At 26.5% G+C, this 57,671-nt stretch carries 48 protein-coding genes (1 of these 48 cut by a window edge); 14 read left to right on the top strand and 34 right to left on the bottom strand.

The features are described 5' to 3' along the window. Nucleotides 1–330 precede the first annotated feature (330 nt). The 6 genes from ACYUEW_RS06810 to ACYUEW_RS06785 all read right to left on the bottom strand — a co-directional run bounded on the left by ACYUEW_RS06810 (nt 331) and on the right by ACYUEW_RS06785 (nt 8,305). Entirely contained in the window at nt 331–2,322 is a 1,992-nt protein-coding gene (locus ACYUEW_RS06810) for a methyl-accepting chemotaxis protein (protein WP_460276499.1), read from the bottom strand. A gap of 864 nt (nt 2,323–3,186) precedes the next feature. Beyond that, nucleotides 3,187–3,876, bottom strand: a complete 690-nt coding sequence (locus tag ACYUEW_RS06805; protein WP_003488505.1) for a LiaF transmembrane domain-containing protein — start codon at nt 3,874–3,876, stop codon at nt 3,187–3,189. Between the two features lie 459 nt (nt 3,877–4,335). Then, nucleotides 4,336–5,979 (bottom strand): carbon starvation CstA family protein, encoded by a 1,644-nt coding sequence (locus tag ACYUEW_RS06800; RefSeq protein ID WP_003488503.1) that lies wholly within the window; start codon nt 5,977–5,979, stop codon nt 4,336–4,338. An 11-nt stretch (nt 5,980–5,990) separates the two neighbouring features. Continuing rightward, on the bottom strand, nt 5,991–6,500 hold the full coding sequence (locus ACYUEW_RS06795) for a hypothetical protein (protein WP_003488501.1): 510 nt from the start codon (nt 6,498–6,500) through the stop codon (nt 5,991–5,993). 414 nt (nt 6,501–6,914) lie between these two features. Further along, nucleotides 6,915–7,823 (bottom strand): alpha/beta hydrolase, encoded by a 909-nt coding sequence (locus ACYUEW_RS06790; protein WP_460276498.1) that lies wholly within the window; start codon nt 7,821–7,823, stop codon nt 6,915–6,917. A 269-nt stretch (nt 7,824–8,092) separates the two neighbouring features. Beyond that, nucleotides 8,093–8,305 carry a (2Fe-2S)-binding protein gene (locus tag ACYUEW_RS06785; RefSeq protein ID WP_460276497.1) on the bottom strand — a complete coding sequence of 71 codons (213 nt, stop codon included), beginning with the start codon at nt 8,303–8,305 and terminating at the stop codon, nt 8,093–8,095. Nucleotides 8,306–9,052: 747 nt separating this feature from the next. Between ACYUEW_RS06785 and ACYUEW_RS06780 the strand changes: the two genes are divergently transcribed. After that, nucleotides 9,053–9,502, top strand: coding sequence for a CBO0543 family protein (locus ACYUEW_RS06780; protein ID WP_043031337.1), 450 nt, complete (start codon nt 9,053–9,055; stop codon nt 9,500–9,502). A 129-nt stretch (nt 9,503–9,631) separates the two neighbouring features. On the opposite strand, the gene def is transcribed toward ACYUEW_RS06780, so the two are convergent. Next, nucleotides 9,632–10,084: a peptide deformylase gene (def, locus tag ACYUEW_RS06775; RefSeq protein WP_003488493.1), complete on the bottom strand. Its 453-nt coding sequence runs from the start codon at nt 10,082–10,084 to the stop codon at nt 9,632–9,634. Continuing rightward, nucleotides 10,085–10,321: a helix-turn-helix transcriptional regulator gene (locus ACYUEW_RS06770; RefSeq protein WP_003488490.1), complete on the bottom strand. Its 237-nt coding sequence runs from the start codon at nt 10,319–10,321 to the stop codon at nt 10,085–10,087. A gap of 404 nt (nt 10,322–10,725) precedes the next feature. On the opposite strand from ACYUEW_RS06770, the gene ACYUEW_RS06765 reads away from it, so the two are divergent. Beyond that, nucleotides 10,726–11,787 (top strand): FAD:protein FMN transferase, encoded by a 1,062-nt coding sequence (locus ACYUEW_RS06765; RefSeq protein WP_265204569.1) that lies wholly within the window; start codon nt 10,726–10,728, stop codon nt 11,785–11,787. 555 nt (nt 11,788–12,342) lie between these two features. Here the strand turns inward: ACYUEW_RS06765 and ACYUEW_RS06760 are convergent. From ACYUEW_RS06760 to ACYUEW_RS06740, 5 genes are all read right to left on the bottom strand, one after another. Next, nucleotides 12,343–13,578 (bottom strand): aminopeptidase P family protein, encoded by a 1,236-nt coding sequence (locus ACYUEW_RS06760; RefSeq protein WP_043031333.1) that lies wholly within the window; start codon nt 13,576–13,578, stop codon nt 12,343–12,345. Between the two features lie 213 nt (nt 13,579–13,791). Next, the gene (locus tag ACYUEW_RS06755; RefSeq protein ID WP_460276496.1) at nt 13,792–14,280 is read right to left on the bottom strand and encodes a lysostaphin resistance A-like protein; all 489 of its coding nucleotides are present in this window, start codon (nt 14,278–14,280) and stop codon (nt 13,792–13,794) included. Between the two features lie 8 nt (nt 14,281–14,288). Further along, on the bottom strand, nt 14,289–14,600 hold the full coding sequence (locus ACYUEW_RS06750; protein ID WP_460276495.1) for a CAAX protease: 312 nt from the start codon (nt 14,598–14,600) through the stop codon (nt 14,289–14,291). A 65-nt stretch (nt 14,601–14,665) separates the two neighbouring features. Then, complete coding sequence (locus ACYUEW_RS06745) at nt 14,666–15,604, bottom strand: SPFH domain-containing protein (RefSeq protein WP_012344496.1); 939 nt, start codon at nt 15,602–15,604, stop codon at nt 14,666–14,668. A gap of 2 nt (nt 15,605–15,606) precedes the next feature. Then, nucleotides 15,607–16,047 (bottom strand): NfeD family protein, encoded by a 441-nt coding sequence (locus ACYUEW_RS06740; RefSeq protein ID WP_043031328.1) that lies wholly within the window; start codon nt 16,045–16,047, stop codon nt 15,607–15,609. Between the two features lie 226 nt (nt 16,048–16,273). Here ACYUEW_RS06740 and ACYUEW_RS06735 point away from each other — a divergent pair, with 226 nt between their 5' ends. Beyond that, nucleotides 16,274–18,190, top strand: a complete 1,917-nt coding sequence (locus ACYUEW_RS06735; RefSeq protein ID WP_003488479.1) for an NAD(+) synthase — start codon at nt 16,274–16,276, stop codon at nt 18,188–18,190. A gap of 207 nt (nt 18,191–18,397) precedes the next feature. On the opposite strand, the gene ACYUEW_RS06730 is transcribed toward ACYUEW_RS06735, so the two are convergent. Then, complete coding sequence (locus ACYUEW_RS06730; RefSeq protein WP_003488477.1) at nt 18,398–18,823, bottom strand: YaaR family protein; 426 nt, start codon at nt 18,821–18,823, stop codon at nt 18,398–18,400. Nucleotides 18,824–19,271: 448 nt separating this feature from the next. Continuing rightward, the gene (locus ACYUEW_RS06725) at nt 19,272–19,862 is read right to left on the bottom strand and encodes a type II toxin-antitoxin system PemK/MazF family toxin (protein ID WP_003488475.1); all 591 of its coding nucleotides are present in this window, start codon (nt 19,860–19,862) and stop codon (nt 19,272–19,274) included. A gap of 173 nt (nt 19,863–20,035) precedes the next feature. Here ACYUEW_RS06725 and ACYUEW_RS06720 point away from each other — a divergent pair, with 173 nt between their 5' ends. The 3 genes from ACYUEW_RS06720 (at nt 20,036) to ACYUEW_RS06710 (ending at nt 24,083) form a co-directional block, all read left to right on the top strand. Further along, nucleotides 20,036–20,572 (top strand): chromate transporter, encoded by a 537-nt coding sequence (locus ACYUEW_RS06720; protein ID WP_003488473.1) that lies wholly within the window; start codon nt 20,036–20,038, stop codon nt 20,570–20,572. Next, a complete protein-coding gene (locus tag ACYUEW_RS06715) occupies nt 20,572–21,108 on the top strand; it encodes a chromate transporter (protein ID WP_003488471.1) in 537 nt (178 codons plus the stop codon). Before ACYUEW_RS06720 ends, ACYUEW_RS06715 begins: the two co-directional genes overlap by 1 nt. 356 nt (nt 21,109–21,464) lie before the next feature. Beyond that, entirely contained in the window at nt 21,465–24,083 is a 2,619-nt protein-coding gene (locus ACYUEW_RS06710) for a calcium-transporting P-type ATPase, PMR1-type (protein ID WP_265202892.1), read from the top strand. 268 nt (nt 24,084–24,351) lie between these two features. Here ACYUEW_RS06710 and ACYUEW_RS06705 read toward each other — a convergent pair whose 3' ends face one another. The 5 genes from ACYUEW_RS06705 to ACYUEW_RS06685 all read right to left on the bottom strand — a co-directional run bounded on the left by ACYUEW_RS06705 (nt 24,352) and on the right by ACYUEW_RS06685 (nt 30,289). After that, complete coding sequence (locus ACYUEW_RS06705; protein ID WP_460276494.1) at nt 24,352–25,224, bottom strand: ComEC/Rec2 family competence protein; 873 nt, start codon at nt 25,222–25,224, stop codon at nt 24,352–24,354. 44 nt (nt 25,225–25,268) lie between these two features. After that, nucleotides 25,269–25,778 (bottom strand): gamma carbonic anhydrase family protein, encoded by a 510-nt coding sequence (locus ACYUEW_RS06700; protein ID WP_003488465.1) that lies wholly within the window; start codon nt 25,776–25,778, stop codon nt 25,269–25,271. Between the two features lie 291 nt (nt 25,779–26,069). Beyond that, the gene (locus ACYUEW_RS06695) at nt 26,070–27,419 is read right to left on the bottom strand and encodes an APC family permease (RefSeq protein ID WP_003488463.1); all 1,350 of its coding nucleotides are present in this window, start codon (nt 27,417–27,419) and stop codon (nt 26,070–26,072) included. A 499-nt stretch (nt 27,420–27,918) separates the two neighbouring features. Further along, on the bottom strand, nt 27,919–29,292 hold the full coding sequence (locus tag ACYUEW_RS06690) for an APC family permease (RefSeq protein WP_460276493.1): 1,374 nt from the start codon (nt 29,290–29,292) through the stop codon (nt 27,919–27,921). A gap of 622 nt (nt 29,293–29,914) precedes the next feature. Continuing rightward, nucleotides 29,915–30,289: a hypothetical protein gene (locus ACYUEW_RS06685; RefSeq protein ID WP_460276492.1), complete on the bottom strand. Its 375-nt coding sequence runs from the start codon at nt 30,287–30,289 to the stop codon at nt 29,915–29,917. 539 nt (nt 30,290–30,828) lie between these two features. On the opposite strand from ACYUEW_RS06685, the gene ACYUEW_RS06680 reads away from it, so the two are divergent. Next, the gene (locus ACYUEW_RS06680; RefSeq protein ID WP_003488456.1) at nt 30,829–31,293 is read left to right on the top strand and encodes an Lrp/AsnC ligand binding domain-containing protein; all 465 of its coding nucleotides are present in this window, start codon (nt 30,829–30,831) and stop codon (nt 31,291–31,293) included. Between the two features lie 131 nt (nt 31,294–31,424). Further along, nucleotides 31,425–31,724, top strand: coding sequence for a hypothetical protein (locus tag ACYUEW_RS06675; RefSeq protein ID WP_003488453.1), 300 nt, complete (start codon nt 31,425–31,427; stop codon nt 31,722–31,724). Between the two features lie 97 nt (nt 31,725–31,821). Here the strand turns inward: ACYUEW_RS06675 and ACYUEW_RS06670 are convergent, their stop codons facing one another. Next, entirely contained in the window at nt 31,822–32,661 is an 840-nt protein-coding gene (locus tag ACYUEW_RS06670; RefSeq protein ID WP_460276491.1) for an MBL fold metallo-hydrolase, read from the bottom strand. Nucleotides 32,662–32,853: 192 nt separating this feature from the next. Between ACYUEW_RS06670 and ACYUEW_RS06665 the strand changes: the two genes are divergently transcribed. Then, on the top strand, nt 32,854–33,519 hold the full coding sequence (locus ACYUEW_RS06665; RefSeq protein WP_265204234.1) for a superoxide dismutase: 666 nt from the start codon (nt 32,854–32,856) through the stop codon (nt 33,517–33,519). Between the two features lie 112 nt (nt 33,520–33,631). Here ACYUEW_RS06665 and ACYUEW_RS06660 read toward each other — a convergent pair whose 3' ends face one another. Both ACYUEW_RS06660 and ACYUEW_RS06655 read right to left on the bottom strand, forming a co-directional pair. Continuing rightward, entirely contained in the window at nt 33,632–34,054 is a 423-nt protein-coding gene (locus tag ACYUEW_RS06660; RefSeq protein ID WP_003488449.1) for a hypothetical protein, read from the bottom strand. A 518-nt stretch (nt 34,055–34,572) separates the two neighbouring features. Beyond that, nucleotides 34,573–34,902 carry a YmaF family protein gene (locus ACYUEW_RS06655; RefSeq protein WP_003488447.1) on the bottom strand — a complete coding sequence of 110 codons (330 nt, stop codon included), beginning with the start codon at nt 34,900–34,902 and terminating at the stop codon, nt 34,573–34,575. 261 nt (nt 34,903–35,163) lie between these two features. On the opposite strand from ACYUEW_RS06655, the gene ACYUEW_RS06650 reads away from it, so the two are divergent. Then, entirely contained in the window at nt 35,164–35,859 is a 696-nt protein-coding gene (locus ACYUEW_RS06650; protein ID WP_085333060.1) for a hypothetical protein, read from the top strand. A gap of 210 nt (nt 35,860–36,069) precedes the next feature. Here the strand turns inward: ACYUEW_RS06650 and ACYUEW_RS06645 are convergent, their stop codons facing one another. Then, on the bottom strand, nt 36,070–36,483 hold the full coding sequence (locus ACYUEW_RS06645) for a bacteriohemerythrin (RefSeq protein ID WP_003488443.1): 414 nt from the start codon (nt 36,481–36,483) through the stop codon (nt 36,070–36,072). Between the two features lie 200 nt (nt 36,484–36,683). Next, a complete protein-coding gene (locus tag ACYUEW_RS06640; protein ID WP_003488441.1) occupies nt 36,684–37,046 on the bottom strand; it encodes a hypothetical protein in 363 nt (120 codons plus the stop codon). A gap of 283 nt (nt 37,047–37,329) precedes the next feature. Between ACYUEW_RS06640 and ACYUEW_RS06635 the strand changes: the two genes are divergently transcribed. After that, the gene (locus ACYUEW_RS06635) at nt 37,330–39,336 is read left to right on the top strand and encodes a fructose-bisphosphatase class III (protein ID WP_043031309.1); all 2,007 of its coding nucleotides are present in this window, start codon (nt 37,330–37,332) and stop codon (nt 39,334–39,336) included. Nucleotides 39,337–39,717: 381 nt separating this feature from the next. On the opposite strand, the gene ACYUEW_RS06630 is transcribed toward ACYUEW_RS06635, so the two are convergent. Then, a complete protein-coding gene (locus tag ACYUEW_RS06630; RefSeq protein WP_003488438.1) occupies nt 39,718–40,671 on the bottom strand; it encodes a N(5)-(carboxyethyl)ornithine synthase in 954 nt (317 codons plus the stop codon). A 258-nt stretch (nt 40,672–40,929) separates the two neighbouring features. Between ACYUEW_RS06630 and ACYUEW_RS06625 the strand changes: the two genes are divergently transcribed. Together ACYUEW_RS06625 and ACYUEW_RS06620 are read left to right on the top strand one after the other, a co-directional pair. After that, a complete protein-coding gene (locus ACYUEW_RS06625; protein WP_460276490.1) occupies nt 40,930–41,550 on the top strand; it encodes a TrkA C-terminal domain-containing protein in 621 nt (206 codons plus the stop codon). Between the two features lie 372 nt (nt 41,551–41,922). Then, nucleotides 41,923–42,114, top strand: coding sequence for a hypothetical protein (locus ACYUEW_RS06620; protein WP_003491632.1), 192 nt, complete (start codon nt 41,923–41,925; stop codon nt 42,112–42,114). 287 nt (nt 42,115–42,401) lie between these two features. Here ACYUEW_RS06620 and ACYUEW_RS06615 read toward each other — a convergent pair whose 3' ends face one another. The 8 genes from ACYUEW_RS06615 to ACYUEW_RS06580 all read right to left on the bottom strand — a co-directional run bounded on the left by ACYUEW_RS06615 (nt 42,402) and on the right by ACYUEW_RS06580 (nt 55,220). Further along, nucleotides 42,402–43,757 carry an MATE family efflux transporter gene (locus ACYUEW_RS06615; RefSeq protein WP_460276489.1) on the bottom strand — a complete coding sequence of 452 codons (1,356 nt, stop codon included), beginning with the start codon at nt 43,755–43,757 and terminating at the stop codon, nt 42,402–42,404. A 182-nt stretch (nt 43,758–43,939) separates the two neighbouring features. Continuing rightward, nucleotides 43,940–46,294: an ATP-dependent DNA helicase gene (locus ACYUEW_RS06610; protein WP_003488434.1), complete on the bottom strand. Its 2,355-nt coding sequence runs from the start codon at nt 46,292–46,294 to the stop codon at nt 43,940–43,942. Between the two features lie 593 nt (nt 46,295–46,887). After that, nucleotides 46,888–48,165, bottom strand: a complete 1,278-nt coding sequence (gene serS, locus ACYUEW_RS06605; RefSeq protein ID WP_045515957.1) for a serine--tRNA ligase — start codon at nt 48,163–48,165, stop codon at nt 46,888–46,890. Between the two features lie 395 nt (nt 48,166–48,560). Beyond that, the gene (locus ACYUEW_RS06600; RefSeq protein ID WP_003488432.1) at nt 48,561–49,355 is read right to left on the bottom strand and encodes a Na-translocating system protein MpsC family protein; all 795 of its coding nucleotides are present in this window, start codon (nt 49,353–49,355) and stop codon (nt 48,561–48,563) included. 214 nt (nt 49,356–49,569) lie between these two features. Further along, nucleotides 49,570–51,600, bottom strand: a complete 2,031-nt coding sequence (locus ACYUEW_RS06595) for a methyl-accepting chemotaxis protein (protein WP_460276488.1) — start codon at nt 51,598–51,600, stop codon at nt 49,570–49,572. A gap of 35 nt (nt 51,601–51,635) precedes the next feature. After that, a complete protein-coding gene (locus ACYUEW_RS06590) occupies nt 51,636–52,220 on the bottom strand; it encodes an HD-GYP domain-containing protein (RefSeq protein ID WP_042386125.1) in 585 nt (194 codons plus the stop codon). Between the two features lie 295 nt (nt 52,221–52,515). Further along, nucleotides 52,516–53,763 (bottom strand): response regulator, encoded by a 1,248-nt coding sequence (locus ACYUEW_RS06585; RefSeq protein ID WP_003488429.1) that lies wholly within the window; start codon nt 53,761–53,763, stop codon nt 52,516–52,518. 512 nt (nt 53,764–54,275) lie between these two features. Continuing rightward, entirely contained in the window at nt 54,276–55,220 is a 945-nt protein-coding gene (locus ACYUEW_RS06580) for an alpha/beta hydrolase (protein WP_043031299.1), read from the bottom strand. Nucleotides 55,221–55,526: 306 nt separating this feature from the next. Here ACYUEW_RS06580 and ACYUEW_RS06575 point away from each other — a divergent pair, with 306 nt between their 5' ends. Then, a protein-coding gene (locus ACYUEW_RS06575) for an SH3 domain-containing protein (protein ID WP_460276487.1) crosses the window boundary here: on the top strand, nt 55,527–57,671 show its 5' portion. It continues 96 nt past the right edge of the window; the window shows 2,145 of its 2,241 coding nt (coding positions 1–2,145); the start codon lies at nt 55,527–55,529; the stop codon falls past the right edge of the window.

Raw genomic sequence — 57,671 nt, 5'->3', positions numbered from 1 at the left:
CTAAAAATTTTCTACCCGGTAGAGGCGCCATCCTTGGCTTCACTACCGGCTCCTCACGTCCTGTGAGGAATTACGCAAATTTTTAATTCCACCAAATTAAGAACTACTAAAGCTTATTCATATGTTTATTACACATATTTTTTTCTATTTGCTACATTAAAATTAAATCTATTTTTATTTTGAGACAACCCTTTTTTTATCTATCCGATGACTGCCCGCTCTAATACTCCCATCTTCTTCAAAGTGAGAATAAAGAGCGGTTACGTCCCTGGATAACGATTTCTAAGCTTTAGATGGAGTAAAAACTCCCTCTAAAGCCAAGAACTCTGTTTATATCTTAAATTGTTTTACTAATGAATTTAATGTATCTGAATAAGAATTTAATTTTTCTGCAGATCCTACTACCTCTTTAAGTCCCGCTGCCTGTTCCTGTGCTGATGCAGTTATTTCTTCAGTAGTTGCTGCTATCTCCTCTGAAACAGAGGATGCTTCATTTATTTTATTTAATATATCATTTTTATTATTATATATAATTTTTTGTGATTCATTAACATTTCTTATGCTTTCTTCTAATTTATCTATAGATTCCCTTATAGTATTAAAGGCATTATCTGTAATATTAATTTTGTCCTTAGTATCCTTTTCAAGTTCTATAGTTTCATACATTTTATCTAGTATATCTTTTACTTCTTTATTTATGTTAGAAATAACCCTTTCTATTTCTGAAGCTGAAGTTGAAGATTGTTCTGCAAGCTTCCTTACCTCTTCTGCAACTACTGCAAATCCTTTTCCTGCTTCTCCTGCCCTTGCAGATTCTATACTAGCATTAAGTGCTAATAAAGATGTTTGTTCTGTTATAGATTGTATTGTCTCTGTTATCATACTTATTTGATTTGAACTTTCTGCTAATGTATCAATTTTATTAGCTAATTCCTGGTTTGATTTAGAATTCAATTCAAATTTATTTTTTAACCCTTTTACAGCCTGTCCACTATCTTTTATAATATTTCTAACTATATCAGACTCTTTGACCATTTCCTTAGAATCTTCCATAGAATTTTCTACTTTATCTGATAAATCACTTATAGAATTTAAACTTCCTTCCATAGACTGAGCTTGATCTGAAGTTGCATCTGCTATATTTTGTACTACTTGTACTATTTCATTTCCTGCCATTTCTGATTGCTCTGTTATATCTTTTAAAATATCTGAAGACTCTTTTACATCAGAAGAAACACTCTTAAGACTATCTAAAATTTTTACTGTTTCTTCTCTCACTATATTAATTCCATCCATTATTAATTCCATCTCATAAATTGAAGTTTCACCCTTATCTATGCTCTGGGTAAAATCTCCATTCTTCATACAGGCTAATGCATCCTCTATTTTTCTTATAGGATTTATTATTTTTTTAGAGAATACTGCGCCTATTGCTAACGCTCCTGCTAAAGATAAAAGGGATATTGTAACTATCATTCTATAATATTTATTAAGTTCAGATTGTATCTCACTATAAGGTAAAAATCCTACAATGCTCCAGGATGTTGCTCCATCTTTTTCTGTTATGACTTTATACTTTTTTCCATTAATTTCTATTTTATCTATAATTCCCTTATTTAGTATTTCTTTAGGCCAATTTAAATCTTTTATATTTTTATTTAATTTTTCTTTATCTTTATGCCCTATAATTGAACCATTTTTATCAACTAATACCACAAAGCCTTCTTTACCAATCTTAGTATTTTTAGCAATGGAAGATAAATCATCTAATTTTATGTCCATACCAATTACTCCAACTAAAGAATCCTTCTCATCCATAACAGCTTTAGCTATAGTTACCATTAAACTATTGGTACCTGCTGTATCTTTGTATGGTTCTGTAATAATAGGGTCTCCTTTCATTTCAACTGCCTTCTTATACCAAGGCCTTGTTCTTGGATCAATGCTATTAACTACATCAGTTTTAGGTGAAAATATAGTATTTCCTTTAACTGTTCCTAGATAAACATTTGTAATTTCAGAATGAGAACTTCTAAAGGCCTCTAATGCATAGAAAAGCCAATTAGCATTATCCTTATTTTTGAGTAAATTTTTCGCATTACCATCATTAGCCAAAGTGTTAATTGATTCCATATTATTTTTATTTTTTTGTGCTATCATAGCTTGGAAACTAAGTACAGAATTCTTTGTTGTTGATTCAAAATTACTTTTTAGACTTTTAGTTTGTGAATAATTAGTATATATACCAACAATTAATATAGGAATTAAAGCTACAAATATAAGTAAAGTCGAAATTATACGTTTTATACTTTTGTTTTTCATAAAATGCCCCCCGTTTTATAAAAAATTCTGATAATTTATATTATATTATACTACAAATATTAACAGTTAAATATAATTTTTAATACTATTGTTAATTTATTTGTAATATACCTTAATTAAACTATATTGTAATGCATTCTAATAAACCCTATTATAAGTTAATTATAATAAAATCTATAAAAAACTAAAAGCTATTAAGGGTAAAATATTAATTAAATATAGATATTTTTAGGAATTCATGCAGCTTTAATGAATAGCTTATAAGAAAAGAAAAATAAAAAGAGATTTTTTAGTAATGTAAACTTTTTTAATTTTTCACAAATATAAAATTAAAAGGGATATTAATAATACACTAAAGCTCAATATACAAAACTTCATCTAACTTTTTAAAGCTATATGCTAAAACTATTAATTTAATTTAGCTGTATTCTATAAAACTTAATATAGCTTTAAAAAGATATCCGTTTATAAAGATATTAAAATAATATTTTTATTATAAAATTAAATCATTTAAATTCTAATATTAAAAAAATTTTTTAATATCCCTATAGTATAAGAACACTTTACTATAATTATTAATTCCCTTCTTCTATATTTTGTCCCGTAATCTTTATAATTATTTATTTTAATAATTAGTAATTATACACAATTAAATTTTAAGCAATAAAAAAAGGAGGTCTCAAAATAAATTTAATTTTAAAACCACCAATATAAAAAATACACTTAATAAACTAGTTAATTTCTCTCATAAGTTCTAAATCTGGATTCATTAAGAACTACTAGAGCTTATTCATATGTTTATTACGTGCATTTTTTTATCTCTACTATATTAAAATTAAACATAGTATATTATAATTTAAAATTTTAATCAAAATAATGTTTTACATCTAATCCACCAAAAGCTGCTATACAATTAACTTTTAGAGTTGGTCCTCCATTATTCATATTTCTATTTCTAGTTTTATTACTCCATCCACCAAATATTGGTATACCAGTTATAACCACATTCCAATTTTCAGGAACTACTATATCTACTCCTCCAAAAGCTACGAATACATCTATATAAGCGCCGTCAAAACCCAACTGGGCATCTAATAAATCTAAATCTACTCCTGCAAATATAGTTGTTATACTTCCACCCTTAAAAGCTTTTGAATTATTCTTAGTTCTAGCTCCTGAAAATATTGCTCCTGTTTTTACAAAATCCTCTGAACTTTGTCCTCCGAAAAAAGTTCTATCTTTCGCTCTAAAGCTTTCCTTATAAGATAATAAATAAAAACCTATTAAAAGAAAAATTCCTGCCCAAAAGAATTTAGATACATTATATAATATATTTAAATTCCTTAATTGAAACATTACTCCTAACAATATTAATACAATTCCATTTACATATGAAACTGATTTTTCTAGAAGTTTTTTGACACCAATAACTATTAATATAATTGGCCAATAATTACTTATAATATTTCCAAAATCCCATAAATTTAATGCTTCTAAAAATATTCCTAAGCCTATAACAAGAAATATAATACCTAAACTACTTTTACCCTTCACTTTTTATCCCTCCATTTATAAAATTATTTTTTTATTTACTAAATCCTCAATCTCATATTAATATAATAAAGCAGTTAATTATTATTAATCTTATTATATAAGAAAAATGAATTATATGTTAGTATCTAAGGTAATTTTTCACTATGACAAAAGTAATTATTTATTATATCGTAAAGGAAAATTATATATTAACAAAAATAGTAGTTCACCTCATTAAGTGCTTTTAAATTTTAAGAGTCCTAAAATTTATTAAGTCTGTATTACTTTTAAATAATATCTTTACTATCTAAGTTTTAATTAGCATAGCTTTATAATAAAGTTATAACTTTATATATAATAAAAAACAAAACTTCAGCAAAACTTAGGTAAATTGTCATAATTTTGACCTAATATTTTACTGAAGTCTTATATTTTTTATAGGGATAATTTAATTATTATTTTATTGAAGTTATATATTTACTAGGCTCCTAAATTTGTGTTAGCCTTTTTATTTTTATTTAAAGTATTGTAAGCCTCTACTGCAAGTACTACAGCTAATACAAGTAATATTACTGCCATTACTCCTAATATATAATTGGGTTTTGCTCCAAATAAATAGGATTTTATTATTAAGAATAGTGCAGATAGTGTTACTGCAAACATGAAAATCATTGGTATTATTATCATTATTGTCTTCTTTCCTCTTCTTGAAAGCCATGCTGTTAATGACAATAATGCTAATGCAGCTAATAATTGATTTGCTGAACCAAATATTGGCCATATTTTTTCATATCCATATAATATTAGTCCTAATGCACAAAATACTGTTATTAATGTTGACACATACATATTAGTAAATACTGATTTCTTTTCCCCCTCTTTTTCATTAGAACCTTGGAAAAACTCTTGGAATATATATCTTCCTATTCTTGTAGCTGTATCCAAACTTGTTAAAGCAAAGGCAGAGAAGGATAATGTTACGAATACTTTACCTATAGCTAATGGTATTCCAAAGGAATTCATAAAGGCTGCACAACTGTTAGCAAAAATTTCTGCTGGTGTACCTTTAGCTTTAGCAACATATCCTACAGCAATTAAAGCTATAATAGCTACAACTCCTTCAATTAACATGGAACCATATCCTATAAGTTGAGTATCCTTTTCACTATTTAATTGTTTTGAAGATGTTCCTGAACTTACTAAAGAGTGAAATCCTGAAACTGCTCCACAAGCTACTGTTACAAATAAGAATGGGAATAAAGTTTGACCTTTTACCGTAAATGATGTGGTTGGTGCCAATTGCATAGTTGGATGAAGAACTAATATACCTATAAAAGCTCCTATAAGCATAGCATACAACAAAAATGAGCAAAGATAATCTCTTGGTTGAAGAAGTAACCAAACTGGCATAGTAGATGCTGCAGTAATATATATTAAAAGTATTATTTGCCATTGAAACTTACTTAATTTTAATACTGGAAATCTATATCCTATATATATGCAGAAAAATAATAAAGCAACGCCCACTACTGTAGACAACCCTACTGGAGCATTTCTTCTATATACAAAAAATCCAAAACCCATAGCTAAAAATATAAAGAGAATTGATGCTGTCCCAGAACGTGCTCCTGTTAAAAGTTCTGGTGTTTGTGGATTATATGCAAAAGTAGAAGCACAAATATCTGTAAAGGCTGCTACAACTAGAACTAATGTAACCCAAGCAAAAACATTAAATAATTTTTTACCCTTTTCACCTATATTAACACGAATTATCTCTCCTATAGAGTTTCCTCCATGTCTTATAGATGCAAATAAAGAACCAAAATCATGAACACCACCTATAAAGATACTTCCTATAACAATCCATAACATTACAGGAACCCATCCAAATATAGCTGCTTGTATAGGCCCTGCTATAGGCCCTGCCCCTGCTATAGATGAGAAATGGTGACCTAATAAAATTTTAGCATCTGCTGGACAATAATCCACATTATCAAATTTAGTATGAGCTGGTGTTTGCTTACTTATATCTATGCCCCAGTGTTTAGCAAGCCATCTACCGTAGGTTAAATAAGCAATCAAGAATAAAATGATACCAGTTAAAAGTAACACTACTGAGTTCATAAAAACCCCTCCTAATTTTTATTAAAGTGTTTTTGATACACCTTTTTAACAAATTTACCAGCTTTATTAGTTATAACTTCTTTATTTTTTAAATCTATCAAAATTAATCTTATATCGCACCATCCAAACCAATAAAATTTATAAGCCTTTGCAAATTTAAACTTTTTAACATATTGTTTTATATTATAATCAATGGAATTTTCACTTATTAATATGCCTGTTAAATAGGAACTTTTATGATCTTTATGAGGTGTTACACATAGTTTCTCTGCTTCTATGAGCATATCTATATGGTTATCTAATGTTTCTTTTGAAATGTTATCTAAACGTTTTACAAAACAAAATTCATTTGTTTCAAAGCTATCAATAATATCTTTTTCTGTAATCATTGTTCTAACATTAATTAATTTACAATGAGCTAAAATATCTAAATGATTTTCTAAAAAATAAGTATCTTTCTTTATTTTAAAATGGGATCTGTATGAATTTTCCAACTTACTAATATATAATTCTCCATCCATAAATTGCCTACCCCCTACTTTAAATAAAGCATAACACTTTGATAAATACTAATCAAACTTCATATATCTTTATTTATGTTAAAATTTGTCTGTATATTTTTCAATATTAAAAATTATCTGGGAATATTAATATTTTATGTAAATTTTAACAAAAGGGTGCCATTATAAAAATAAAATAGATTTAATTTTAACACTTCTAAAATAAAAAATACACTTCATAAACCACTTTATTTCTCTAAAAAGTTCTAAATATAGCTTTATTAAAAATTTTCTTCCAGATGAAAACACTATAATTACTTATAGCTTTTCACACTATAAATAATTGAGTTAAATCCCCCTACTGCTTAAAAACTAATAAAGCTCATTAATAGGTTTATAAAATGTATTTTTTCTAAATTAAAATCAAATCTATTATTATAAATTTATTTTTTCTAAAAATTTATATATACGTTCTTTATACTCTTCTTTATTTTTCATATAAGACTCTGCATGATCTGCATTGGGAGCTAAATATATATCTTTTACTCCTATTTTTTTATTTTTGTACATATCTATGCTCATTTCCTTTGGTATATATTTATCTTCCATACCATGTATAAAAAGTATAGGTGTTTCTACTTTTTCTATATCTTTTATAGGTGATACTTGTGAAAAAAATAATCCAATCCTTAATTTGCTTATAAAACTTGCTACGGTTGTAAATGGAAAGCTAGGCAATTTATAATCTTCTTTTAGCCTCAACTGTAATATATCTTTCATACTGGAGTATGGGCAATCTGCAACATAAAATGCTATTCTATCATCAATAGCTGCATTTTGAAGTATAGTACCTGCTCCCATAGATTCTCCATGAATGCCAACTATAGAATCTTGGCCGTTTCTTTCAAACACCCAATCCGCAACAGCTTTTAAATCTTGTTTTTCATAATAACCAAAAGTAGTATTTTCTCCACCACTACTTCCATGATTTCTATGATCATATATTACTCCATTAAAACCTTTATCCATGAATATTTTCATATATTTCACGGAATTATACAAATTACACTTAATCCCATGGCATATTATTACAGTTTTCTTCGAATTTTTTCCTGGGAAATACATTCCCTTTAAATCATATCCAAAGGGGGATTTTATAGTAATTTCTTGTCTTTCTAATTTATTAAATTCTTCTTGTACAAATCCACCCTGTTCTATTTCCTTTTGATAAGTAAATTCTGCCTTTCTTACTATTGGATAAATAACTGCATCTATTAATCTCCAAGATACAACAAAAACTATAACCAATAATAATATTAATAAAATCAATAATATTACTTTCATATTATCCCCCTAACTACAAAACTAATAATTGCTATTTTTAATATACCCACATTTTATTCCATATAAACCAAAATATCAAATACATAATACTTTTAATATTATATCTCATTTAAATTATTTAATATATATTATTAGTTTAATAATTGTAATAGTTTGGGTGAATTAACTTTTCCTATCTGTAAAATAATAAAAGCATTATCAGAATTTACTAAAATAAACAATTCCGATAATGCTCATATTTAATTTTAAACCTTATAGTTAAATGTACTTTATTTTGAGTACTCTTCTAATAATTTTTCTATAGTATAAGTACATCTGTTGCCCCTGCAAGCTCCAGTGCCTGCTCCAGTAGCTTTTCTAACTTCTTCCACTGTTTTAGCTCCTGATTTTATCGCATTTTTTATAGTTAATCTATTTATATTTTTACATATACATACTTTCTTCAATTTATCCATTATTTGTTCATTTACGTTATTATCCATTATTATCTCCTATCCCTACATAATATTTATTATTTATTAATAATAAATAATATAAACTATTTTTATATTAAAATCCAGTACATAATAATACAAGCATGACATCCATCACTTATTGACACTCTATATTATAATGAACAGAATACAGTGTTTATATAAATTTTATCTATTCTTTTTTATAAAATATGTATGAAATTATCTATTTACTTCTGAACAATTAGCATATACACACTAATATACAAAAAATTTTTGTATATCAAAATTTATTTAAAATATTTTTATGCTAGCATATATAATATATTAAAATTAACATTTATAATGTATAAACTTAAAATATAATTTAGTATACATTTGGGAAATATAGCAAAAATTATTATGAAAGGTGTGGTTAAAGATAAAAAAGGTATAACTACTGGCCGTGTAATCAATTTCCCAAAGGCACAGAAATTACAGTAACTACATATGGAGAAAATGATGCTAAAGGAAAAGTTGCAAGAGCATTATATAAAAAATTAGGTCTAATGCTACCGTTGAAGAATTATTTAAATTTGAAGATTAATTTTGATTATGATAAGTAAAACTTTATAATCGAAATTATACTTCTATAGTTTAAAATAAACTAATCCTAGAAATATTAAAATCAACTAATTATATATGATATACGTAATAAAAAATATTGCAAAGCAACTTATATATATATTTATTAAAATAATGGATAAAATAATACAAAAATAATAATTAGGTGATTTAATGATTTTTAATATAATAGTTGCTTTTATAATCCCTTGGATATCCGGTATAGTATTTTATTTTACAGATAGAAAAGTTCTTTTTACTATAGCACCTTTTCAAAGTGTTGTAGCATTTACAGTAAACTCATTTGGATTTTTCTATAAATTTTGGAGTATATATCCTCATGAATATGGTAAGTTCGCTAGTATGCCCTATGATTTAGGCATATACCCAATACTTTCAGTTTATTTAATACATTATATTAATAAAGCAAAATTTAATCCTTACCTACTTATAATGATTGTAACAATTTTTACAACATTTCTTGAATGGCTTGGCATATTAAGTGGGAAAGTACTCTATTCAAATGGTTGGAATTTAGGTCTTACTTTTATTAGTTACTTGCTACCCTACTTAATAAACTACTGGTTTTATATACAACTGAAGAAAATGAAGATATTTAATTAACTTACTTAACCTCTTATGATATTTAATAATATAAGGAATCAGCACTTAAAAAGGAGTTATATTACCTTTGCTAAAAAAAGAGAAGGCTATATAACTCCCCAAAAATTAAAATAAAAAGTACAAGTAATGCTATTTTATATATTCAGTAACTAAATCGGTAAAAAGAATACCTTCTAAATGATCTATTTCATGACAGAAACATTTCGCTAAATCTCCTGTACCTGTTAGTATAATCTTCTTACCATATTCATTTAATGCTTGTATGGTTACCTTTTTAGGTCTTTTTAGTTTTCCCCATGTATTAGGAATACTTAAACAACCCTCTATAACTTCTTGAGTTCCTTCCTTGTTAATTATCTTTGGATTAACTAATTTTATAAGCCCTTGGCCCATATCAATTACAACCAATCGTTTTAATATACCAACTTGTGGTGCAGCTAGCCCTCCACCATTTTCTGTATTATACATAGTATCTGCCATATCATTTAATATTTGTCTTATTTTATCATCTACTACTTCAACTACTTTGCTCTTTTTTCTTAATATTTCATCATCAAATATCCTAATTTGTCTTAATGCCATTTAAAATACACCTCTACTTTGCCGCCCTCTGGATTTTCTTTCACTTTCCTCAAAGAGAAAAACCTCTTCTATAGAGCGATGAAATATTTTGCAAATATCATAAGCCAACCATATAGATGGTTCAAACTTTTCTGTTTCAATAGCATTAATTGCTTGTCTTGACACACCTACAAGTTTTCCTAATTGTTCTTGTGTTAATCCAAAAACCTCACGAAATTCTTTTATTCTATTTTTCATTAATAATCACTCCTGTAATGTTAACCTTACATTGCAAATATATCAACAAATTATTTCAATGTCAAGTTAACCTTACAAATAATACAATAAATAAGTTTTATTGAAAATAGATATCTAGAAAAATAATGTATATAGTTAATTACATATAGTTATTAACTTTCCAAATAAAAAATTAAATCTTCTTTTTGTAAAATGCTTCTAAATTATGGGATGTAGGGAAGGTTATTTGTTAACTGATGATTGAATTATTGCCATTAAATGATATGATTCTAGTAGAATATGATACATTTTTAAGAAGAAGTTTATTGAAGCCATATATACGGAAGATGTTTAACTCTATTTAATGTATAAAAACTCTACAATTCAGCAATAAAATAAATTATTTTGGTAGGGGAGATGTTAAAATGAAACATCATAAAAGATTAATTTTAACAATAATAATGGTTGTTATTTTAATAATCATTGTTACTTTAGACATATTTTCTAAACGTGCTTACAATGCGCCAATATCAAAAGATGAATTTTGTTTAGGAACACTTTGCAAAATTAGTGTATATGATAAAGTTAATGAAAAAGTATTAGATAGGGCTTATGACAAAATTGGCGAAATTGAGAGTAAAATAACAGTCAACAATGCTGATACTAGTGAAATTATTGAACTAAATAATGCTGCTGGCAAGCATGCTGTAAAACTAAGTAAGGATACTTTAAAAATATTAAAGAAGGGTATCTATTACTCTCAACTTTCTCAAGGAAAATTTGATATTACAATTGGAGGTATTTCTAAATTATGGAATATAGGCACTAATAAAGAAGCTATCCCCAATCAAATGGATTTGCAAAATGCTATAAAACATGTAGATTATAGAACCTTACAAATTGATGAATCCAGTAATACAGCTATGCTAAAAAAAGAAGGAACAAAAATAGATTTAGGTGGCCTAGCAAAAGGTTATATTGCAGATGAGGTTGCTATTGTATTAGCTAATAATGATGTTAAAAATGCTCTTATTAATTTAGGTGGAAATATCCTAACTATGGGAAGTAATCCTAGTAGCAACCACTGGAATATACATATTCAAGATCCATATGCTACTCGAGGAAGTATTTTAGGAAGCGTAAAAATAAAAAATAATTCAAATAAATCTGTCGTTACATCTGGAACATATGAAAGATTTTTTGAATACAAAGGTAAAAGATACCATCATATAATAGATAGTAAGACAGGCTATCCTGTGGAAAACGAGCTTCTTTCTGTAACAATAATAGCTGATAAATCATCTAATGCAGATGGTATGTCTAATTGTGTATTTCAATTTGGATTAAAAGGTGGCATGGATCTTGTAAGAAAAGTTAGAAATATTGATGCTGTATTTATAACCAAGGATAAAAAAATATATATCACTGATGGTTTAAAAGGTAACTTTACACTTACTAATAATGAATATACTCTTATTGCTAATTAAGATTTTATATAATCCAATAATTTGTATTACTAATAAATAGTTTATATTTATTTTCTATAAAATAAAACTAGTGAAAGTCATTGGCTTTATTTTATTAAATTTGTTTGCTAACGCAAATAGTTTTGAGTATAATTTAAATTTATATAAAGATTATAAAAGCTACAGTATTTTGACATGATACGCATCAATTTTCTACCGAAAATTTTTTTGAAGCCCTTACTGAAAAGAATATAAATAATTTTAAATTTTTAATTTACTTATTGAAGTTCTCCTTTCTTACAGGAAATTATCTTTAAAGAGTTATGCTAGCTTCAGCCTATTAAAAAGAGGGATATGTGGCGTAAAAGGCATTCGAAAAAGCTTAGATATTCTTATTTGTTTTTTGAAAATATATTAGAAAAAAAATGATTGTTTGAGCGGTCAGCGAGTTTCATTTTTTTCAATATATTTTATGAAAAAACAAATTAAAATCTCTTAGCGAATTGAGACGCCATTCTAGACACATATCCCTTTTAAATAGGCTGTAGGTAAACTTCCTTTTAAGTCGTAATTTCCTTATTTCATAAAGTTTTCTATTTCTTCTATGCTTTTAATTATATCCTTACTTAAAACTTCACACCCGTTCTCTGTTATTAATAAATCATCTTCTATTCTTATCCCAATACTTTCTTCTTGTATATAAAGACCTGGTTCATTAGTTATAACCATGCCTGGTTTTAATTCTATTTCATAACTTCCTACATCGTGGGTATCTAAACCTAAGTAATGTCCAAAACTATGGAAATAATATTTTCTTAATTCTTTTTCATCTTGCAATATTCCTAATTTTTTACATCCTTCTATTAATGTTTTTTTAGTTATTTCTTCTATTTCTTTAAAGGTAACTCCTGGTTTTGCATTTTCAATTATAGCTTTATTAGCTTCTAAAACTACTTTATACACTTCCTTTTGTCTCTCTGTAAACTTTCCATTAGCAGGAAAAGTTCTTGTTATATCACCATTATAATATTTATATTGAGCTCCTAAATCACAAAGGATTAAAGAGTTATTCTCTATTTTACAATTATTTTCACTATAATGTAGTACTGTAGCATTTTTCCCAGCCGCTGCTATAGTTTCAAAAGCATAATCTGTAACCCCATTTTTCTTTAAGGAAAAGTCAAAATATGCTTCCACTTCGTATTCCATCATATTCGGCTTTATATTTTTCATCATATTGTATATGCCTTCTTTAGTTATGTCTATAGCTTTTTTGATTAATTCTACTTCCTCTTCACTTTTTATTGTTCTTAAATCACTTATACCTTTATAGATGTTTTCTATTTTTGCATAAGGATATTTTTCTTTTAATTCTTTAGCAAAAATTTGAGCTGGTGTAAAATTTTCTTCCCATTCTCTCCTCTCTAAATCTAAGTATACTTTATTAAATCCACTTCTATTTATAAAGATCGGAAAATCATCAAAAAATTTATCTACATACCCTATATTTTCTATCCCACTTACCTCTTCAGCTTCTTCTTCGCTAATGGTTGCCCCTACCCATCTTGCCATTACTGGATCTGGCCTTTGTATATATAAATGTTCTGTTATTTTTTTATTTTTCTTAGTTATGACTAATATTATCTGTTCCTCTTCTATTCCAGTTAAATAATAAAAGTTTCTGTTAGGTGTAAATGGATAGGTTTCATCTGCTGACTTATAAGGTGCCTTGCCTGCAAATATAACAATTATCCCCTCTTCTATACTTTCTCCTAAGTTTTTTCTGTTTCTCATAAAAAATTCTTTATTCACAAAAATCCCCCTAATTAATTTATTTAAATATCTCATTAAAGTTGAATAAAAATTGAGTATAATTATACTAATACCATAAAATGTAATTTATTTCAATCTTATATATTATAGACTACACATTTTAAATTGATTATTGTATGCTTAACCGCTATATCCCTATAGTTTTTGATTTATTCATTTTTTAGATTTCTACTTATACACATTATAATTTTCTTAACCTGCACTACTTATATTAGTACCATCATATTTCAACTCTCTAATATATTTTTCAAGCAAAATTCCTGATATTATAAAAATTACTGCCCCTATAGAAAAAGTTCTAATATTAGAATTAATATATATAAAATTGAATCCATTAGTTAACATATGGGAAACCATACATAATACTACAGATTTTGTTTTATAATATATTATCCCAAGAAGTATTCCGAAAATTATGGCATTAATAATTTGAGGAATGTATATATGGCATAATGCAAATACAACTGATGAAATAATTATACTAGTTATTGGTTTATACTTATTTAAAAGTCCTTCCAAAATAATTCCTCTGAAAACTATTTCTTCAAAAATAGGTGCTATTATTACCTCTAAAATAAATATTTGATATAGATTTTGTGTATCTTTTGCAGCTGCCTCTATAACCTCTTTAGATAATAGGCCTTTTATTATCATTATGCCAATTGAATTTTGAAACCACATAAAAAATCCTAATATAAAAAAGCTGTGCATAATAATATTTTAAAATTAAATTTTTCAATATATCTTATCTTAAAACTAGGTTCAATATCTGCTCTTATTATCTTTAAGATAAATATTATAATTAACCCCTTTGAAATTAAATCTCTTAACACATTTAAAGCTAATTCTAAAACTTTATTCGAATTAACATAAGTAGTTTCTAACATCCTATTAAAAGGAATAGGGAAAAAATAAAATGCTGCAACAATAAACATTGCTATTGCCAAAGCACCTAGCACAGACAGTTCGAAATTACTCTCAGTTACTTCATTTTTATCCAAATAATCACCTACATTTCTCTAAAAAACATCCATAGATTTGTGTAAATCAAATCTATGGATGTTCTTTATTTATTATCTTTATTTAGCAAATCACCTATGGCAGCAATACTACCTAATGAAGATAATGTTTCATTTGGTAATATTAATTTATTAGCTGGATTCTTAGCCATTTCTTTTAGTGCATCTACTTGTTTTAAAGCAATAACTACTTCATTTGTACCTGATTCTATTATAGAAGCATTAACCTTTCTTATAGCTTCTGATTCTGCATTAGCTATTTGCTCTATAGCTCTAGCTTTACCTTCCGCTTCTAATAATTGAGATTCTCTTAGTCCTTCTGCTCTTCTTATGTTAGCTTCCTTCTCTGCTTCTGATTGTAAGATTTTAGCTTGTTTATCCCCTTCTGCTCTTGCTATTTCTGCTTGTTTTTGCCCTTCTGCTTGAAGTATAGCAGCTCTTTTATCTCTTTCTGCTCTCATTTGTTTTTCCATTGCTTCTTGTATTTCTCTTGGTGGATCTATATTTTTTATTTCTACAGATAAAATTTTAATACCATAAGCATCTGTAATTTCATCTATTTGTTCAAGTAATTTTGAATTTATTTTATCTCTTCCTGATAAAACTTCGTCTAAAGTCATATTACCTACTATATTTCTCATATTTGTTATAGTAGAATATGTTATACCTGCTTTATAGTCTTCAATATTATAAACTGCATCTTTAGAGTTCATTATTTTGTAAAATATAACGTTATCTATGGATATTTTTACATTATCTTGTGTAATAACACTCTGTGGATCTATATCTATTATTTGCTGCTTTGTAGAAATTTTTTTCCTTACAAAATCCGCAAAAGGCATAATTATATGCCAACCTGGCTCTAAAGTTCTATGATATTTACCGAATCTTTCCACAATAGAAACATAACCTGTATTTACAACTTTTATAGACAGTAAAAATGTTACTAATATAATAACTAATAATACAATTATAAGTATCGCCATACTTATTCCTCCTCTACCTTTTCAACAAAAATTTTGTTACCTTTTACTGAGATTATTTTTACCTTATCTCCTTTTTTTATATAATCCCCACTATTCGTGACTCTCCAATATACACCTTGGAATTTTAGCACCCCCTCATCTTTTATATCTTTATCTGCAATAAAAATTTCTCCAACATAATTTCTTTCGATAGATAATATAGAATTCTCCTGTTTTTTAATAATCTTCTTTACCATTGGATAACCTAATATCATACATAAAATACTAATTAATACAAAAGCAATAATTTGTGTAGACATAGAATATCCTAATATTTGAACTATAAGTGCAGCTATAGCCCCTAGAGTGAACCAAACAAATAAAAAAGAACTAGTAGCAAGATCCAACAGCAAAGCAGCAGTCCCAATTATTATCCAAAGAATAATGCTAAAATTGCTCCACATACTCTCCCTCCCTCTTGAATTATTACTATTATTATACATTATAATCTTATAAATAATATAAATAAATAGTTTTTAACTTAATAAACTATTTATATTATTATGATATAGTTTTATAATAAAATGTGCTTTGCATAATTTTTTATTAATATTTTATATTAAAGTTTAATTATTTACCTTTAATTTGATATAATCATAAGGTAATAATATTTTTAATGGAGGATTTTATATGAATAATTCACAATATTACATAAGAGTATCTACTGCTTGTCCTGTAACTAATGTAGCAGATATAGATTTTAATATAGAAAACATAAAAAAATGTATAGATATGTGTATAGAAAAAAAATCAAAATTAATAGTTTTTCCAGAACTCTCTATAACTTCTTATACTTGTGGAGAACTTTTTTCACAAAGTCTATTAATATCCAAAGCCTTAGATGGAATACATAATATATGTAAATATTCTATAGACAAAGATGTTTTAATAGCTGTAGGAGCACCTTTATTATATAAAAATAGTCTTTATAATTGTGCTGTTATAATATTTGGAGGAAAAATACTAGGTATTGTCCCTAAAAGTTATTTACCTAATTATTCAGAGTTCTATGAAAAAAGATGGTTCACAGAAGGGTATAAAATAAAAAGTGAAAGAATTAATTTACCTTTCCAAAAAAATATTCCTTTTGGAACTAACCTTATTTTTTCTGATAAATTTTTCAAATTTGCTTTTGAAGTATGTGAAGATCTTTGGGTTACAATTCCACCTAGTAGTTATCTTGCATTAATGGGAGCTAATATTATTGGAAATTTATCTGCCTCTAATGAAATAGTTAGCAAATCAGATTATAGACGAAATTTAGTTGCATCTCAAAGTGGTAGATGCTTAGCCTCCTATGTATATTCTTCATCAGGTGTATATGAATCTTCTACAGACTTAGTATTTAGCGGTCATTTATTAATTGGAGAAAATGGCTCTATATTAAAAGAAAATAAAAGATTCCAAAGAGAAAATGAAGTTATTACAAGTATTATAGATATAGATAAAATTAATAGTGAAAGGCTTAAAAATGTAAGCTTTACAGATAACTCAATGAATATGAATTTGGAATTAGAAGAAATAACATTTAAATTTACAATTAACGATGTTGGTGTCTTTGATAGACCTATAGATAAATACCCTTTTGTTCCTTCTAATGAAGAAGAAAGAGCAGTAAGATGCAAAGAAATATTTAATATACAAACCTCAGCTCTAGCTAAAAGACTTGATCATACTAATATGAAAAAAGCAGTTATAGGTATCTCTGGTGGATTGGATTCTACCTTAGCTTTATTAGTTATAGCTAAAACCTTTGATAAATTAAATATTCCTAGAGAAAACATAATAACTATAACAATGCCTGGTTTTGGAACTACAGATAGAACCTATAATAATGCTGTAAGTCTATGCAAACACTTAAATACAACCTTAAAAGAAATAAATATAGTAGATGCAGCATTGCAACATTTTAAAGATATAGGCCATGACAAGGATATACATGATGTTACCTATGAAAATGTTCAAGCAAGAGAGAGAACTCAAATACTTATGGATATAGCCAATAAAGAAGGTGGCTTAGTTATAGGAACCGGTGATTTATCTGAATTAGCTTTAGGTTGGTGTACATATAATGGAGATCATATGTCCATGTACAGCGTAAATTGTTCTATTCCTAAAACCTTAGTAAGATATTTGGTAAGATATGTAGCTGAAAATGAAGTAGCAAAAGAAATATCAGAAATACTTATAGATATTTTAGATACACCTGTAAGTCCTGAACTACTACCAAAGGATAAGGAAGGTAACATTTCTCAAAAAACTGAAGATATAGTAGGCCCTTATGAGTTACATGATTTCTTCCTTTATTATTTTATTCGTCAAGGAACTACTCCAGATAAAATAAAACAATTAGCTAAAATAGCTTTTAAAGATTCCTACGACAAGGAAACTATTGACAAATGGTTCTCTTATTTTATAAGAAGATTCTTTACTCAACAATTTAAACGTTCTGCGGTACCAGATGGTCCTAAAGTAGGAACTATAAGTTTATCCCCTAGAGGAGATTGGAGAATGCCATCAGACGCAAGTTTTAATCTTTGGAAATAAAAAACAAAATAACATAATATATTTACTTTTGAAATTTAATAACGTGTCTCAAAATAAATTTAATTTTGAGGCACTATCTATTTTTATAACTAGCCTAAATAACAATAAATAGACATAAAAATTATTAAATTCAATGATTTAATAATTTTTATGTCTATTTATTAAGTAAAACACTTATTATTTATAAAATGATAAATAATAATTATATTATTTATATATATCTACAATGAGTCCTGTTATATCATCTATAGTTTTTGCTATATCTAAATTTTCTTTTTCGGCGCTTAATAACATTTCTGTTAATTCCTCAAGTTTTTCATCTACTGTTTCTACTGTAATAAAGTATTGAGTTTGCCAAAAACTTATATCCTTTTTTACGGAATACATATATTCTAAAACTGATTTTAAATATTCTTTTATCATTCTTTTATATGCTTTGACATCAGCATAACACTTAGTTATAGCTAACCTATTTCCTTTTTTGTTTATATCCTCCAACATTTTTTTTAATTCTTGCTCTGATTTCTGCTGACGAGCAAAATTAAAATTTTGTGAAAATCCTTTTTTATTTTCTATTGTTCTTTTATTTTCTGTTTGTATCGGTGAATTGGTTCCTACTCTTTTGATTTCCAAATAAAATCACTCCATTAAATATTTTTATCATATATATATTATAGCTAAATTTCTTTTAAAAATATAGATAAATATAATATGTTTTGTTTGTAAAACAATTATATTTTTCATTTAATACTTTTTTATTTTTATAAAATATAAAAAAAGTATTAAATATGCAATATAAATTTAATACTTACAAAAAAATTACTTTATATAATTTTAACATTATAAACCAAAAAAGACTGATTTAGAATCAGTCCCATGATATGTTATATAATCTCTCGACCTATGCCGAGTATGTTATTCAATTTAAAGAAAGGATATATGAGATATAATCTCCTAACCTCTGCTAGGTATGTTTCTCTTGAACACAATTGTTATTATACCATTAAACAAAAAATTATACAACATAAATTTATAAAAATTTAATATTTTTTTATTAAATTCTTTATAATTTTTGTTTTAACTACAAATCTAGCGAAATTTTTATTTTAGAATCTAAAAGTTGCATGAATTTGTCTGATAAAGTAGCTACGTGTCTTCCAAGTCTAGCTTTTGACACAATTCTTATTTGTTCCGCTAACACTGTTCCTGTTATTTCCATCTTTTCTCCCTTAACTAATTCAAAATCTCCATTTCTTATGGAAATATGTACAGCTATCTTCTTTGGCCTATTAGAAATGGGTACTACTATGGTTGTAGGTGCATTTTGGTTCCCTGTGTCATTTTGTATGATAATAACTGGTCTAATTTTATTTTCTTCTGATCCTATATTTTGACCTAATTCACAGGTCCAAACTTCACCTCGTTTAGGAACTATCCTAATTCTATTCTTGACATTATTATTCATTTCTATACCATCATTTACCCATTCTACATATTTATATAATTTACTTAATGCGTATGATTTCTCTTTTAAAGTTTTAGCATTCTTATTTTTATCTATTTTATTGTTAACCCTATTTATGTATTCATCTAATAACTTATGTATTTGACTTTCTGTATCTTTTATGTATTTTCCTAATTCTTCACTGTTCATATCATTTAAGTTTTTCATTGCTCTTTCCCCCTATAACAATTATATAATACCAAAATTTGAAAGAGAAATAAAATTTATTAATAATCTATTTATCTATCATTTACCTACATTATTTATATTATTCTATTAGAAAATATAGTATTCATAGGTTATAATTAATTTGTCTTTTATTTTTTTATGAGGTGATATTAATGCTTAAATATTTAAAAATGTTTTGGAGTTTCTTTAAAATAGGTGCTTTTACCTTTGGTGGTGGCTATGCAATGATTCCACTTATAGAGGAAGAGGTTGTAAATAAAAACTCTTGGATATCTAAAGAAGATTTCTTAGATATACTTGTAATATCTCAATCTTTTCCTGGTGCTTTAGCGGTAAATTGTTCTACCTTTATCGGATATAAAATAGGAAATTTACCTGGAGCTATACTTGCTCTTTTAGGAACCATATTACCATCCTTCTTTATAATATTATGTATTGCAAGATTTTTTATGCAATTTAGAAATAATTATTATGTAGATTTAATATTCAAAGGTATAAATGGAGCCGTTCCTGTACTAGTGTTAGTAGCGGTAATAAGCCTTTCTAAATCTATTAAAAAAAATTACATTAATTATACCATAATTATATTAACAGTGGTACTTTTAAAATTCTTTAATATGCACCCTGTTATAATTATACTTCTTTCTGGAGTATATGGTTATATTTTTCTTAGAAAGAAGGTGCAGTAATGAAAATATTACTAGAATTATTTTTTTCTTTCTTTAAAATAGGTATGTTTAGTTTTGGTGGTGGTTATGCTATGCTTCCACTTATAGAAAGAGAGATTGTACACAATAAGCATTGGATAAATTATAAATCCTTTATAGACATTATAGGCATATCTCAAATGACACCTGGTCCTATAGCTATAAACTCTGCCACCTTTGTAGGATATAATGTAGCTGGATTCAAGGGAAGCTTAATGGCTACTCTAGGGGTTATAACCTTCTCTTTTATTTTGGTAACATTAGCAACCCATTTTATTATAAAGTTTAAAGAATCAAATGTTTTAAAATCTGCTCTAATGGGAATGAGACCCGCTCTTATAGGTCTTATAATATATGCTTTTTTAAACTTAGCCTCTCAATCCTATATAGATTTAAAGAGTATAATAATAGGGATAATAACCTTTATACTTTTGCTCTCTAAAAAAATACACCCTATTATAATCATAGTAATCTCTGGACTTTTGGGAATAATTTTTTATGGATTTATTCCACTTTAAAATGTTTTAATAAATATTGTACTTAATAGAACAATATGCTATAATTTGAAATGTCATGAAGACAAAGGGGAGTAGCAAAAGTTAAGTACTTTAAACTATTCGTCATTACGGATTAAAATCCCGGATAGTTTGCTCTTTAAGAGATTGCAAGACCTTTGTCCTATATAAATATAGGACAAAGGTCTTTTTATTTATAAAAATATAATTATAAATATTTTTATAATTATATTTTAACTTTATAATATTCTTGTAGATAAACTTTTAATGAATTTCAAATATTTTTTATTAATTTCAAATATTATAGATTTATTTTATAATATATAAAATTTACAAACAATAATAGCGAGGTGAATATTATGTGGTTTAACAAAACTTCTCAAGAAATATTAGAAGAACTTGCTGTAGATCCTTCCAAAGGTTTAAGTTCTGAGGAAGTAGAAAAAAGAAAAGAAAAGTATGGCCTGAATAAATTAAATTCTAAAAAACAAAAATCTTTATTAAAAATGTTCTTTGAACAACTAAATGACATCCTAATTTATATACTATTAGCTGCAGCTATAATTTCTGGAGTTTTAGGTGAAATTAGTGATGCACTAATAATAGGAATAGTTGTTATTATTAACACAGTTATAGGGGTTGTACAAGAATCGAAAGCTGAAAAAGCTTTAGAAGCGTTGAAACAGCTTTCCACCCCAAAGGCCTTAGTAAAAAGAAATGGAGAAAACATAGAAATTCCATCAGAAGACGTAGTTCCAGGAGATGTAATAGTTTTAGATGCCGGTAGATATGTTCCTTGTGATTTACGACTTATAGAAACTGCTAATCTTAAAATAGAGGAATCTGCTCTTACAGGTGAGTCAGTTCCTGTTGAAAAACACGCTGAAGAAAAGCTTGAAGATCCTAAAACACCTTTAGGTGATCAAAAAAATATGGCTTTTATGTCTACCCTAGCTACCTATGGAAGAGGTATTGGTATTGCTGTAGGCACAGGTATGAATACTGAAATAGGTAAAATAGCTAAGATGCTTGAGGGAGAAGATAAAGAACTCACTCCTCTGCAAAAAAAGTTAGCTGAATTAGGTAAAATATTGGGTTTTGCTGCTTTAGGTATATGTGCTTTGATGTTTGTTGTGGGCTTACTTCAAAAAAGAGATATTTTAGAAATGTTCTTAACTGCTATAAGTCTTGCTGTTGCTGCTATTCCTGAAGGACTTCCTGCTATAGTTACTATAGTCTTAGCCATGGGAGTTCAAAGAATGATAAAGGAAAATGCTATAATTAGAAAACTCCCTGCTGTAGAAACTTTAGGGGCTGTTAATATTATATGCTCAGATAAAACTGGTACTTTAACCCAAAATAAAATGACCGTAATCAAATTTTATACTAATAACGAAATACAAGATATAGATAAGTTAAATATTGAAGATAATATTCATAAAATGCTCCTTGAAAATTTAGTTTTATGTAATGATGCCACTTTCTCTAAGGATTCAAGTACTGGTGACCCTACTGAAATAGCTTTATTGGAGGCAGGAGCTAAATATAATATTGTTAAGAACAATATAGAAAATGAACATAAAAGAATAGATGAAATTCCTTTTGATTCTGATAGGAAATTAATGACCACTGTAAATAATTTTGATGATAAAAATTATGTAATGACTAAAGGTGCTATAGATAATTTATTAAAAATAAGTACTAATGCTTATATAAATGGAGAAATAGTTCCTTTAACAGATGAAATAAAAGAAAATATAATGGATGCATCTAATGAGATGTCTAAAAATGCTCTTAGGGTTTTAGGAGCTGCTTACAAAACATTAGAAGATACTAACTACAATAAAGAAAATTTAGAAATGGATTTAACTTTTATCGGTCTAGTAGGTATGATAGATCCACCTCGTGAATCTGTAAAAGGTTCTATTTTTGAATGTAAGAATTCTGGTATAAAAACTATAATGATTACAGGTGACCATAAAGTAACTGCTTTTGCTATTGCAAAGGAATTAGGTATAGCAGAAAATGAGTCTCAAGCCATATTTGGATATGAGCTAGATGATATGCCAGATTCAGAATTAAGCTCTAAAATTGAAAATTTAAGAGTTTTTGCTAGAGTATCTCCAGAACATAAAGTTAAAATAGTAAAAGCTTTAAAGTCTAAGGGCAATATAGTGTCTATGACTGGTGATGGTGTTAATGATGCTCCTTCACTAAAAGCTGCAGATATAGGCGTTGCTATGGGTATAACAGGTACAGACGTTGCTAAAGGTGCTTCTGATATGGTATTGACAGATGATAATTTCTCTACTATAGTATCTGCAATAAAAGAAGGAAGAAATATATATAATAATATAAAAAAATCTATTGTGTTTCTTTTATCCTGTAATCTTGGAGAAATTTTGGCTCTATTTATAGGTATACTTCTTGGTTGGCCTGCTCCATTAAGACCTATACACCTTTTATGGGTTAACTTAATAACAGATAGCTTGCCAGCTTTATCTTTAGGTATAGATCCTGGTGATCCTGATATTATGGATGAAGATCCAAGAGATCCTAAGGAAAGCTTATTTGCAGGTGGTGCAGGTATTTCTCTTATACTAAATGGTTTATTAATAGGTGTACTTACATTAGTAGCCTTTGAGGTTGGAAGAATAAGATACTCTGATTCATTAATGCATGCTCAGACTATGGCCTTTGTTGTATTAAGTGTATCTCAATTGTTCCATTCATTTAATATGAGACACCCTAAAAAGTCTATATTTCAATTAGGATTGTTTACAAATAAATATTTGTTTGCTTCTGTGATATTTGGAATATTCCTACAAGATATGGTTATAACAATTCCATTTTTAGCATCTATTTTTAAGGTTTTTGATTTAACAATACAGGACTGGATATTTGTATGTGCGTTATCAATAATACCTTTAATAATAAATGAAATAGTTAAATTTTTCAAAAGACTAAAAGATAAATAAGTAAATATTACTTAAATAGATTGAAATTTAGCACTACCTAGATAAAAAAATACTTCATAAACAGAATTCTTGGCTTTAGAAGGAGACTTTACTCCCACTAAAGCTTAGGAAATGGTTATCCAGGGACGTATCCGCTCTTTACTCCCACTTTTAAAAAGATGGGAGTATTAGAGCGGGTAGTCATCGGATAAACTAATTCATATGTTTATGAAGTACATTTTTTATATTTGTTTATTAAGATTCAATCTATTTTTATAAATCCCCAATTTTAAGATGTGAATTTTAAATAAGTATTTCCTATGAAATTCTTCCCCTTGTTTATATAATAGGAATATCTATTCCAAATTATTTCTTGATCCCTAATTATTAAATTCCCTTTATTGCTTGTTGTAAAAACTTCTATACCTTTGTTTTCCAATCTATCTATTATAATCTTATCCGGACTATAGATTCCATCACAAGTAACAATAGCAATTTTAGGTTTTGCTATATCTAGAAGTTCATTACTATTACTAGTTTTAAATCCGTGATGAGAAACTTTTAAAACATCACATTTTTTAATTTTTTTATTAGATATCATATCTATTTCTTCCTTCTTTTCACAATCCCCTAAAAATAAATATTTAATTCCATCTATTTTACCAAATAATACTATAGAGTTATTGTTTTCATTCTTACTATCTATATTCATAGGCACTATAGCCTTTAAATTTAATTTTCTCCCTTTAACTTCCCACCCATCTTCTATCCATTCATACTTAACCTTATGTTTTTTTATCATATTAATTACTTTTTTCTTATCATCACTATCATGTTTAGGTAAAAAAATCTTTTTTACTTTAGATGTTTTTAAAAGCATCTCTAACCCACCATAATGATCATCATGATAATGGGTTAATATAACTCCATCTATTTTATCTACATTGTTGGAATTTAAGTAGCTTAATATTTTCCCACTATAATATTCCCAGCCAGTATCTATTAAATAATTTTCTTTTCCCGTTTTAATTAATATACAATCACTTTGACCTGTATCTATAAAATGTACCTCTGGATTTCTATCCTTTGCAAAAACTTTTATACAAAAAAAACTTACTACAACAATAAACATTAAGAAAGTTCTGGGTGCTTTTATTTTCATAATACACCTCCTTATTAAGTTTATTTTTTGTAGTAAGTTATATTTTATTCCCTATTAAAATTTTTATTTAAGGCTATATAATCCTCTGCTGACTCTTTTATACTGGCTATTTCTTCCTCATTAAGTTTTCTTATTACTTTTGCAGGTGATCCCATACATAAAACTCCTGATGGTATTTTTTTATTGGATGTTATTAAGCTTCCAGCTCCAATTATAGTGTTTGATCCTATTTCCGCTCCATTTAGTATAATTGATCCCATACCTATCAGAGAATTATCATTTATTTTACATCCATGTAATATAGTTCCATGACCTACTGTTACATTGTTTCCTATATGTATATTTAAATCTCCTTCATCTACATGCAAAACGCAATTATCTTGTATATTAGATCCATTACCAACATATATACTATTTATATCTCCTCTTAATACCGCCCCAAACAATACAGTACAATTTTCTTCTAATACCACATCTCCTATTAAATCTGCACTTTTAGCTAAAAAAATATTTTTCTTTATTATAGGTTTTTTCCCATTATATTCATAAATCATTCTTAAACCTTGAGTAAAACTATGTATTTATTTACATTTACATTATTAGCTATAATATGTATATCTAATATAACTATCTAAGTTTTACTAAGGTTATTCACCTCCTGCTTTGTGAATTTATATATGTATTTTGTAATTTCATCAGTATGTTTTAAGCAAATTTATATTTAAAAATAAAATTATAGATTCTAAAGCCCTGTACTCTTGCACAGGGCTTCTAATAACATTATTATATCATTACAATGAAGTATATGACACTTTTTTATTAAAAATATTATTATACTACAAAATTTATTGTTCTTTTCTTAATTTTTCTAACTGTTTTTTGTCCTTCATTTTCATATAAATATAAAATGGTATACCCATAAAACCTAATATTAGGCCATATAAGGCAGATTCAGCACCTGTTCCATAAACCGCCCAAATAGCATAAATAAATCCTATTAATGGAACAATGGAATTTGTAATAAAATTTCCTAAATTAAATTTTTCTTCCCTTTTAGATAAAAGTAATATATCTGCAGCATTAGTTATAGCATATACAGGTAAATATGCTAATGTAGCTAATAAAATCATAAAATTATAAGCAGAAGTCATAGAACCTGTATAGTTCATCAAAAGAACAATGTTAGTTAATATTCCATTTATTATAATCCCTACGTGAGGAGTTCTATATTTAGGATGAATCTTAGCGAAAGCTTCTGGAAACATTCCATCTACAGCTGCTGCATAGGAAATTCTAGCTGTTAACATTATCCATCCTGCTATAGTTCCAAAAATGGTTATAACAATAGCTAATAAAAACAGATTTACAGCTCTACTACTTAAATGTAAAGCTAATATATCACTCATAGGAGAGTTACTTTTTGCTAACATATCCTGTGGTAATCCACCCATAGCTACAAAGCTTATTACTAAATATACGAGCACTGCTATTAGCAGCCCATAAATAGTACTCAACTTAACATTTTTTTCAGCACTTTTTATTTCTCCTGCTGCTATACTAGCGGACTCAAATCCAGAGAATGCCCATAATGTAGTTGCTGCTGCTAAAGGCACCGTACTAAACCCTTTGCCCTTTGGAAAAGCAGGGGTAATGTATTGTGGATTAAAATTAGCAAAGCCTATTATTACAAAAATTAAAAATACTCCTAGTTTAAATATAGTTATAACTGTTTCAAATGCACTGGCTTGTTTTACCCCTATAATGTTTAATATATTAAATGCCCACAATATAGCAGAGGTATATAAAAAAGCGTATAATCCATTAGTTTTTAAAGCTGGAACTAAACTTGAAGAATAACTTCCTATAGCCGTTATTATAGCAGCATTGGATATACATGTAGCACTCCAATAAAGCCATGCATTAGTAAAGCCTACAAAATCTCCAAATGCTATTTTAGCATATTGATAAGGACCTCCTGTTTTTGGAATTTTTGATCCTAATCTTGCAAAGGATAATGCTAAAAATATAGAACCTATACCAGTTATAATCCAAGCTGCCATAGTAGCGCCTGGTCCTGACACCGCCGCTAAAGTAGCTGGAAGCATAAATATTCCTGATCCAATTATATTACCAGCCACTATAAATGTAGCAGCAAAAAGTCCTATTTCTTTTTTTAATTTATCATGTCCCTCCATATTAATACTCCTTTCACCTCATCTTTAGTAAAAATCTATAAACTATACTATAATAAAAAAATTTTCATATAATTATTTAAATTGTATTAATACTATTATTTATTCCTTATGCAAAAATTATTACTTTAAAATAAATACATTTTTAAGAAACTTAAATATTTTCCTTTATTATCTAAATACGTATTATTTAAAAGCATTGAATATTATAAAATATCTTTTTTAATTTTAATCWAATATGTTCAATTAACTATAAATATAAAAAAACCTGTATATTGTATATAAAACCTTTAAAATACAAATTTGGTTTTTAAAGTAAAAAGCTATAAATTCAAAATATTATATTTCAAAATTCATAGCTTTTTATTCCTTAATTATTAAATTTTAAGTAAATATGTAAAATATTTTATTTCAAATCTATTTTAATAAATGTACTTTAATAAATTTAATCTTTAAAATTTTTCTTTATATTATTAACTAACTATAGTCTTTCATCTACATCTTACTCATTAGAGCATTGAACAATATTATCTATATCTATATCAGCTTTAGAAATATCTTTTTTATTTCTCAACTTCATATATATATAAAATGGAACTCCTGCTAACATTAACATAAATCCGTATAGTACTGTTTCAGCTCCTGAACCGTATATTGCCCAACAAGCATAGGTAAATCCTATTAATGGTATAATAGCTATCTTTATAAATTTGCCTACAGTTAATTGCCCCCTACATTTAAATAATAATAATATATCTGATGCAGATGTAGTAGCATAAACTGGTAAATATGATAAGGTGGCTAAAAGTATCATAAAATTATAGGCAGATACCATTCCCTTTGATGAATTTAATATTAATAATATATTAGTTAATATAGCATTTATTATTAATCCCTTATAAGGCGTTTTATATTTGGGATGTAATTTTGCAAATACTGCTGGAAATAATCCATCCTTAGCTACTGCATAGCTCATCTGCCCTGCAATCATAATCCAGCCTGCAATAGTTCCTAATATAGTTATAACTATAGCTAAATTAAATACTTTTACTACTCCACCACCAAAAAATTGAGCTAATATATCTGTCATTGGTGAAGGACTCTTAGCTAAAACTTCCTGTGGTATAGCCCCCATGGCAAAAAAGCTTATTGCAACATAAAAAAGAATTGTTATGACAAGACCTAATATGGTACTTCTACTTATATTTTTTTCTGGATCTTTAATTGTTCCAGCACCTACTGTAGAGGATTCAAAGCCTGTAAAAGCCCATAATGTAGTAGCTGCTGCTAAAGGTAAAGTATTCATTCCTTTTCCTTTTGGCATCATTGGAGTGACATTTTCAACATTAAAGTGAGTAGCTGCAAATACTATAAAAAATATAAACACTAAAAATTTAAATACTGTAATAACTGTTTCAAAACTTGCTGCTTCCTTTGCCCCCTTAATATTTAAAAAAGTAAATATCCATAATATAGCGCTGTTGAATAAAAGTGCATTAAACCCGTTATTTAAAGCTGGTATTAAATAGGATGCATAGCTTCCTATGGCTATTATAATTGCTGCATTAGATATCCAAGTAGCACTCCAGTAAAGCCAAGCATTTAAGAATCCTATAAAATCCCCAAAGGCTAATTTACCAAACTCATAAGGTCCCCCTGTTTTAGGAATTCTACTTCCTAACCTAGCACAGGATAAAGCCATAAATATAGCTCCCATACCCGTAACTAACCAAGCTATTAAAGTAGTTCCTGGACTAGATACTGCTGCTAAACTAGCTGGTAACATAAATACGCCAGACCCAATCATATTTCCTGCAACTACACAGGTAGCTCCAAATAGACCTATTTTCTTGTGACTATGACCTTCATTCTCCATTTTTCAAGTTCCCCCCAACCTCCAACTTCATAATAAGAAGCTTTGTTACTTTATATTTTATATTGGGTTATAATTTTGTCAATCCTTTTAATTTAATTAAAAAATGGAGGTGAACAATAAAATCTATACACTGAGTTTTTATATATTTTTTTGAAATAAAAAATATTTTTTTAAAATCTCCATATTTTTATTTGAATTAGTAAATTCATAAAAATACAGCCTTTTAATAAAATTACATTACTTTTTTATTATTTTCCTTAATTTATTTTTATAATTCTTTCTGTCTCTTACTGAATTGGATATCAACTTTGGTCAACTTTTAAAATCAGTTATAAATTTTATTTATTATTGTCATAATTTATTATTATGCACCATTATGTATTATTATAAGGCTTTGTGTACTACAATAATTACTTTTATTGTTATATAATTGTTCAAGACCTATAATTTACAATTAAACATTACCTTTAAAATATAAGTATATTAAAAAGTATTAATAATAAATATTAATTTAAGAATTAATTATATACAATTCAACCTTAAATATATTTATAAAAACTAAAAAACACACTAACCTCTAAAACTAGATTTTAGTGTGTTTTTATATAAGACTAAGCAATATTTACTTTTTTTTATTATTCTCTTTTTTATTATTTTCCTTTTTAATATTTTTTGCTCGATTTGGCTTAGCTTTAGGTCTAATAACTACATCATTCTTTTTCTTTTTTGTCCTACTCCCTGCTCCTATACCCATTAAATCTAAAAACCATAATGTAAGAATTATTACTATAGCAGATTGAACATACTGCCATATAGTACCATTAATATTTAATTTTATTAATGCAGGAAAAATTAATATAAATATAGATAATGCAAATACCAACCATTTGTTAATATTGATTTTGTCTAAAACATAAACTTTAAGAGCTGTATAACCAATTATAACAATAATAGAAAAGAAAAGTATTTGTAATGCAAATTTTAACCAAACTGGCATAACGTTCCCTCCTTAAAAATTTGATACTATACTATTATTATATATTTCATATAATATATCAATATATTAATATAAATACTTTTACTTCAAAATGTTTATACTAATTTTATATTATAAATATGTAACAATATAAAATATAATAACATATTATATTAAAGAATAAAAACTTTAACATAAAAGAGATTGTAAATAATTCCCCCTCTAAATTTACAATCTCTTTTAATATGTACTCTTATCCTATTATTTCAAATATTATTAAAGATAAAGTTTTACTTTTAAATAACCCTTCTATTCCTAATTATCCTTTATTTTATAATTCTTTTATTGTTAAAACCTTAGTTATTTTAATAGTTTTATACTATTATTATCACTATAATATACACTAAAAATTCCATTTATTTTTCAATTAATAAAATTATTAATAAGATAAAGTTTCAAATTTTAACAAATTCATAATTTTTTCTGGTATAATATTTATAATGTAATAAGATAAAAGTATATGTGATTAATTAAACTAACCATAACTTGGAGGTGCTCATATGGATTTAGATATAGATGGTTTAGACGAACTAGATTTACAAATTCTTGAAATTTTGATTAAAGATTCTAGAACCCCTTTTTTAGAAATAGCTAGAAAATGTCATGTTAGTGGTGGCACTATACATGTTAGGATGAAAAAAATGCATGACATAGGCATAATAAAAGGTACAAAACTTATAATAGATAATTCTAAACTTGGCTATGATGTTTGCTGTTTCATAGGAATTTATTTAGATAAAGCTTCTTACTTTAATTCCGTATTAAAAGAATTAAACGAAATTAAAGAAATAACAGAACTCCATTACACAACAGGCCAATATTCTATATTTGTAAAAGTAATATGTCAGAGCATAACTCATTTACAAGATTTATTAATGAATAAAATACAAAGGGTTGAAGGCATACAAAGAACGGATACATTCATTTCCTTATCCCAACTAATAGACAGAAACATAGACATATAAGGAAAGTGCGACGCACTTTCCTTATATTAATACTTTGTTAATACAAACTTAAGATAAATTATATTATTTGTTTTTTCTATTATGATATAATAAATTATAAATTAAATTTATATAAAAGGAGATCGTTTTTTATGCCATTTACAAGCAATAATTCTTGGAAGATAAGTGGAGTTTTGTTGTTTATATTAATTCTATTTTTAGCTAATTTTTTAATTTTTTCTGTACTTCCTGTGGTTATAGTAGCAGGTTTAGTATTGTTCGGGATATATAAATTAGTTAATTATATAAAATCATGGAAAATAAATAAAAAAGGCTTTAATAATAGAAAAAATAAAGAAAAAACCTTTGAGAAATTCGATAATTTAGGCCCTAATGATATACCTGATATTTCTGAAGAAAATGTAGTTGATGTAGATTATAAAGAAGTTTAATAATGATTTAAATATACTTTTATACTTTAAATTTTAAAGTATAAAAATAAGCTATAGGAATAGATAAATTAAAAACTTAATATCTATTCCTATATCTTTATATTTCTAATATATTCCCTGTATTGTTTAAGAAAAATTTATTCTTTAATTCTTTCAATTTTATTGTAGTAAATTCTCCTGTACAATGAGAAAGGCCTATAATGCTAATATCTAATTCATTAAAAGCTTCTATGGTTTTATTTATTCTATTTTCATCACATTTAATCAAGTGAGTTCCTCCTAATACAGCATATATTCTTCTATTTAATCTTTTACTTATACTATTTAATATATTAATAATTCCCACATGACTACACCCAACTAAAACTATTAATCCTTCGTAGGTGTCTATAACCAATGCTACTTCTTCTTTAAAATTATCTAATATATATCCTTCTCCTTTTTTTATTACCATATTAGATGTAAACTCTTCAAAACTATTATCCTCTTTAAAATTTGTAACTATAAATATATTAGGTTCTATTTCTAAAATATCTTCTTCCACATAATTTATAGGTATACCATTATCTGTTAAATATTTCTCATCAAAATCTATACCTAAATATTTATTTTCTATCTCTTTCCCTATTTTAAATTTATTGCTATTTTCAAAAAAATTTTCACTTACATATAATTCTGGATAACATTTTATATTTTCTATAAAACTTCTTACTCCTCCACAATGATCATAATGAGCATGACTTAGTATCATATAATTAGTCTCATGTAAATCAATATTTAATTTTTCAGCATTCTTTATAAAATTTCCAGAAGAACCAGTATCAAATATTATATTACATCTAGGAGTATTTATGTACATAGAAAGCCCGTGCTCTTCTATCAATTCACTTTCTTCATTTTTAGAATCTTCTATCAGAGTAGTTATCTTAATACTCATATCCCTTTCCCCCCTAATAGGTCATGATTGTCAATTAATTACAAACATATTATAATTTTACCACAAATTTATATTTTTGAAATATATTTATATTATTTTTTAATAAAGTATTCATTTTTCATTATATAAGTACCAAAATTTATTTATATAAATATAATAATATTGATATAAAATTTTTTAGGAGATATCTCAATGATTATTGCTAAAGATTATCCTTTTAATAATGTAAAAGGAATAAGTTTAAAACAACTGAACGAACATTATAAATTATATGATGGTTATGTAAATAAACTAAATGAAATTTGGAGTATACCTAACGACTCTGAAGATTTTAAAGATAGTAATTCCACTTTTAGCAAATTAAGATGCATAAAATTAGGAGAGAGTTATGCTTTAGATGGAGTTAAATTACATGAACTATATTTTCAAAATATGACTTCTGGATATATTTCTATAAATGGACCTATACTAGATAAGATTCTAGAAGACTTTAATTCCGTAGAAAACTTCACGGAACTCTTTAAAGAAACTGGTAAGTCTATGAGAGGATGGGTTGTACTAGGTATAGATCCTTTAGATAATAAACTTCACATTTTTGGCTCTGATTCTCACGATAATGGTGCCCTATGGCTTTCCTATCCTTTACTCGTAATGGATGTGTATGAGCATGCTTATTTTATGGATTTTGGAACAGATAAAGAGAAATATATGAATGCTTTTCTTCAAAATATAAACTGGAATTTAATAAATAACAGATTAGGTATATACTGCACTTTAATAAATTCTTTAAATCATAATATGATTTTAGCTAACACTATGAATTATGGAAATATGAATTACAGAAACATATTTTATTAAAGTTTATTAAAACTTTAATAAAATTTAAACCTATAGTAATTATTTCTTTATTATAATATAAAAAACTGCTGACAAAAGATTTTATCAGCAGTATAAAAACAATTTATTTAACTTATAAGACTATAATTTGATTAAATTTTTTTACTTCCCACTTTCTATCACATTTGTGATACAAATCTCCACTTATTTTTATTTTATATGGTTTTAAACTTACTAACTCTAATATTAAATTTAGTTTTTCATTTCCTGTATCTATACAGATTTTTTTTAATGGATCATATGGATCCATTTCTTTTTTCTCTAAAGTATAGTTTTTATACTTTAAAAATACACTAATCTCTTTATTTTCTCTAAAACCTATAGAAAATAAATCTAATTCAATTTTAGCTGTAAAATTTTCCTCCTTCAAATCTGTGCAATCCAATCTTTTTATATTAGATATAAATTTTTTATATTCTTTTTCTAACTGTTTTTCTTCTATATCACTAATTTCAAAATACGATATATCTATAGGGAGTAAATGAAATACATTCATATTTTTATCACCTTTCCCTGTAAATTTTAAAGGTTGTCCACTCTCTATTTCTTTTGTTTCATATATATTATATTATTGTTTATTAAAAAGTGTTACTAGCTTACTTTTAATATTACTATTTTTCATGATTTTTATACATTTACATAAAAATGCTTCCATATTCTAATTTTAATAAAAAAATAGCTTTAAAGGTAAACAAAATTTTACTAATTGAATATTATATATTGACAGGCTAATTTTGTACACAAAGGAGGTATCTTTATGTGGTGTTGTGGTTGGATATGCTGGATATTAGCATTTATTATAATAATAGCAATAATCTGTAGTTGTCAACGCCATCATTTCTGCTGTTGCTAAGAGTGAACTTACTCCCACTTATATAAGTGGGAGTTTCTTAAGTATAAATTCCTTGTAATCTTAAATTTACGACGATTTAATTAACAATGTGGAAAATAAGTTTATATTATAAAGGCAGTTTTGTATAGAAAATATACAAAACTGCCTTATATTATACAAAATTATTTCTCCAATATAGGAGAGTCAATTAGTGTGGTAAAAATAAACCTATGCCTATGACCATCATTACAGGTTGTAACACCAAATACAAAGTGCACGTGTCTACCATTTCCTACAGGTATTGCAGGACCAGTAATAACATTTATCATATGAAAGTGATCGAAAAAATCTGTATTTGTATTTATTCTGTGCACATGACTGTTACCTCTTCTTATAGCTTCACCAGTAACTCCTGCAAAACGATGGTTATGAGGCTCGGTTTTAATTTCAGCTAATTTGGTACTACCTAAGAATTCATGAACGTGAGTTTGTTTTTCTCTACAGCAAGACATATACTCACCTCCTTATATTCCCAATAATATATAATATGTTAACTGATTAGTAATTGATACATGTTTACTGCAATTGAAAAATAATAAATCTATAAAAATTTTAAAATGCTTTTATGTAGCATTTAGACAAATTATTTTTAGTTTTCAAACTAGTATTGAACTGTAGAATCAATATGAATAATATAACATTAAAATAAATATATTCACAAAATCTCTTTATATTTCATAAACTACATATAGTAATATTTCTGGGGGAATATAATGGATATATATAAAAAAATAATTTTAAAAGATGCTGTAAAAAATAAAAAAAGTTCTAAAGAAAATTTATCTTATACAAAAGATATAAAAAGAGATAACTTAGAAGGTTCTATTATAAATTTTAAAGGCGGCAAAGACTTTAATACTATTTTAGATATTGAAACTAATTTAGGTAAAATAAAATTTCCAGGCTGGATCACTTTAAATGAATCTAAAAATTTGGATCCATCTTATTCTGAACATAGTATAGCTACTTGGATAAAAGAAAAGAATTTTTCAGACAATTATAGGTACATTGTTTTTGAAAATGCTATTTGTTCTTTTTCTCTAAAATATTTCTCATTTTTTCCTGTTAAAATAACTGCAATAGATTCAAATAATAATATATTAAAAGTTATTGAAGGTAAAAAAAATTGGTGTGATGAAAAAGGTTATAGTAACCTTTCTGAATTGAACATAGATGTAGAAAATAATATAATTAAATGCATAAAAGTTGAAAGTTTCGCGGAATATATTGGTATTCATTCTTTAAAAGCACATAAAAAAATCAGTACTGAAATTCCTAGAAAAAATAATGAATATAAGGAGCATAATGATTTTGATACTTTTTTTATAGCTTTATCCATATATCTATTATTTTTTCATAGAGGAAATAATAATTATTACTATAAAAAAAATAAAAACAAAAAAAGATAAATATATAATATAATTTTTACTATAGCCTAGCTGTATAAATATCTTGTATATTATGTTACTCCCAATAAATAATTTAAAAAATTATTTTATAAAGAAAACACTATCAAATTTACTTATTCTTATAACTTTGATAGTGTTTTCTTTATTTATAAATACCTAAAAATATATATGTTATTTTAATTAATCTTTATATAAAATATATAATTTTTGCTAATATACTCCCAATCCATTTAAATATTCTTTATATTTTAAATCTGACTTTAATATATGGTTTTCTATCCAATTGACAATAAACGCCAGTAAATCCATTAAGAAGTTTTTTTGCTTTTCATCTATTTCTTCTTCATTTATAGAACTAATTTTTTTTATAAAAGCTTCATGCTCTATTTTATGATTCTCTAAATCATTATACTCATATTTTCTCATAACATCTTCTTCATAAGAAAAATGATATACTGTATATTCTTTTAAGGTCCTTATAGTTTCCATAATTTCATCAAAATGATCATATCCATCATTTACGGAAACTATAGTATAAATTTCATCTGCTAATTCAAATAATCTTTTATGCTGATTATCAATTTTACTTATGTTACAACTATAACATTCTTTCCATTCAAACATTAATATCCCCCTCTTTAATATTATATTTAAAATTTATATATTAATTGTTAAAAATAAATATTACACTACTTTTAAAAAATAAATCTTTATATTAATTATATGTATTTTAAATGCTGTTTTATTATTACATAATATTCATTGTTTATAAATAATTATAACACATTCCCTTAAATTTTTCAGGTTTAAGATACTAAATAAATTTATTTTTTATCTATAACCTTATAATCTGCCTCTACAAATTTACCTTTGTAAAATTCCTTTGATTCCCCATATATTCTCACTTCTCTTTTCACTGCCTTCTGCTTTATAACCTTTCCAGTAAACTTACTAAATTTCACTCCGCCATCTAAGGTTATTCCAGCTATATTTAAAATAGACTTAGTTGTTAATGATCCTACCTTTCCTAATAATCTTCCGCTGACTTTTGCCCCTTTAGCCATACTATTATGATTATTTTTTTTTAAATTTTTATATAAAACTTCACCTGTATTTTCACATATATCTTCAATACTATTTCCTAAAAGATTTCCCGTAGACTTTATAAAATTACTTAATTTATTCATACAAACCTCCTATTTATAATTTATTAATTAAAATTTGATGATTTTTGTTTAAAAACTATATATAATTATTATAATGAAAAGATTTTCATTATTAAACTGTATTTTAACTTTATATTGAATATTTTCATGACTTGTATAAATATATGTTTTCTTATATTATAAAGTATATACTATTTAATACATTTCCAGCAATTTAATGTACACATTATTGTATATATAGCATATTTATATAATTAGTAATATATTATATTTAATTATATATTAATAAAAAAGGAGAAGAACTATGACTTTATATGATGAGAACAACTTACATATAATAAAAGATAATTTAAGATATTTAAAATTATTGTCCAAACAGTACCCTAGTATTTCAAGTGCTAGTTCAGAAATTATAAATCTTCAAGCAATATTAAACCTCCCTAAGGGAACAGAACATTTTATAAGTGATGTTCACGGAGAGTATGAATCTTTTACTCATATGCTAAAAAATGCATCAGGAGTTATTAAAAGAAAAATAGATGATGTCTTTGGAACTTCTTTAAGGGAATGTGACAAAAAAAATTTAGCTACACTAATATACTATCCTGAACAAAAATTAGATTTAATAAAAAAATCTGAAAAAAACTTAGAAGATTGGTACAAAATAACTTTATATAGATTAATAAGACTATGCCAAATAGTTTCTTCTAAATATACTAGATCTAAAGTTAGAAAATCTCTACCTTCTGATTTTGCTTATATTATTGAAGAATTATTAAATGAACAAGGTGATAGAGTAGATAAACAAGAATATTACAACAGTATAATTGAAACAATTATAGACATTGATAGAGCTTCTGAATTTATAATTGCTATATCAAATGTTATTCAAAGATTAGTAGTAGATAAACTTCATATAATAGGAGATATCTATGATAGAGGTCCTGGAGCTGAAATTATAATTGAAGCTTTAAGTAAGCATCATTCTATAGACATACAATGGGGTAATCATGACATTGTATGGATGGGTGCTGCTGCGGGATGTGAAGCTTGTATTGCCAATGTAATAAGAATATCTCTTCGTTATGCTAATTTATCCACATTAGAGGATGGATATGGTATAAATTTATTACCATTAGCTACTTTTGCTATGGATTTTTATAAAGAAGATAATTGTGAAAATTTTAAACCTAGAACTATAGATAAAAATTTAAATGAAACAGATATTAAACTTTTATCAAAAATGCATAAGGCTATATCAATAATTCAATTTAAATTGGAAGGTCAAATAATCAAAAGAAGACCTGAATTTAAAATGGAAGAAAGATTATTATTAGATAAAATAAATATAAAAGAAGACACTTTGAACCTAAACGAGAAAATTTATAAATTAATTGATACTAACTTCCCTACATTAGATAAAGAAAATCCTTATGAATTAAATGAACGAGAAAAAGATTTAGTAGAAAAACTTACAAATTCATTTATTAATAGTGAAAAGTTACAAAGACATATAAAATTTTTATATAGTAATGGAAGTCTTTACTTAAAGTACAACTCTAATTTACTATATCATGGTTGTATACCTTTAAATGAGGATGGCTCCTTAAAAGAAGTAACTCTATGCAACGAAACCTTAAAGGGTAAATCCCTTCTAGACAAACTAGATCGTTTAGCAAGAGAAGCTTATTTTTTTAAGAAAGATCCAGAATCAAAACTATATGGTATGGACATGATGTGGTATTTATGGTGTGGTCCTAATTCTCCTTTATTTGGTAAGAAAAAGATGACCACCTTTGAAAGATATTTCTTAGATGATAAGAATACACATAAAGAAGAAAAAAATCCTTATTACAAATATAGAAATGATGAAAAAATGTGCACAATGATATTTGAAGAATTTGAACTAGATGCTGATAATTCGCATATAATAAATGGACATATTCCTGTAAAAACTAAAGAAGGTGAAAATCCTATAAAAGCTAATGGTAAACTATTAGTTATAGATGGTGGCTTTTGTAAGGCTTATCAGCCACAGACAGGCATTGCAGGATATACATTAATATATAATTCCTATGGATTACTTCTAACCTCTCATGAGCCTTTTAGTTCTATACACAAAGCTATAGTTGAAGGAAATGATATACTTTCATCTACTATAATATTAGAACATGTATCCTCTCGAAAAAGAGTATTAGATACAGATAGTGGTAATGAAATAAAAAAGCAGATACATGATTTAGAAATGCTATTAGTTGCTTACAGAAAAGGTCTTATAAAAGAAGAAAATGAAATAAATATAAGATTTTAAGTAAATTACAACTTTTATCCGATGACTACCCGCTCTAATACTCCCATCTTCTTCAAAGTGGGAATAAAGAGCGGTTACGTCCCTGGATAACGATTTCCCCTAAAGGATAACGACTTCTAAGGAGTAAAACTCCTAAGAATTCTGTTAATAAGCTTCAATGGGAGTAAAAACTCCTTCTGAAACCAAGAACTCTGTTTATAATATAATAAAAAAGACCGCTTGCTTTTTTATAAAATCAAGTGGTCTTTTATATCTTTATACTCCGTAAATAACCGATAAAACATTACCTACCTTTTTATTTTATAGTGTATAGTTTTTACATTAATTAAATACTACACTTAATTATAGGTTTTTTCAGTTTATTATTTATAATAAAATTTTTTATACTATCATTTCCTCTGCTTCTGCAACAACATCTAAATAAAATTCTAATTCTTTGCTGTATACATATTTGCTGAAAGCTTCACTTATAGCCTTACTAGATTGTCTGTAAAATATAGATGGTGAATTATTAACTGCATAATAGTATTTCCCATCTTTATTGTATATAGGATCAGATGCTGTAGTATGCCTTGCACCTTCTATAGCTTTTCCAAGATTAGCTGCTGCATCTATAATTAAACAATTTTTCTTTAATTTCATTTGATCTTCTAAAGTTAGTATATGCTTATTAGGATTATCCATTTCTATTCCATTTATTATTATATCAAATTCTTCCAATTCATCTTTTAATTGATTCATAGTTTTTCTATAAAACATTCTTATATCTGGATTAAATTTAGATATTGCTGAAAAAGCACCTTGAGATACATTGCCTGATCCTAATATGGCAACTTTAGTTTCTGAAGTTGGTATGCTTCCATAATTCATAACTGCATGCATAGTAGATGCATAACCTGCTATATAGCTATTTTTTCTTACAAAGTTAGATGGAATCCAATCCATTGGTATTACATAATTTTTATAATAGATTGAAGGATGAATATTATCTAAATCTACTATAATTAAGTTTTTAGGTATGCCCTGTTCTTCCATAAATGTCTTTCCTGAGCCCTCTGGATGGGTCCAGCCCACTATAATTTGACCTTCTCTTATATGCTGGTAGTCCTGAGGCTTTAAAACCTTTAATGAAAATACACCTTCACAAGTTTTAAATATATCTTCTCGAGAAGCTATAGTACAACCTGCCTTTACATATTCTTCATCTGAAATTCCTAGAGTTTCACCAAAACCTGTCTCTACAACTAGCTCATTGTTAAAACCCTTAACATGTTCTGGTAATAAAGCAACTCTTTTTTCATTTGGATGGTTTGGTATCAAAAATCCTAATTTCATATATTACCTCCTTTATTCATTTTTACAATAACTATAATATTTAATAATATTTATTATAGTTACAACTTTATGGCATATATAAAGTTGTTAAATATCAATAATATTATACACTATACGGATTTTTGTGTCAAAAATATAAAAAATGTTAAATTTAAACTTAGTACTAGTAGCATTAATATTCAAAATATAGTAAGATGTTATAGGGATACCATATATAGTACTCATATTTTTAATTATGCATATTAGGAGGAATCATTTATGAAAAATAGTACTGGTCCTTTATATAAAAATATAGCCTTAGATATAGCTAATCGTATAGTTAGGGGAAAATTAAAAAGTGACGAAAAAATAAGTGGTAGATCTACCTTAGCTAGTATGTATAATGTATCTCCTGAAACTATAAGGAGAGCTGTTGCACTATTAGAGGATATGAGTGTGGTAAAATCTACTAAGGGTAGTGGAATAGAAATATTATCTATATCTGCTGCTGAAAAATTTATAGAAAGAAATAAGTCTAATGTATATCTGGCTACAGTTAAAGAAAATATAGAGGATATTCTTCTTAGAAAAAAAAGATTAGATGAAGAATTGCAAGAGAATTTTAATAAGATACTAGACTTAATGGATCGTTTTGAAAACATTTCCCCTTTTACTTTAATAGAAGTAGCTGTTGAGGAGAATTGTAAATTTATCGGCAAAAAAGTTAATGAAGTTAAATTTTGGCAACAAACTGGTACAACTATGGTAGCCTATAGAAGAGGAAAAGAAATTATAATATCTCCTGGTCCAAATTATATATTTACAGAAGGTGATATTATAGTTGTAATAGGAACTCATAATGTTTACWAAAAAGTTTATAACTTCTTATATGAAATATAAATATCCTTAATTATTTATACATATAAAATACTATCTTTACTATATTTTGTATTAATAATTAAATTATTATATAAATAATATTTAATATGAACAATTTTTAATATTAAATATATAAATATATTAGAAACTTCAAAAAGATTATTTTAAAATAGGTTTAATTTAAATATATCAAAAATTTTAAAATACACTTAATAAAATTATTAAGTGTATTTTTTATCTTTGCAGTATTAAAATTAAATTTTTTTTATTTTTAAATTCAATGTTTTTTATTTATATAAATTCTTGTAAAAATTATTTTTTATTATTACTGTTTAAAGCTTTGCATAATAAATTTTAAAAAGAGAAAACTAATAAAAAAAAGGAGGAATGAATATGGATTTAACAACTAAAGACATTATTAAAAAGAAAATATTAGATGCTCAAGAAAACGTGAGAGACTATCAAATGTACTCTCATAAAATAGATGATAAAGTTGTAGCTGATCTTTTTGGAGAATTTGCAGAAAATGAAGCTATTCAAGCAAAAAAACTTCGTAATGTATTAGACAAATATGACTCTTATTAAACATAAAATTAAAAAATTATAACTTAACAAACTAAAAATATTCATAATTAAAATAAAAAGTACCTTTAGTAAAAATAACCATCTATAAAAATAAAGAATACTAATATTTGTGTCCTAATATCTAAGCTAAGGCACTGATGTCCCCCATACTAAATAAACATCTTGTTCCTTTTACACTTATATATTAGTACACAAATGAAGTATTCTAATTATTTTTTGATTTTTTAATATAAATCTTTAAATTTAATAAAAATTAATTTGCATATCCATTTTAAAAAATCATATTTTTATATAGCTTCAGATAAATTTACTGTATCCATCTTTTTATATTCCTTTAAAATTAAATATACTAATATAATAAATACTATTCCATCTATTAATGGACTTACAAACCATACAGCACTAATTCCTACTATAGAAGGAAATACTATAATTGCTGGCACAAACAATATGACCTGTCTTAACAAAACCAAAAGGCCAGCATTTTTAGCACTACCTATTGATTGAAAAAATGTTACTCCCATAATAAAGGTTCCTAGCGCTGGGAATAAACTGTACATTATTCTAAAATTAGTAATTCCTTCGTTAACTATCTCCACATCTGTTATCATTAGTGATAATACCTTTTGAGGAAACATTTCAATAGGTATCCAAAATACACAAGCAAGAATAGTAGCTCCTAGTATAAATATGTTCATGCATTTTTTTACTCTTGGAAATAATTTTGCTCCATAATTTGTTCCAACTACTGGCTGTAATCCTTGGCTCATTCCCCAAAGAGGGATAAAAGATAGTGCTTGGATTCTTAATGTTGCTCCCATTAATATTAATTGATTATTACCGCCATACTTTGCTGCCATTCTATACATTAATGTCTGTTGTATCATACTCATAAGTTGCATCATCATAGCAGATAATCCTACGGAAAATATCTCTGGTAGAAGTGTTTTTTCAATTTGTATTTTATGAAATCTAACATTTTTACTTTTTCTTATAAAGTAAACCATTGTAATAACAGCTTGTATAACTTGAGATATTATAGTAGCTGTTGCTGCACCTTCAATTCCATATTCTCCAAAAGCTGTTATTAAAATAGGGTCTAATATTATGTTCAAAACAGCTCCTATTGTCATAAAAAGCATAGCTTTCTTCATAATTCCTTCTCCACGCATTACCATATTTGCACTTTGAGCAAAATTAACAAAAATTGAACCTATGAAAATAATACGAAGATATCTTACAGCTAACTCTAAAATTTCTCCTTCAGCCCCAGTTAAAAGTAAAAGTTCTTTTGCAAATACAATTCCTATAACCATGATAATAGTGGAAAATATCAATACTAGGCATAATAAATTCCCCATAATTTTATTTACTGTTTCTTGATCATTTTTCCCTATAGCTCTTGACAAAATAGATGAAGACCCAATTCCTATCAAAGTAGCTATAGCACTATTTAAAAATGTAATTGGATATGCGACTGCTACAGCACCCATAGCATTCTTTCCTATTAATTGTCCAGCAAAAACCCCATCCATAAATGAATATAAACCTATTACTACCATTCCTATAATTGCCGGAATGCATAATTTAAACATCAACTCTTTAGGTTCTTTGTGAAGCAATTCCTCTTTATTCTTATTCATAAATGTACCTCTCCTTTAATTAAACATATAAAAAATTGCTGATATATATAATTTTATTTCTCTCTTACTTATACATATCTTAATACAATTTTAAATGATTATCGTTATCAATATCTCCTCCAAAAAATAAAAATGCTCCAAAAATTAAATTTAGAACATTTCATTTCATAATATATATTATATTAATTCCAAAACTCCTTTAAAGCCGTTTCTAACTCTCTCTTATTCTTTACACTAATATTAGGATACCAGTGTTTAGGAAATAGATTCTTATAGGAATAACTATTAAATCGTTCATCAATAAGTAATATTATTCCTTTATCTATCTCTGTTCTTATTACCCTACCAGCAGCCTGCATAACTTTAGTCATCCCTGGATAAATATATGAGTACTGGAAGCCAGATTGTAATTTATCATCATAATAATTCTTTATTAGATTTCTTTCTACACATATTTGTGGTAATCCTACTCCTATTATTATAGCTCCTATTACTTTATCTCCTGTTAAATCAATTCCTTCTGAAAAAATACCACCTAATACACAAAAGCCTAGTACATTTTCTGTTCCTTTTTCAAATTTATTTATAAATTCTTCTCTTTCTCCATCACTCATAGAAGAATTTTGAACTATAATATTTTCTTCTGGATATTTTTCTTTATATAATGAAAAAACTTCTTTCATATATTTATAAGATGGGAAAAAAACCATGTAGTTTCCTTTTTTAATTTTGCAGGCCATATTTATATAATCACATATATTCTCATAGCTCTTGCATCTATTTTTGTATTTTGTTGAAACATTGTAACCTATTAAAATCTTATGGTTTTCTATTGGGAAAGGGGAATTTAATTTTAAAACATAATCTTCATCCCCTCCCCCTAAAACTTCTCTAAAATATTTTATAGGAGATAATGTTCCTGAAAAAAATATGCTTGCCTTTGATTTTTTCAAAGTTTCATTTAATAAACTTGAAGTATCTATAGCAAAAAGTTTAATTATAAAATCCCTATTGTATTCTTCTCCATAGGTTATATAATTATCTCCATATAATTCACATATCTTTAAAAAATATAAAGCCTCAAAATAAAAATTAAGTAATTCATCATTTATTTGAAAGTTTCCTTTCATCATAAGCACTTCAATCTCTGATGTAAAATTATTTAATAATATTTGTAATTTTTCTGGTTTCTCTTTTTCTATATAATAATTATCTAATTCATAAATTTTTTTTATGTCTAAAAGTTCATTATTTATTTTTCCTAAAATTCTATATAAAACTTTACTTTTATCTTTAATAGACTTTCTTAAATTTAAAACATTATTTTTAGATATAGCTGAAGAAAACATTTCTCTAGATCTATCTAATAAGTTATGAGCTTCATCTATTAATAATACAAAGTCATCTTTCCCCTCAGAAAAGAATCTTCTTAAATATACCCTAGGGTCAAAAGCATAATTATAATCACAAATTATTCCATCACACCATAAACTTATATCTAAAGAAAACTCAAAGGGGCAAACTCTATGTTTTAAGGCATATTCTTTAATAACAGCTTCATCTATAACATTTTCATTATTTAAAATATCTAATATAGCTTCATTTATTCTATTAAAATGACCTTTAGCAAACTCACACTTCTCTGGTGTACATTTAAATTCCTCTTTAAAGCAAATCTTTTCCTTGGAAATTAAAGTGATAACTTTAAAAGCAATGCCTTTATCTATCATGTTTTTAAAATTACTCAAAACAAAATCTCTTGTAGTATTCTTAGCTGTTAAATAAAAAATTTTATCTACTTCACCTTCTCCAATAGCCTTAATACTAGGAAATATTGTAGAAATAGTTTTTCCTATACCTGTGGGAGCTTCTATAAATATATTTTTATTCTCACTTATAGTTTTATAAACAGATACAGCTAATTTTCTTTGCCCTTCTCTGTATTCTTTAAAGGGAAACTTTAATAATTTAATGTCCCTATTTCTTTCCTGTTTAAATTTATAATTAAACTCTATCCAAACATAATATTTATGTATAATACCATAAAAAAACTCTTCTAATTCCTGTATGTTAAAAGTTTTATCTATACTTTTAATGTTTTCATTTTTAATATTATAATAAGTTAATTTAATATTAATTTTTTCAAGATTTTTATCTTTTGAATAAATATAAGCATAGCACTTAGCCTGAGCCCAATGCAGTAAATTATCTTTAATCTCATCCAAATTTCTAGTTGTAGTTTTAATCTCTTCTATAGTAATAGAGTCATTTTCTATAATAATTCCATCTGCTCTTCCCTCTACATTAAATAAAAAATTTTTATATTCTATAGAATATTTTAATAAAACTTCTTTCTCATACTCCATCATAAGTAAAGGGGTAGCACTTTCCATCCTAATTTTTTGTAATTTTTTATGTGCTTTTATTCCTTCTTGAGCTCTGCTTCCCCCTAGATATCCAATGTCAATATCTCCGTTTCTTAATATAAATTCCACTAAATTTCTAACGGATATATTCACTTCACCCTTGCATTCCATATAAATCAACCTTTTCAATATAGTTTATTAATACAAATTATATCATAAGTTTATATAAACTAATTTTTTATAACAAATTTGCATTTTATTATTTTAAATAAAAATATTATTAACTGAATCTATATTTGATTTTATAATCTTTAGACATATAACTAAGTTAGCGGTAATATTATAATTAAAGATTTTGTATAAAAAAGCGGAACAAAATCATCATTTTGTAGTTTTCCCTTTCAGTTGGAAATTACTATAACAGCTTTTAAAGTTATTAAAACAAGAACTACTTTTACAGAAGATAGATATCTAAAAAATAATAAGAATACTTTATTTGTGAACTAATATTTAAGCGTAAAATAAACAGAACGTTTACTTAGCTCTGCTCTGCAGGACGTGACATTAGAGTGTTAGCTTAAATATTAGGACACAAATATTAGTATTCTTTATTTTTATAGCTATCTATTGAACAAAAGTATTTCTTGTTTTAATTCTCAATCTTTAAAAGCTGTTAAGTCATAATTTCCTTATATTCTAAATTACTCTCCCAACGTTCATTAAGTTTAATTTGGAACCATATATTCTAAAAAAACAGACATTAATTATTTAATGACAGTCATTCCACCCATATATGGTTGTAATGCAACTGGAATATTGACAGAACCATCTGCATTTAAGTTGTTCTCTAAAAAAGCAATTAGCATTCTTGGAGGTGCAACTACAGTATTGTTTAATGTGTGCGCAAAATATTTGCCATCCTCACCATCTACACGAATTTTAAGACGGCGTGCTTGTGCATCACCTAAATTAGAGCAGCTTCCTACCTCAAAATATTTTTTCTGCCTAGGAGACCAAGCTTCTACATCAACTGATTTTACTTTTAAATCTGCCAAGTCACCAGAACAGCATTCCAAAGTTCTTACAGGAATATCCAAAGAACGGAAAAAGTCTACTGTATTTTGCCATAGCTTATCATACCACATTGTACTATCCTCCGGTTTACATACAACAATCATTTCTTGCTTTTCAAATTGATGAATTCGATATACTCCTCTTTCTTCAATACCATGTGCTCCTTTTTCCTTTCTAAAGCAAGGTGAATAACTAGTTAATGTTTGTGGTAAAGAAGCTTCCGGTAATATTGTATCAATAAATTTACCAATCATAGAATGTTCACTGGTTCCAATCAAATATAAATCTTCACCTTCTATTTTGTACATCATAGAATCCATTTCTGCAAAGCTCATAACACCAGTCACCACTTCACTACGAATCATAAAAGGTGGAATGCAATATATAAATCCTCGATTAATCATAAAGTCTCTGGCATAAGAAATCACTGCAGAATGTAGTCTGGCAATATCCCCCATCAAATAATAAAAGCCATTACCAGCAACTTTTCTAGCACTATCCAAATCAATTCCACTAAATTTCTCCATAATTTCAGTATGATAAGGAACTTCGAAATCTGGCACAATTGGTTCGCCATATCGTTGAATCTCCACATTCTCACTATCATCTTTACCGATGGGAACACTTGGATCAATAATATTTGGAATAGTAATCATAATTCTCTTTATTTTTTCTTCCAGTTCACCTTCTCTTTTTTCTAATTCAGCTAAATGATCTGAGGCCGCTGTGACTTGTTTCTTTAGTTCTTCTGCTTCTCCTTTTTTCCCCTGAGCCATTAATCCACCGATTTGTTTTGAAATCTTATTTCTCTTAGCTCTTAAAGTATCTGCTTCTGGTTTTATATTTCTCAGTTCAATATCTAAAGCAATTACTTCATCTACTAACTCCAGCTTATTATACTGAAATTTTTTCCTCATGTTTTCCTTAACAACTTCTGGATTTTCTCTTACAAATTTCAAATCTAACATAGTTTTCCCTCCTACATAAATATAAGTAATATAATAATTTTCAAACTATAAAATAAAAAACTTCCATCTCATATATAAATATGGGACGGAAGTATCCGCGTTGCCACCCAAATTACTAGTCTACCATAAGAACCAGCCACTCGACAGTAGTAAGATAAAGGGTACTAACCTTTCAGTTTATCACTAGCAGCTCCAAAAGTGGAAAGATTTAACCTTTCACCGATTCTCACCAAACATCGGCTCTCTGAAGAAATTTATAAATCGTAGCTTTTATCAACACTGTTTTTAATCTTTATCAATTATAGATTAATTATATATTCCTCTATGCTTTTTTACAAGTAAAAACTTATTTTGACTTGTAAATTTTCCTTCAATGTATTAATTTCATTATTATATTATTTAAACATATTATTTAAATTTAATTTCATTATAATTCTTTCAGTGTTTTCTATTACATTTATATTTATTTCTGAAATTTCAACAGTAAATCCAATAATATCACTAATCAAATCATTAAATTCTTTTGATACCTGCTCATAAAATACTTCCCTATAATATTCAATCAAAGCCACATTATTGTTATTTTTTATAACTGCTTTTTCCATAGGAGTTAATATATCATAAGTATTAATCTCTATAGTACTGCCACCCCAAAATACCTGAACATCTTTAGGTCCTTTTCTCGTATATTTTTTTACTAAAAAAGAGATTTTTGTTTTTATTTCTTCTGTTATTTTTAGCTTATGTTCTTTACTAAAATTCACAAATTCACATAGACTTCCTTTGTCATTTTTTCTTTTTATAACTTTTTTTAATACATTTTTTATAGCTTCTATAATTTCTTCTTTTTCTATAGGTTTTACAAGGTATTTGTCAATACCAATGTCTACACTTTTTATTATATATTCTATATCATCTACTTCAGTATTAATAATAATTCCACATTCTTGATCATAATCTCTTATCTTTTTGATCATATCTATGCCATTCATGATAGGCATTCTTAAATCAGTAATTACTATATCTGGTCTATATACCTTAAATAATTCAAAGCCTTCTTGGCCATTTTCAGCAATATATAATTTACCTGAAATTTTTTTTAATATTTTTTTTACAATAATTTGAGTTATGGCCTCATCTTCAACGTATAATATTTTAACATTATTCATTACTCGTTCAATAGCATCCATTATTTAACAAGCTCCTTATTTAAACATATTTTAAATAACTTTAATAGATTTTTAGCATATAGTAACCTTTGTTTTGCGCTATAAGAATATCAAATTAATTCTATCAAATATGTATATATTATTCAATTTTTTTGTAAAAATAAAGTTATAAACAATAAGCCAAATATTGTTTATAACTTTATTCTAATTTTATATTATATAGTTTTAAATACTTCTAAATACTTTCAAATTCATCCATTGTATCCACTAATTGTTGGGATATTTCTAAATTCTTTTCATTTTCTTTCAATATTAGTTCATTTTGTTGATTTACATTGCTTATTTTTTCTGCAATTTCACCTGAAGATTCTGCTACTTCTATTACAGATCCAGACATCTCTTCCATACCTCTTGCTATTTGTTCAATAGCTTTAGAAGTTTTTTCTGATAAATTTGAAAAATTCTCAATTAACTCTTTAACAACATTTCCATCATTTTTATACTGTACACTCATATCTATAAGCTTTTTATAATCTCTTAATACATTCTCTTCTATAAGTTCCAAAACAAATTCGGAAGAAGATGAAAGTTCACTTACTGCTTTTAATACAGTCTTAACATTAACTTGAATATTTTCAACTGCATTAGAGGATTGCTCTGCTAATTTTCTTACTTCTTCTGCTACTACTGCAAAGCCTCTACCCTGTTCTCCTGCTCTAGCAGCCTCAATAGCCGCATTTAAAGCTAATAAGTTTGTCTTTTCAGCTATACCTAAAATACTCTCAGCCATTTCAGATATATTTTCTACCACTTGAGCTTCACGAATAGCTTTTTCTAATTTTTCCTTTGAATTTTCATATATTTTTTCCACTTCACTCATTGAACTACAAGCATCTTCATTTACACTTTCTGCCTTTTCCTTAATGTTTATTGCTAAATCAAGTCCTTCTTTTGCTTTTTCCTTAGTAATATTCATATCTTCTTTGACAGAGGCAGTCATAGATGCCATTTCTTCTATTCCAGCTGAAGATTCCTCCATATTAGCAGAAATCTCTTCAGTAAATGCAGTTATTTGTTGTACCTCAGCATTTACCTTATTAAAAGTTTCTTTTGCACAATTACTGCTTTGTAATATATTTTCACTTTCATTTTTTACAGAATTTATGGTTTGATTTAATATATTGCTAGCTTCATTTAAAGCCCTGGCTGTTTCCCCAAATTCATCTTTTCTATTAATAGAATTTTTATATGTTAAATTACATTTTTCTAATTGCTCTGCATGCTCTTTCATTTTAACAAGTGGATCTTTAATATTTTTAGAAATAACATTTGATATTATCATACCTAAAATTATAAATAAGATAGTTGAAATTAGTATTACTATTCTTAATGTGTAAATATCTTTAAATAAATAATTTTTTTCAACAGCTATAGCCATAGACCATTCTGTGCCTGAAACTGGTTCATAGGCCATAAATCTTCTAACATTATTGTATTTATATTCTCCAAAACCATTTTCACCATTAATCATTTTTTTCTGAAAATTTAAAAGTTCTTTAAACTTTGAATCATTACTGTAATTTTTTAAATCATTGCCTCTCTTCAAAACTAAGTTAATATCATCATCTGCTATATAATATCCTTCTTTATTAATTACAAAACCAATTTCTTCTTTATTACTTGATTGTGCATCATTTACTAACTTATTTATATCTTTTATATCTAAAGAACCTATTAAAGCACCTACTACTTTTTTATCATCAGATTTAATAGGTGTAACTACTTTTATTAAAGCAACATTAGTGTTCTTATCTATATCACTATCTATTATAAATGTATCTCCTTTTAATATTCTATTAAAATATTCTTTATTAGATATATTTTCTACTTCATTATTGCTCATAGTATACGCATTACCCTGCAAATTTACTATTTTAAAATTCTTAAATCCCCATGATTTAGCTTCATCTGCTAATTGATACTTTTGATTTTTTAAATCCATAGATTTTATTTCTGGCCAATCGGCTATTATTTGTAATTTATCCTTTGCTTCATTCATTCTATTAGCCAAGATAGTGGATCCATTTTTAGCCTTATTTTCAAGTTGCATTTTAATATTTTTAGTTAGAGCTTTAGAGGCGCTCTTATAGGATACAATTCCTAAAATTCCACAAATCAAAATAATCAAACCCAATATTTGTATATTTATAACACTTTTTACACTTATAAAATTTTTATCCTTAGTACTTTTAAATTTAGACTTCATAAATTTCCTCCTCGTTATATATAGTTACTGACTAATTATATACATAATTGTAAGTTAAAAGAATCTGTATATATATTTTTAACAAATAATTCTAATATTTCAGGATCATATATGTTTTCTTCTTTTACCATAATCTCTAAAGCTGCTTCTCTTGTATAAGCTCTTCTATAACATCTATCTGAAGTTAAAGCCTCATATACATCTGCTATACGAAGTATTCTAGCTGCCATAGGGATAGATTTTCCCTTTAACCCATAATAACCACTACCATCAAAATTTTCATGATGAAATTTTACAACATTACAAATTTCTAAACAATATCCATATTCCCTTAGTATATCAGAACCAAACTGGGTATGTTCTTTTACAATTTCAAACTCACTATGACTTAATTTATCTTTTTTGTTTAGTATATTAGAAGGTATTCTAGCCTTTCCTATATCGTGGTTCAATGCTAATAGAACTAAATTATTACTTTGTTTTGAACTAATCTTCATCAACTCTGCAATTTTTTTCACATAGATAGCAACTCTCTTACTATGTAAAAATATTTCTAAATCTAATTTTTCATCCTTTGATATTTTCAAGGTGTTTGTTGATAAACTACTTAATTTATACATATTATTGCTCCTCCCCATCCCTATAAATTTATAAAAAACAAAAACCAACATAATTAGTCCACATATGTAAACTAATTATGTTGGCTATATCTAGCTAAATAACTCCTTATTTTCTATCTATTACACCAATCACTTATTAAATTATTAAGTAAATATTATTTTTTATTTTTATATTAACCTATATGCGGCAAAATAAATACTTATTCTCCATATATATTGCTAATATTACCTTATATTTTAATTTTATATCATTAATTCCCAAATTTCAACTAAATTAAAAATATTTTTTATAAATTTATTTATTTTTACTATAATACATCAAATCTTGCTCTAATTTATTTATATTTATTCTTATCTTTTCTACTAATTTATAAATATGCTCAATGTCACCTACTATAGCTCTTTCTTTAATCTCATTTAGCAATTTTTTCACCTCATATAAATCAAAATTTGAAGAGGCTCCCTTTAATTTATGTATTAAATTTCTTAAATTTTCTATATCTCCATCTCTTGATAACCTTATAATTTCATCCATTTGTTCTTTAGAAAATAACTCTATTATTTTATGAGCCAATTCTATTACTAACTCTTTATTACCATCTAAATTTTTTTCTAACCGCTCAAAACTACTATATATTTCTTTTTTCTTTAGCTTGATTTTACTATTATTAATTTGCCTATTGTTATTTAAATGCTTATCTATTATATATTGTAACTTATCTGAATCTATAGGCTTACTTAAATAATCATCCATACCTAATGATTTAAATTTCTTCTGTTGCTCTAAAGAATCATATGCTGTTAAAGCTACTATAGGTATTTTACTCCATTTAGGATTTTTTTTAATTATATTTGATGCATCTAATCCATTCATTATAGGCATTGATATATCCATAAAAATTAGATCATAGCTATCCTTTTCTAAAGCTACTATGGAATCTCGGCCATTAGAAACCGTTTTTGCCACCCATCCCTTTAATTCAATTAATTTACTCATTACTATTTGATTTACATTATTATCTTCTGCTATCAATATCTTAAATATATTTTTGTTACCATTATTCCCATTTAATAATTTACTATTTTTTAAATGTTCTTTATAGGTTAAATCTAACTTAGTTTTTAATACTTCTATCATTGTATTTACATTCTCTGTTATATTTAAGCAACATGCACCTACCCCTAGTATATTGTTATCTTCATCCTTTAAAGGAATTATCTCTATTTCATAAAACTCTACTTTACTACCATTAATTAGAACTTCCTCATTTGTTATAATCTTATTTCCCTTTAATGCGCTCTTCATTTTTTCTTTTATTCTTAATATTAAATTATCACTAATGTTTAAAGGACAATAGTCTTCAATTATTTCTAATATATTCATACCCACTTCTACATGAATTCCTAATAATTTTTCCATAAATTTTTTATGACTATTATTTAATTTTATATAATGAAAATCTTTATCCAAAATGAATATGGAAACATTATTTAACTCCCCCACAAATAAATTCAAAGCATTTATATCCCCATACTTTATCATAAATTTTATCCTTCCCTATACATATATTATAAATTTAAACATACTACTATAGTTTTCGAAGTTTTTACGGAAAACTTATACATATTCATATATTATAAAAGAACTATTGCCTTATAAATTATAATAAATTCTTCAATATTTTCATTTTATTTTATATAAAAATGTATTTAGGAGATTGGATTTAGAAATTCATATATTATTTTAAAGAAATGAGGCTGTCTCAAAATAGCCTTAATTTTGAAACCGTAAATATAAATAATACATTCATAAAACAATTCATTTTGCTAAGCAGTTCTAAATTTGACTCCATTAAAAATTTTTTACCCAGTAGAGGCGCCTTCCTTGTCTTCACTGCTGGGTCCTCACATCCTGTGAGAAATTACAAAAATTTTTAATTCCGTCAAATTAAGAACTATTAAAGCTCATTCATATGTTTATTACATGTATTATCTATATTTACTATATTAAAATTAAGGCTATCTTCATTATGAGACACCTTTATTAAACACCATTTATTCAATAGTTTTATTATATTTGCTATCAATCCAATTTAACACATCTTGGAACACTTCTTTTCTATTTATCTCATTTAAAATTTCATGTCTTCCTTCTTTATATAGTTTATAGTTTACATCCACTACACCTATACTTTTATAAAAATTATATAAATTTAGTATCCCTTTACCAAAATTTCCTACTGGATCTTTATCTCCTGCTATTATAAATATAGGTAAATTTATAGGTATCTTACTCTTGTTTTCTTCTTTCCATATAGACTTTAATCCTTTTAGAAAATCATGATAAAAGGAGGTCGGAAAAATCGTTCCACAGTATTCATCCTTTATATATTTATCAACCTCCCTTTCATCTCTAGTTAACCAATCGAATTCTGTTCTATTAGGTTGAAATTTTTTATTATATCCTCCAAAGGATAGATTATTTAAAAGATTACTTTTATGTTTTCTTCCTCTAAATCTCATTTCTAATTTAGCTACTAAAATCCCTATATTTATTAAGGAGCCTTGATTGCCATTAGTTCCTACTAATATAACTCCATTTAATTCTTGTCCATACAATTGTATGTATCTTTGACTTATAAAAGAACCCATACTATGACCTAATAAAAATACAGGTAATCCTTCATTTTCTTCTTTTATTATAGTATTTAATGTATGTACATCTTCTACCATGGACATAAAGCCATCTTCTTCTCCTAAGTATCCTAATTTATCTAAACTTAATGCACTTTTACCATGTCCTCTATGGTCATTTGCATAAACTATATATCCAGCTTCATTTAAATAGGAAGCTAAGCCTTCATATCTATTAGCAGTTTCAGCCATGCCATGGGATATCTGTATGACTGCCTTTATGTCTTGTTTATTATCTGGCTCCCACTTATAAACATTTATTTTTGTATCTTCTCTACCTTTAAATGAAAAACAACAACTTTTCATATGGGTCTCCCTTCCATCAAATTACTTTTTTATTAAATTCTATCAATGCTTGTAAAATTTCTTCTATATAATTTTCAAAATTGTCCTATAAAGATATATTATTAAATTTATAAAAAAAATACTACTTAAAAATACCTAATTTATAAAAATTTAATAGTGAATTAACTGTATTTTGAACTTTATACCAAAATATGGTATATTATTGTTAAAACTTTTGTTATTTCTTCTCTATGGTATAATAAAATTGTTAGAATTAACGATAAATATTAATAAATACTTATTTTAAATATGAAGGGAGGATTTTCTTTGAATAAATCAAGAAAGGCTTTTACTACTTGTGCCATATCCGCTGCTTTATTAGGACAAAATTTTTTATTTTCTCAAAACGTTCTAGCCGCTAGTGATAGCATGTACCCTAATGTTAATAGTAGTGCATATAATTCTAACAATATATTTACTCAATGCGGATTTAAAGGACAATGTACTTGGTTTACCTATGGAAGGGCTTTAGAAAAATTAAACATGAAACTTCCAAGTCAATTTTATGGTAATGCTATAGATTGGTGGTATTCTAATATTAGATCAAATACATTCTCCTATGGTTCAGAACCTCAAGCTAATTCTATAGTAGTTTGGAGTGGAGGTTCAAAAGGATATGGACATGTTGGTTTTGTAGAAAAAGTTGTAGGCGATACCATTTATTACAACGAAGGAAATGTTGAAAGAAGAGGCTATTATGATGGTTATGTAAAAACTATATCTAAACAAGCTATAAAAAATAGAGGTAACTTATTTTTAAAAGGATATATCTATTTAAATGGTAGTTCAAATAGCTCTAACAATAATAGCAATAACGACTATACTATAATAAAAACATCTAAGGTTTCTTGTTCAAGCCTTAATGTTAGAAGCAATCCTTCTCTATCATCAGCGGTTATAGGTGGTGTTTCAAAAAATCAAACTGTCTCTATTATCAGTGAAAGTAATGGATGGTCAAAAATAAAATATGGCTCTGGAATTGGTTATGTAAGCTCCCAATATTTATATGCTGGAAATAATACTATCAATTCTGGTAATGGTGGTTCTTCTAGTAATGAAAGTGTACAACCTGGTTTTGTTAAACTATCTAACAGTAGTTCATTATTGAATGTTAGAAGTTCAGCCAATTTATCTTCTAGTATAATAGGTTCCCTTAAAAATGGATCCTCTGTATCAATATTAGGTAAAACCGGTTCTTGGTATAAGATTAAATATGGTTCTAAAGTTGCTTATGTAAGTTCAAATTATATTTCATCAAGCAACAATTCTAACTCTAATTCTGATAATAATTCTAGTACTTCAACTGGTAAAGGAACTGTAAAATTATCTAGTACAAGCTCTTCATTAAACCTTAGAGATAATCCAAGTCTATCCTCTAAAATATTAGGTGGACTTTCACATGGTTCTTCTGTTGATATACTGGGTAAAACTGGTTCTTGGTATAAAATTAAATATGGTTCTAAAATTGGTTATGTAAGCAGCCAATTTATAACTACTTCCAACTCTTCAAATAGTAGCGGATCTTCCGTAACAAACCAAAAATTTGGTACCGTATATCTATCCAACAAATATTCTACTTTAAATGTAAGAAAAAATGCTGGAACAAATAGCAGTGTAATTTCATCATTAGCCTATGGAAGTAAAGTAGAAATACTATCTTCTAGCGGTGAATGGTATAAAATTAACTTTAAAAATACTACAGGTTACGTGTATAGCAAATACATAAAAGATACAGCTCAAAAAGTTGTGGCGTTTAATCAAAGTGCTACACAGGACAAAAAATATGGAGTTAAAGAAGATAATGTTACTATAAATAATAAGAGTGCTGATGTAGCAAAGTCTAATACAGAAAATGAAAAAAAATTAGTTACAATGAAATCAGAAAAAGAACAAGAACAAGAAAGAAAGAAATCATCTGAGCCAGTACAGATAAAAGTAACTGAAGAAGCTCAGAGAAAAGCAACTGAAGAGGCTCAAAGAAAAGCAGCTGAAGAAGCTCAAAGAAAAGCAACTGAAGAAGCTCAAAGAAAAGCAGCTGAAGAAGCTCAAAGAAAAGCAACTGAAGAAGCTCAAAGAAAAGCAACTGAAGAAGCCCAAAGAAAAGAAGCTGAAGTTGAGGCTTCCGAGTCTCAGTCAAAAGGACAAAGCAATGTATCAGAAAAAGCACCAGCAACACATGGAGACGTAACATCATATGCTAGACAATATCTAGGTACTCCTTATGTTTGGGGTGGAACTTCACCAAGTGGATTCGACTGTTCAGGCTTTGTACAATATGTGTATAGAAATGCAGCAGGTATATCATTACCAAGGGATACTTATGGACAAATTGGAGCAGGTTCTAGAGTTTCACAAGATCAATTACAGCCTGGTGATTTAGTATTCCCAGATGCAGGTCATGTAGGCATATAT

This window comes from Clostridium sp. CTA-1 (assembly GCF_054768215.1).
This window is presented reverse-complemented; position numbering and strand designations above follow the sequence as displayed.

Coding starts and splice junctions, on each gene's coding strand:
- ACYUEW_RS06745 (WP_012344496.1), bottom strand. CDS start 15,604: ATGGCGATACTTATAATTGTATTATTAGTTATTATATTAGTAACATTT.
- ACYUEW_RS06725 (WP_003488475.1), bottom strand. CDS start 19,862: ATGAAAAACTTAAATGATATGAACAGTGAAGAATTAGGAAAATACATA.
- ACYUEW_RS06655 (WP_003488447.1), bottom strand. CDS start 34,902: ATGTCTTGCTGTAGAGAAAAACAAACTCACGTTCATGAATTCTTAGGT.
- ACYUEW_RS06620 (WP_003491632.1), top strand. CDS start 41,923: ATGGATTTAACAACTAAAGACATTATTAAAAAGAAAATATTAGATGCT.
- ACYUEW_RS06785 (WP_460276497.1), bottom strand. CDS start 8,305: ATGGATAATAACGTAAATGAACAAATAATGGATAAATTGAAGAAAGTA.
- ACYUEW_RS06680 (WP_003488456.1), top strand. CDS start 30,829: ATGGATTTAGATATAGATGGTTTAGACGAACTAGATTTACAAATTCTT.
- ACYUEW_RS06690 (WP_460276493.1), bottom strand. CDS start 29,292: ATGGAGAATGAAGGTCATAGTCACAAGAAAATAGGTCTATTTGGAGCT.
- ACYUEW_RS06720 (WP_003488473.1), top strand. CDS start 20,036: ATGCTTAAATATTTAAAAATGTTTTGGAGTTTCTTTAAAATAGGTGCT.
- ACYUEW_RS06630 (WP_003488438.1), bottom strand. CDS start 40,671: ATGAAATTAGGATTTTTGATACCAAACCATCCAAATGAAAAAAGAGTT.
- ACYUEW_RS06780 (WP_043031337.1), top strand. CDS start 9,053: ATGATTTTTAATATAATAGTTGCTTTTATAATCCCTTGGATATCCGGT.
- ACYUEW_RS06755 (WP_460276496.1), bottom strand. CDS start 14,280: ATGTGGTTTCAAAATTCAATTGGCATAATGATAATAAAAGGCCTATTA.
- serS (WP_045515957.1), bottom strand. CDS start 48,165: ATGTTAGATTTGAAATTTGTAAGAGAAAATCCAGAAGTTGTTAAGGAA.
- ACYUEW_RS06600 (WP_003488432.1), bottom strand. CDS start 49,355: ATGGATGCTATTGAACGAGTAATGAATAATGTTAAAATATTATACGTT.
- ACYUEW_RS06795 (WP_003488501.1), bottom strand. CDS start 6,500: ATGGATGGAGAATTATATATTAGTAAGTTGGAAAATTCATACAGATCC.
- ACYUEW_RS06675 (WP_003488453.1), top strand. CDS start 31,425: ATGCCATTTACAAGCAATAATTCTTGGAAGATAAGTGGAGTTTTGTTG.
- ACYUEW_RS06800 (WP_003488503.1), bottom strand. CDS start 5,979: ATGAACTCAGTAGTGTTACTTTTAACTGGTATCATTTTATTCTTGATT.
- ACYUEW_RS06710 (WP_265202892.1), top strand. CDS start 21,465: ATGTGGTTTAACAAAACTTCTCAAGAAATATTAGAAGAACTTGCTGTA.
- ACYUEW_RS06695 (WP_003488463.1), bottom strand. CDS start 27,419: ATGGAGGGACATGATAAATTAAAAAAAGAAATAGGACTTTTTGCTGCT.
- ACYUEW_RS06580 (WP_043031299.1), bottom strand. CDS start 55,220: ATGAAAAGTTGTTGTTTTTCATTTAAAGGTAGAGAAGATACAAAAATA.
- ACYUEW_RS06665 (WP_265204234.1), top strand. CDS start 32,854: ATGATTATTGCTAAAGATTATCCTTTTAATAATGTAAAAGGAATAAGT.
- ACYUEW_RS06810 (WP_460276499.1), bottom strand. CDS start 2,322: ATGAAAAACAAAAGTATAAAACGTATAATTTCGACTTTACTTATATTT.
- ACYUEW_RS06635 (WP_043031309.1), top strand. CDS start 37,330: ATGACTTTATATGATGAGAACAACTTACATATAATAAAAGATAATTTA.
- ACYUEW_RS06765 (WP_265204569.1), top strand. CDS start 10,726: ATGAAACATCATAAAAGATTAATTTTAACAATAATAATGGTTGTTATT.
- ACYUEW_RS06640 (WP_003488441.1), bottom strand. CDS start 37,046: ATGAATAAATTAAGTAATTTTATAAAGTCTACGGGAAATCTTTTAGGA.
- ACYUEW_RS06590 (WP_042386125.1), bottom strand. CDS start 52,220: ATGTATAAATTAAGTAGTTTATCAACAAACACCTTGAAAATATCAAAG.
- ACYUEW_RS06670 (WP_460276491.1), bottom strand. CDS start 32,661: ATGAGTATTAAGATAACTACTCTGATAGAAGATTCTAAAAATGAAGAA.
- ACYUEW_RS06715 (WP_003488471.1), top strand. CDS start 20,572: ATGAAAATATTACTAGAATTATTTTTTTCTTTCTTTAAAATAGGTATG.
- ACYUEW_RS06770 (WP_003488490.1), bottom strand. CDS start 10,321: ATGAAAAATAGAATAAAAGAATTTCGTGAGGTTTTTGGATTAACACAA.
- ACYUEW_RS06660 (WP_003488449.1), bottom strand. CDS start 34,054: ATGAATGTATTTCATTTACTCCCTATAGATATATCGTATTTTGAAATT.
- ACYUEW_RS06645 (WP_003488443.1), bottom strand. CDS start 36,483: ATGTTTGAATGGAAAGAATGTTATAGTTGTAACATAAGTAAAATTGAT.
- ACYUEW_RS06615 (WP_460276489.1), bottom strand. CDS start 43,757: ATGAATAAGAATAAAGAGGAATTGCTTCACAAAGAACCTAAAGAGTTG.
- ACYUEW_RS06685 (WP_460276492.1), bottom strand. CDS start 30,289: ATGCCAGTTTGGTTAAAATTTGCATTACAAATACTTTTCTTTTCTATT.
- ACYUEW_RS06700 (WP_003488465.1), bottom strand. CDS start 25,778: ATGATTTATGAATATAATGGGAAAAAACCTATAATAAAGAAAAATATT.
- ACYUEW_RS06595 (WP_460276488.1), bottom strand. CDS start 51,600: ATGAAGTCTAAATTTAAAAGTACTAAGGATAAAAATTTTATAAGTGTA.
- ACYUEW_RS06705 (WP_460276494.1), bottom strand. CDS start 25,224: ATGAAAATAAAAGCACCCAGAACTTTCTTAATGTTTATTGTTGTAGTA.
- ACYUEW_RS06740 (WP_043031328.1), bottom strand. CDS start 16,047: ATGTGGAGCAATTTTAGCATTATTCTTTGGATAATAATTGGGACTGCT.
- def (WP_003488493.1), bottom strand. CDS start 10,084: ATGGCATTAAGACAAATTAGGATATTTGATGATGAAATATTAAGAAAA.
- ACYUEW_RS06610 (WP_003488434.1), bottom strand. CDS start 46,294: ATGGAATGCAAGGGTGAAGTGAATATATCCGTTAGAAATTTAGTGGAA.
- ACYUEW_RS06790 (WP_460276498.1), bottom strand. CDS start 7,823: ATGAAAGTAATATTATTGATTTTATTAATATTATTATTGGTTATAGTT.
- ACYUEW_RS06650 (WP_085333060.1), top strand. CDS start 35,164: ATGGATATATATAAAAAAATAATTTTAAAAGATGCTGTAAAAAATAAA.
- ACYUEW_RS06585 (WP_003488429.1), bottom strand. CDS start 53,763: ATGATAAAGTATGGGGATATAAATGCTTTGAATTTATTTGTGGGGGAG.
- ACYUEW_RS06735 (WP_003488479.1), top strand. CDS start 16,274: ATGAATAATTCACAATATTACATAAGAGTATCTACTGCTTGTCCTGTA.